We start from the raw sequence: 53148 nt of genomic DNA, 5'->3' as shown, positions 1-53148 counted from the left end.
CTCCCGGGGAGACACAAAGGAATCCGGCTGCCCGGAGCATTTCCGGGACACCGACACACACCGGCCCTTAAGCAGCGGGCATACCCAAACCCGAGGAAGAACCATAAGCGAACTGCTTACCGCCTGTCTTTTTGTGCTATAAAAATGCGCAAAAATGCAGGCTGTCTTGTTGTGGGATGCCAGCCACGGTATAATAACCTGAGAACACAACAAGGAGGAATCCGCATGATAAGGCTGGCCGTCTGTGATGAAAACAAAACCGTTCGAAAAGAAATTGCCAAAGAGGTATCCGCATCTTACAAGCAGGAAATGGAGACAGATCTTTATGAATCTTTGGACTTCCTGACCGCGGAAATCTGTGCGGGAAAAATTTACCCCGACCTGATTTTGTCCGATATCTCCAAAGATACCGGCGTTATGATAAATATAGCAAAAGAGATCCGTCAGAAATATCCCGGGATCAAATTTATCTGGGTAAGCTCCGATCCGGACATGCCGGAGGAAATATTTGATACCAACCCGATCTACTGCCTTCCCAAACCAATTCCTTCGGAGGATCTGAAAGCGGCTCTGATGAAAGCTCTTGACCGATGCAGGCAGGACGAAAAAAATACACTGATGCTAAAGGGCAGAAATGGAATACAGAAAATTCCCCTGGCAGACGTCTATTATCTGGAAAGCGATAAGCATGTGGTCTATCTTCAGAGCCAAAGCCGCCGGTGGAAATGCTATATAAAATTAGACGACATCATGGAACGTCTCCCTTCTTATTTCATAAGATGCCATCAAAGCTATGCCCTAAACTTGGCCAAGCTAAGAAAATTAACGGCCCTGTCCGCGGAATTTACCGACGGCCGCAGCGTTCCTGTCAGCCGGGCCCGTTATAAAACAGTAAAGGATTATCTGCTTCAATACTATGCATTCCGCTGACGGTTCCTGATTAAGATCCTTAAGGCAGAATCAAACCGTGAATCGGACGGATAATCCTGCAAATACTCTCGATAATACTTTAGATTCATTGAATAAAACGCCTGCAGATGCTATAATATTACACATAGGTTACAGTTGGGGTACGCCTAAAACTACATATTTCAGGAGGATGAATATAGTGATCGATTTAACCAAGAAACAAGAGGCATTGGCTAGAAATATTGAGCGGGCAAAGGAAAAGAATATCATCATTCCCACTTTCGAGCAGATGAGAAATCCGGAAAAGGTACCCGAAGCGATTAAAGAACAGTTAAAAAGTGTGGGGCTGTGGGATATCAATCCCCTGAACCTGTTTCGTATTACATGGAAAAATGAGCCGAAGGAGAGCGGAGGCCTGTTTGGAGGCCCGAATTTTATCGTGCTTCCCAAGGAGCTTACCGGTGTGGATGCGAAGATTCTGTGCATGATCGGAAAATTCTTCCCTACCGGTTGCCATAAAGTAGGAGCTTCCTTCGGATGCCTGGCGCCCAGGCTTGTGACCGGGCAGTTTGACGCCAGCCGGCAGAAAGCGGTATGGCCGTCCACCGGCAACTATTGCCGGGGCGGTGCGTTTAATTCCAAGCTTTTATCCTGCGACTCCATCGCCATACTGCCGGCGGAGATGAGCCGGGAGCGGTTTGACTGGCTGGCTACGGTGGCGACGGAGATCATTGCCACACCGGGCTGCGAGAGCAATGTAAAAGAGATCTTTGATAAAACCTGGGAGCTTCGTAACACCAGAGACGACGTCATGATCTTCAACCAGTTTGAGGAGATGGGCAATCATCTGTGGCACTATGCGGTTACCGGGAATGCGATTGAAGAGGCTTATCTTAGCATCGCCAATGAGAAAAGCCATCTGGCCGGGGCCTGCTTTACTTCCGGTTCCGCGGGCACCACGGGAACCGGCGATTATCTGAAAGAAAAGTACCCGGGACTGAAGCTGGGCGTGGGAGAGGCGCTGCAGTGCCCGACCCTTCTGAACAACGGATTCGGCGGACACCGGATCGAGGGCATCGGCGATAAGCACGTGCCGTGGATTCACAATGTCAAGAATACGGATATGGTCATTGCCATCGACGACGAGGACAGCCAGAAGCTGCTGCGCCTGTTCAACGAGCCGGAAGGCCGTGAATACCTGGTCAAAGAAGCGGGTGTTGATCCGAAGCTGGTGGATGAACTTGCTTACATGGGAATCTCAGGGATTGCCAATGTGCTGTGTGCCATCAAGATGGCCAAATATTATGAATTGACGGAAAACGATGTGGTGGCCACCGTACTGACGGACTCCGCCGCTATGTACGGCTCCAGAATCGAGGAGCTGCGGGAGGAAGACGGAGAGTACAGCACGATGAAAGCCGCAGTCGACTATCATACCCATCTGCGGTCCGTGAAGACGGATAACCTGGAAGAGCTGACCTACACAGGGCGGAAACGGATCCATAATCTGAAATATTACACCTGGGTAGAGCAGCAGGGCAGAACGGTGGAAGAACTGAACGCGCTGTGGTATGACTATGAAAATACCTGGGGCGCGGTACATAAACAGGCCGCCCAGATCGATGAGCTGATTAAGGAATTCAATGAGAGCACCGGTCTGCTCAAGAATCTGTAGAAGGGAAGGGCCGAATATTATGAAACATGTAATTTCAGCCGTCTGCGTCCGATGCGGGGCGGAGCATGAAGCCGTTCCGAACGTGACGACCTGTCCCAAATGCGGCGGCATTCTGGATATCAAATATGATTACAGCTATATCAAAAAGCAGTTGACAAAGGAGCAGCTGACGCAGCGCAAAGAGTATTCCATGTGGCGCTACCGGGAGTTTCTCCCGGTGGCGGAGGAGGGAAATTATCCAAAGCTTCGGGTTGGCTGGTCCCCTCTTTATAAAGCGGACCGCCTGGCTGAGAAGATCGGTATCAAAACCCTGTATATCAAGGACGACGGAATCAATCCCACGGCGAGCATGAAGGACCGCGCCTCCGCTATGGCCGTAGCCAAGGCATACGAAGCCGGGGCCGATACCATCGCCTGCTCCTCCACCGGAAACGCGGCCTCCTCCCTGGCCGGAAATGCGGCTGCTGCCGGCTATAAGACCTTTATCTTTGTGCCGGAGCGGGCGCCGAAGGGAAAAGTGTCCCAGCTTATGATATTCGGGGCCACGGTGATCAGTGTGCAGGGAACCTACGAGGATACGTTCCGGCTGTCGGCGGAAGCCATCGACCGCTGGGGCTGGTATAACAGAAACGCGGCGATCAACCCTTATCTGATGGAGGGGAAGAAGACGGTATCCCTGGAAATCGCGGAGCAGCTGGACTTTCAGATGCCCGACTATGTTGCGATCTCCGTAGGCGACGGCTGTTCCATCGCCGGGGTCTGGAAGGGATTAAAGGATCTGTATGAGGCCGGATTTATCGACCGTCTGCCGAAGCTGATCAGCGTACAGGCGTCGGGCTGCTATCCGATCAACCGGGCGGCCAGAACCAATACGCCGCTTGAGCCTATGGAAGAAAATACCATCGCCGACAGCATCGCAGTAGGCGTACCCCGTAATCCGGATAAGGCGATCAGCGCCATTCTGGAGTCAAACGGTGTCACCGTGGAGGTGTCGGATGAGGAGATACTGGCTGCCATGCGGCTGTTGGGACGTACCTGTGGGGTCTTTGGCGAGCCTGCCGGTGTAACCGGGACCGCCGGTGTCAAAAAAGCGGTGGAACTGGGCCTGATCCCGAAAGACTCGTCGGTGGTCAGTATCGTGACAGGGAATGGTTTAAAGGATGTAAATAACGCGATCAAAGCGGCGGGAGAACCGATTCATATACCGCCTCAGATGGATCTGCTGCTTGAGGCCTTCGCAAAAAGCGGCGGGCCGCAGTAGCAATTAGAAAAGCCGGATAACAAAAAAGAGGACGAAACCTCATATTTGCAGGAGCCGGGTCATATCCGCCAAAGGCGGTTATGACCGGAAATCCCGCGAGGTTTCGTCCTCTTCTTCGTGTAATCCGTTGGAACAATGATAATTTATTTACTGCCGGATGATAGTCCCGGTCTTACCCTCGATCCCATCCTTCGCCTTTTCCAGAAGGGTGATAAGGGCGGTGCGTCCGGGTTTGGAGGAGGCAAACTGCACGGCAGCCTGCACCTTCGGAAGCATGGAGCCGGGAGCAAAATGTCCCTCGTCCATATATTTCTTAGCCTCATCCACGGTGATTTCGGATAACCATTTCACATCCGGTTTGCCGAAATTGATGGCAACTTTTTCTACGGCGGTTAAGATAATCAGATAGTCGGCATCCAGTTCCTGGGCCATCAGGCAGCTGGCAAAGTCTTTGTCGATGACGGCGCTGGCGCCTTTTAAATGATTCCCCTGCAGGGTTACCGGTATTCCGCCGCCGCCGCCGGCGATGACGATATTACCGCTCTCCACCAAAGTACGGATCGCGTCGGATTCCACGATCTCTATGGGCCGTGGAGATGCGACTACACGGCGGTATCCGCGTCCGGCGTCTTCCTTCATGATGTATCCGTATTTTTCCGCTGAGATATCGGCCTGCTCTTTGGTCATAAAGTGCCCGATGGGCTTAGAGGGATTCTCAAAAGCCGGATCGTCGGGATTAACCCGGACCTGGGTTACCATGGTGACGACCGGAATATCATAATGCCCCCGGTTGCGAAGCTCTTCCCGCAACGCGTTCTGCAGATCATAGCCGATGTAAGCCTGGCTCATGGCTACGCAGACGGAGAGGGGAGTGTTTGGCTGATTCGGATTTTCACGGCTTAACGCGGCCATGGCATTGTTGATCATTCCGACCTGCGGCCCGTTCCCGTGGGATACAACGACCTCATGGCCTTCTTCTATAAGATCTGCGATGGCTTTGGAGGTTATTTTAACAGCGGCCATCTGTTCGGGCAGGGTATCCCCTAAGGCATTCCCGCCCAGTGCTATGACGATTCTTTTTTTATTCATATGATCCTCCAGTGCGTGCATGTGTGACCTGAGTCAGTTCTATTTAAAGACACGGGGAACATTGCGCTCTTCCAGTTTTTTCATCAGAGCGGCCGGGTCTTCGAATTTGCTGAGCAGGATCATGGCAGCGATGACATAGGGCTTGTAGCTGGCTTCCTTGTATAAAGGATTGCGGTAACGGTCGAATACGGAGGCATCCACTTCGCCGGTTTCGCAGCTTAAGCCGGAGATATCGGCGGGCAGGCAGTGCAGATAGAGGGCTTTGCCGTCTTTGGTTAAGGACATCATTTCTTCCGTACATGCCCAGTCCTTATGTTCTGCGTTCTGTGCCAGCAGTTCTTTTTCCAGTTTATTGATACCCTCGGTATCGCCCTCGCCGTACAGCTTGGTTCTTTCTTCCATAGCGGCGAACGGAGCCCAGCTCTTTGGATATACGATGTCGGCGTCTTGGAAGGCTTCTTTCATATCATTGGTTCTGCGGTAGCTTCCGCCGGATGCCGCCGCGTTTTTCTTGGCAACTTCTTCTACCTCCGGCATTACCTCGTAGCCTTCCGGATGCGCCAGCACCACTTCCATACCCATACGGGTCATCAGGCCGATAACGCCCTGAGGAACGGAGAGGGGTTTGCCGTAGGAAGGAGAGTAAGCCCAGGTCATGGCCAGCTTTTTGCCCTTTAAGTTCTCCACACCGCCGAACTCGTGGATGATGTGCAGCATATCCGCCATACACTGGGTCGGATGGTCGATATCACACTGCAGGTTTACAAGGGTGGGGCGCTGCTCCAGAATTCCGTCGATGTTGCCCTGTTTTACGGAGTCGGATACCTCGTGCATGTAGGCATTTCCTTTTCCGATGTACATGTCGTCACGGATTCCGATGACGTCCGCCATGAAGGAAATCATGTTGGCGGTTTCTCTTACGGTTTCGCCGTGGGCGATCTGAGACTTGCCCTCGTCCAGATCCTGTACTTCCAGACCCAGCAGGTTGCAGGCGGACGCGAAGGAGAAACGGGTTCTGGTGGAGTTGTCGCGGAATAAGGAAATACCAAGGCCGCTTTCAAATACTTTCGTGGAAATATTGTTTTCTCTCATGAAACGCAGCGCGTCGGCTACCGTCCATACGGCTTCCAGTTCATCATCTGTTTTTTCCCAGGTCAGGAAAAAGTCGTTATTATACATTTCTTTGAAATTTAATTTGTTGAGCTTATCGATGTAATCCTGTAATGTTTTCATTTTTTTATCTCCTTTAATGATTTATGAGTGGCTATGGCTGACTGTTGGGGGAATCAGCCATAGGAATCCATGAGTTTATTTGCAGTATAAGGTAGGAAGCGCGGCATAGACTGCGGCGCATTTCACCAGATCCGCTTTCCAGGTCTTCTCATTGGGAGCGTGCGCCTGGGCTTCTTTGCCGGGTCCGAAACCGATACAGGGGATGCCGTAGCGTCCCATGATGGAAACACCGTTGGTGGAGAAGGTCCATTTGTCAACCTTAGGTTCCCCGAACATTCCCTGATAGGATTCCACCATGGCCTGTGTCGCGGCGTGATCTTCCGGGATGACCCAGGTGGGGAAGTAGCAGTCGGTCGGGTATACCAGATCGGTGTAGCTGGGTCTTTCATATTTGTACATGCTGACAACGGCGTCATATTTTCTGACCGTGGGCAGCGCGCGGATTTCATCCAATGCCATCTCATAGGTTTCTCCGTCCGTCAGACGGCGGTCGATGGAGATCGCACAGCTGTCGGCTACCGCACAGCGGGAAGGAGAGGTGAAGAAGATCTCGGAAACGGCCAGGGTTCCTTTGCCGAGGAAAGGATCGTAGTGCAGCTTGTTGTTCAATTCGCGTACTTCCTGAAGAATGTCCGCCATCTTGTAGATCGCGTTTTCACCCCGTTCCGGAGCGGAGCCGTGGCAGGAGATACCCTTAACATCCACACGGATTTCCATACGTCCGCGCTGGCCCCGGTAGATATTGCCGTCGGTGGGCTCGGTGATTACGACGAATTCCGGTTTTACTTTGTCCTCGTTGATGATATATTGCCAGCACAGGCCGTCGCAGTCCTCTTCCTGCACGGTACCGGTTACCAGTACGGTATACTTGTCGCTTAAGAGGCCCAGTTCCTTCATGATCTTGGCGCCGTACACGCTGGAGACGATGCCGCCCAGCTGATCGGAGGTTCCGCGTCCGCCGATTTCCGTTTCGGTTTCGAAGCCCTCGTAAGGATCGAATTCCCAGTTGTTGATGTTGCCGATACCGACCGTGTCGATGTGGGCGTCGTAGCCGATCAGGGTCTCGCCGCTGCCCATATAACCCAGTACATTGCCCATCGGGTCAATTTCCACTTTATCGAATCCTACCTTGCGCATTTCTTCAGCGATGCGGTCAATGTGGCCTTTTTCACCGCAGCTTTCGCCGGGGATTTTTACTAGGTCACGTAAGAATTTGGTCATGTCCTTTTCATAACTTTGTGCCAGTTCTTTGATTTTGTTGAAATCCATTTTGCTACCTCCTATGATTTCCATTTTCCATTGATAGAGTAACGATTCTATGAGCGGGATCACATATCCCAGATGATGTCCTTAAAGCGGTTCGGATCGGTATCGCCCTCGGTGGAGAAGAGCAGTACCCTGGAATTTTCATCTAATTTTAATACGTCCCGAAGATCTCTGTAGCGTTTCATTTTCATGATGCAGGCCAGCAGCCCGAAGGGCACGGCGCCGGATTCGCCGGAGATCACCTGCGGATCTCCGCGGAAAGGCGCGGCCAGCATCTTCATTCCGCGTTCTGCCACCCAGTCGGGGCAGGAAGTAAATACTTTTACATGATTTCTCAAGATATCCCAGGAGATGGTGTTTGGCTCTCCGCAGGCCAGACCGGCCATAATGGTTTCCATGTCCCCATCTACGATATGTATGGAGCCGTCATGGGAAGCGGCGCTCCGATACAGGCAGTCGGCGGCCTGTGCCTCGACTACGATCACCATGGGAGGATTCTCGGGATAACGGTTGGCGAAATATCCCTGTACGGCGCCGGCTAAGGAGCCTACGCCAGCCTGCACGAATACGTGGGTGGGACATTCGCAGCCGTAGGCCTCCATCTGTCCGTTGGCTTCGTCGGCCATGGTCCCGTAACCCTGCATGATCCAGGAGGGGATCTCCTCATAGCCGTCCCAAGCGGTATCCTGAACGACGACACCATTTTTTGTATTTTCCGCAGCTTCGGCGGCCATCCGGACACATTCGTCGTAATTGGCGTTTTCGATGGTCACCGTCGCGTTTTCACGTTCGATATTGTCAAAGCGGGTTTTGGTCGTGCCCTTCGGCATAAATACCACTGCTTTCTGCTTCAGGATATTTGCCGACCAGGCGACGCCGCGGCCGTGATTGCCGTCTGTCGCCGTGAAGAAAGTGGCCTGACCGAATTCCTCTCTCAATGCGTCGGAGGTGAGTACCCGGTAGGGAAGTTCCGATACATCCTTGCCAATCTGTTTTGCTATGTAGCGGGCCATGGCGAAGGAACCGCCCAATACTTTGAAAGCGTTCAGGCCGAACCGGTAGGATTCGTCCTTCACATATAATTCCTTGATCCCAAGATAGGTCGCCATGCGTTCCAGCTTGGCCAGAGGGGTTCTGGTGTACTGGGGAAAACTCTCATGGAAAGCCCGGGCTTTGCGGACATTTTCCAATGCCATGATCTCCAGATTTTTGTCTTCGGTCTTCGGCATCGTGTTTTCAACCCATAAAATGTCGTTCATTTTATTAACTCCTTCCATATACAATCTGTTCGTAATATGAGGATCAGGCGCCGCCGTTTTCTTTTCCGGCGTCCAGATAGCTGTAGAGCGTGTATTTGGAAATGCCGAAGTAATTGGAGACTTTGTCGCCTGACTTTGTAATAAGGAAAGCGCCGGCCTCATTCAGAAATTGAATGGCGCGGACCTTATCTTCTTTGTTCATCATCGCTACCGGCTTCCCGACGAGGACAACGGACTGTTCGATCAGATCGTCCAACAGGTCGTTGACGTTTTGGGTGATTTTTTCAGGCTCTTTGGCCGTGGTTTCGGTGGCAGTCAGCGATTTCAGAGCATTTTCTACCGTCAGAAGGGCGGTAATATCATAATTAATGGAAAAAATATAGCGGATCTGGTCCTGGTCGTTTCTTATGTAGATCGTGCTGGATTTTAAAATCCTTCCGTCGGTGGTTCTGGTCAGATATCCCAGATGATCCTGCAGTTCATCGGCGCCTTTTCGCAAGGTTTCCAGAACCACATGAGAGGGTCCGTCACCTAAAGCGCGGTTGGAGACATGGCCATTTTCGATAAAAGCGATGGAATGCTCCAGGTCATCGGTGGTCAGATCATGGATAACGACTTCACAGTTCTGTCCGAATTGTTTGGTTATCCCGCGTGCTACCTGTTTCAGAAACTCTAGTTGAAATTTCATGTAAGAATCCTCCCTGCGCAAAGAGTGGCTGCCGAAGATTTTGGGGTGTAAAATCACAGCAGTTTTGTTTCTTATAAATCCATCATAGCATATAATTTCAGAAATTCAATAGTTTTTTACAAAAATTTTTAGGTTGCCTTAAAATTTTTTGATTTTTGTCTTGCATTATATAGTTTTCAGTAGTAAACTATGATTATAGAAATAGATTCTGTGGATTTTGCATAAATGATTTTTAGTTGGGGAAATCGGATGTTGTGCAAAAACCTTAGGAATTATCGTAGGCGAGACTTAAAAAGAGCTTTGGAAAGGAGAATAGAATTATGCTATTAATAGGGAATGGCAGGCTGATTACCAGGGATGAGAAAAATACTTTTTTTGATAACGGCGCTGTACTGATAGACGGCAAGGTAATTCAAAAAGTAGGAACGACGCAGGAGCTTAGAAAGGAGTATCCGGATGCGGAATACATAGACGCCAAAGGCGGCGTCATCATGCCGGCATTGATTAATACCCATGAGCATATTTACAGCGCCATGGCCAGAGGACTTTCCATCAACGGATATAACCCGGACGGATTCCTGGATATTTTGGACGGTATGTGGTGGACGATCGACCGGCATCTGACTTTGGAGCAGGTAAGGCAGAGCGCTATGGCTACTTATATTGATTGTATTAAAAACGGCGTCACCACCGTGTTTGACCACCATGCCAGCTATGGTTCTGTCAAAGACAGCCTGTTTACCATACAGGACGCGGCCAGGGAACTGGGAGTCCGCACCTGTCTGTGCTATGAGGTGTCCGACCGGGACGGCACACAGAAGATGCGGGAGGGCGTGCAGGAAAACGCAGCGTTTATCAAGGCGGCATTGGCGGAAGAGGACGATATGTCGGCGGGTATGATGGGACTGCATGCTTCCTTTACCCTTTCCGACGACACGCTGGAATACTGCGCGGCGAACAAGCCCTCTGAGGCAGGGTATCACATTCATGTGGCGGAAGGCATCGAAGATCTGTACGATTCCCTGAAAAAATATGGCAAGCGGATCATCGACCGGCTGATGGATCTGAACATTCTGGGGCCGAAGACCATCACCGCTCACTGTATTTATGTAAATGAACATGAGATGGATGTGTTAAAACATACCGATACCATGGTGGTACATAATCCGGAATCCAATATGGGGAACGCCTGCGGATGTCCTCCTACCATGGAGATTTTCCGGCATGGAATTCTGACAGGACTTGGCACGGACGGTTATACCCATGATATGTTAGAATCATATAAGGTAGCGAATGTTCTGCACAAGCATCATCTGTGCAACCCGAACGCGGCATGGGCGGAGGTGCCCGAGATGCTGTTTCGGAATAACGCCAGGATCGCCAACCGGTATTTTAGAAAGCCGCTGGGCGTACTGAAGGCCGGGGCTGCCGCCGATGTGATCGTGGCCGCCTATAATCCGCTGACCCCTATGAACGGTGATAACTGCAACGGGCATATCCTATTCGGAATGAGCGGGCATGATGTGACGACAACGGTGTGTAACGGCAAGGTTCTGATGAAGGACCGGGTATTGACAGTCGTGGACGAAGAAAAAGCGATGGCGGACTGCCGGGCGCAGGCAGAGAAATTATGGCATTCCATTAACGGTTAAACCATAAAATTCAGGAGGAAAAAAGAATGAGCGATCGTATGACACCTATCCCGTTTGCCGGGTTTATGAATTGGATTTTAGAAGAAAAGAAAACGAAAGGCACCGTATTCGGTATCCGGAAACCATATATAGCCGATGCCGGACAGAGCCTTGAGATCTTCGGACGGGCGCTTGAGACCCCCTTCGGGCCGGCCGCCGGTCCTCATACCCAGCTGTGCCAGAACCTGGTGGCCGCTTACTGGGCGGGCAGCCGTTTCTTCGAACTGAAAACCGTACAGATTCTGGACGGCGAAGATCTCCCGGTCTCCAAACCCTGCATCAAAGCGGATGATGAATGCTATAACGTGGAATGGTCGACGGAGCTTTATGTCCCTCAGGCTTTTGATGAATATGTAAAGGCTTGGATGGCCATAAAGGTGCTGTCGAAAGAGTTCGGCCTGGGATCCCCCGACGGCTTCCAATTCAATATGAGTGTGGGCTATGATCTGGAGGGCATCAAGTCTGAGAAGATCGACCGCTTTATCGAGGGACTGAAAGACGCTTCGGAAACGCCGGTTTTCCGGGAATGCCGGGAATGGCTTCTGGCTAATCTGGAGCGGTTCGAGCATATTACCAGAGAAGATGTGGAGGGGATCTCCCCTAATGTATGTAATTCCATCACGCTTTCCACGCTGCACGGCTGTCCTCCGGCGGAGATCGAGCGGATCGCTACCTACCTGATTACGGAGAAGAAGCTGAATACGTTTATTAAATGTAATCCGACGCTTCTGGGGTATGAATTTGCCAGAAAGACCATGGATGACATGGGATATGACTATGTGGCCTTTGGAGATTTCCATTTTAAGGATGACCTGCAGTATGAGGACGCGGTACCGATGCTGCACCGTCTGCAGGAGCTGGCGGATGCGAAGGGGCTGGCTTTCGGTGTGAAGTTAACCAATACGTTCCCGGTGGATATCAAGGCTTCGGAGCTTCCGGGAGAAGAGATGTATATGTCCGGCCGTTCTTTGTATCCGCTGTCCATCGCGTTAGCGGCCAGGTTGTCCAAAGAATTCGGCGGGAAGCTTAGGATCTCTTATTCCGGCGGTGCGGATACCTATAATATCCGTCAGATCTTCGATACGGGAATCTGGCCCATCACGGTGGCAACGACGGTGTTAAAGCCCGGCGGTTATCAGAGAATGGTGCAGATCGCCCAACTGCTGGCGCAAGGCGGGTACCGTCCGTATACCGGCGTGGATGAAAGGGAGCTTTCGGATCTGGCGGAAGCATCCAGACAGGACCGGCATCATAAGAAGGCGGTCAAACCGCTGCCTTCCCGCAAGATGAAGAAAAAGGTTCCGCTGATGGACTGTTTCGCCGCCCCCTGCAAAGAAGGATGTCCGATTCATCAGGATATTACTTCTTATATGAAGCTGACCGGGGAAGGAAAATATAAAGAGGCTATGGAAGTGATTACCGATAAGAATCCGCTTCCGTTTATCACAGGTACGATCTGCGCCCATAATTGTATGAGCAAATGTACCAGAAATTTCTATGAAGAACCGGTTCACATCCGCGACATGAAGCTAAAAGCGGCGGAAGGCGGATACGACCAGTTGATCGCAGGGCTTACGAAGCCCCGGCAGGATCAGGCGGAACCGGTTGCCGTAGTGGGCGGCGGGCCTGCCGGTATCGCGGCCGCTTATTTCCTGGCCAGAGCAGGCCGGAACGTGACGCTGTTTGAAAAGAGGGATTCCCTTGGCGGAGTGGTCCGGTATGTGATCCCGGAATTCAGAATCCCGTCCGCCTCCATCGATAAAGACGTGGCGCTGATGGAGAAAATGGGCGTCGAAGTTAAGCTGAATCAGGAGATAAAGACGATAGCATCCCTGAAAGAAATGGGATATGACAAAGTGATACTGGCGGTGGGCGCTTCCAAACCCGGGCTGTTAAACCTGGAGAAGGGAGAGGCCGTAAATGCTCTGGCTTTTCTGGAAGAATTCAAGAAAACAGACGGCCATCTGAACCTGGGAAGCGAAGTGGTGGTCATCGGCGGCGGCAATACGGCAATGGACGCGGCCAGAGCAGCCAAACGGGCGGACGCAGTGAAGAAAGTCTCTTTGGTCTACCGCAGAACCAAGCGCTATATGCCGGCGGATGCGGAAGAACTGGAACTGGCCATGGAGGACGGAGTGGAATTTGCGGAACTCTTATCCCCTGTGTCTTTGGAGGGCAATGTCCTGGTCTGCAATAAGATGAAGCTTGGCGATGCCGACGCCTCCGGCAGAAGAAGACCGGTGGAGACCGGCGAGAAGGTCCGGATAACGGCTGATACGGTCATCGCGGCAACCGGAGAACAGGTGAACGGCGCATGGTATCAGGTGAACGGGATTCTGACCGATGACAGAGGACGGGCGAAGGTCAACGCCCAGACCCTGGAAACCAGCGTGGAGGGCGTCTATGTGGCCGGCGACGGCGTGAACGGGCCGGCGACGGTGGTGGAGGCGATCCGGGATGCATCCCTGGCTGCTGCTGCGATTCTCGGTGCTTCGGTAGGTACCGACCGGGAGGAGACAGGACTGGTAGAGGCGATCGCGGATAAGAAGGGCGTGCTCAAGGAAGCCCGTGAGGCGGCAGGCGAGAATTACCGCTGTCTGGAATGCGGGGCCGTATGCGAGAACTGCGCAGACGTATGTCCCAACCGGGCCAATATCTCGGTGAAGGTGCCGGGAATGCAGATGGCACAGATTATCCATGTAGACTATATGTGCAATGAATGCGGGAACTGCGCCAGCTTCTGTCCGTATGACAGCGCGCCGTACAAAGAGAAATTTACCCTGTTCGCCGATGCGGCGGATTTTGCGGACAGTGAGAACGAAGGCTTTGTGGTGCTGGATCAGGAAGCGCAGAGGGTAAAAGTCCGCTTTACCGGTAAGGAATCCGAAGTTGATTTAAAGGAAGGAAACGGCCTGCCGGAACAGCTGGTCCGGCTCATGCGGACTGTGATCTGCGATTATGCTTATCTGTTAGGGATTGACGCGATATGAAGATCTTAATTAAGGGAGCCGGGGATTTGGCTACCGGAATTGCATGGAGGCTGAAACAATGCGGTTTTGATATCTGTATGACAGAGATCGCGGTGCCGACTACGGTGCGGCGCACCGTAGCGTTTTCCCGCGCGGTATACGAAGGCGAGGCAGAGGTTGAGGGGCTTTTGGCCGTCTTCGCGGCGGGATACGGACAGGCGGAGAAGATCGTGAAAGAGGGGAACATCGCCGTTTTGGCAGATCCGGAAGCAAAGATCATACAGATGTGGAAGCCGGATGTGGTAGTGGACGCCATACTGGCGAAAAGGAATCTGGGAACCCGGATCGGCGATGCACCGCTGGTGATCGGAGTCGGGCCGGGGTTTACGGCAGGAGAGGACTGCCATCTGGTAGTGGAGACAAAAAGGGGTCACTATCTTGGAAGGGTAATAGAACGTGGAAGTGCGATACCAAATACGGGCATTCCCGGTGATGTTGGCGGCTATACGACCCAGCGGCTGATAAGGGCAGAGGCCGGCGGTCCGTTTGAGCCTTTAGTATCGATCGGGGATACCGTAACGCAAGGGCAGGTGGTCGCCTGCAGCGGCGGCATCCCTATCCGGGCCCAGATGTCCGGTATGGTGCGGGGCATGCTGCAGACAGGCGTCCTAGTCACAGAGGGGATGAAATGCGGTGACATCGACGCCAGATGCGTAAGAGACCATTGCTTCACCATATCGGATAAGGCCAGGGCCATCGGGGGCGGTGTGCTGGAAGCCATATTGCGAAAGACAGGGCAGATTTAATGAAAGGGGCATGAAAATGTTTCGATTTATTGTAAATGGGAAGGAATGTCAAAGCGAGAAAGATATCCGCCTGATTGATTATCTGCGTGATGAGCTGCGGCTGACCTCCGTGAAGGAGGGCTGCAGCGAAGGGGCATGCGGCACCTGTACCATTATCGTGGATGGGAAAAAGGTGAAAGCCTGCGTGCAGAAGCTCTCGAAGATGGATGGGAAATGCATTACCACTGTGGAGGGCTTGAGCAGCCGGGAAAAAGAGGTCTACGCCTATTGTTTCGCGGAGGCCGGGGCGGTGCAGTGCGGTTTCTGCATACCGGGTATGGTAATATCCGCGAAGGTATTACTGGATGAGACCCTCACCCCCAGCAGGGAAGACGTTAAAAAAGCGATCCGCGGGAATATCTGCCGGTGTACCGGTTATCAGAAGATCGAGGACGCGATTTTGATGGCGGCAGAATATTTCCGGGAGAACCGCGAGATTCCGCAGAAAGAACCGGATCATCTGCTGGTCAGCGAGCGGTTTCCCCGTGTCGATGCCAGGGAAAAGGTGATGGGGACCGGGCAGTTTGTGGATGACATCGTACTGCCGGATATGATATATGCCAAAGCGTTAAGAAGCCGGTATCCGAGAGCCCGGATTAATAAAATCGATCTGTCAAAAGCTGTGATGCATCCCGATTGTGTTGCGATCTATACGGCAAAGGACGTGCCCAATAATAAGCACGGACATTTGAAAAAAGACTGGGACGTCATGATCGCGGAGGGGGATATCACCCGTTATATCGGAGACGCGCTGGCGCTGGTGGTGTCAGAACACAAGGAAACGCTGGATGAGATCCTGGATCTGATCCAGGTGGATGATACGGAACTGCCTCCGGTAACCTCTCCAAGAGATGCGCTTAAGGAGGACGCCCCGAAGATCCACGAGGGCGGGAACCTGCTGACCAAGGAGGTTCTGAAACGCGGAGACGCGGACGCTGCCATCGCCGCATCCAAATATGTCGTCTCCCATGTATATCAGGTGCCGTTTACCGATCATGCCTTCATGGAGCCGGAGTGCGCGATTGCCTTCCGGGAGGGAGAAAAGCTGCATCTGTATACGGCCTCCCAGTCCATCTATGACGAACAGCATGAGATTGCCCATATATTGAATCTGCCTGCGGACAGCGTAATCAGTGAGACTAAGCTGGTGGGCGGCGGCTTTGGCGGAAAAGAAGACATGAGCGTCCAGCACCACGCGGCGCTGGCGGCCTGGCTGACCGGACGCCCGGTAAAAGTAAAATTCAGCAGAGAAGAGAGCATCCGCTGCCATGTGAAACGCCACGCCATGGAGATGGAATTCACCACGGCCTGTGATGAAAACGGCTGCCTGACCGGAATGAAAGCCGTCATCTATTCCGACACCGGCGCGTATGCATCCTTAGGCGGCCCTGTCCTGCAGCGGGCCTGTACCCACGCGGCGGGTCCCTATAACTATCACGATGTGGACATCACAGGTTACGGCGTCTATACGAACAATATCCCGGCCGGGGCCTACCGGGGCTTCGGCGTGACTCAGAGCTGCTTTGCCACCGAATGTAACATCAACGAGCTGGCAAAGCTGGCCGGGATCACTCCCTGGGAGATCCGTTACCGGAATGCGATCCGTCCCGGCCAGGTACTGCCAAACGGCCAGATCGCAAGCCCCGACACAGCCCTTGTGGAGACGCTGGAGGCGGTAAAAGAGGTCTATGAATCCAGCCCTTACGCCGGGATCGCCAGCTGTATGAAGAACAGCGGCGTGGGCGTGGGCATTCCCGATACCGGCAGATGTAACCTGGAGATCCGGGACGGCCGTGTGCACATTCTGACCTCCGCAGCCTGTATGGGCCAGGGGATCGGAACCACAGCCACCCATATCGTCTGCCAGACCCTGGGAATCAAACCTTCGCTGACCGTATACGAGCGGGGCAATACGCAGAGAACCCCGGATTCCGGCACCAGCACCGCGTCCAGGCAGACGCTGTTCATGGGAGAGGCAGCCAGGAGAGCAGCGCTCAAACTAAAAGAAGCGCTTGAGGCAGCCGGTTCCCTGGAAGCTCTGGAAGGACAGCTCTTCACGGGAGAATACCTGGGCAAAACCGATCCCATGGGGTCGGAGAAACCCAACCCGGTCAGCCATGTGGCATACGGCTATGCCACCCAGGTGGTAATCCTGGATGAGGAAGGAAAGATGGAGAAAGTAGTAGCCGCACACGATGCGGGAACCGTGATCAATCCGCAGTCGGCAGAAGGCCAGATCGAAGGCGGGGTAGTCATGGGATTAGGCTACGGCCTGACCGAGGATTTCCCGCTGGCGGACGGATATCCCACCCTAAAATACGGCCGGCTCGGACTTCTCCGGTCCACCGACGTACCGCCGGTGGAAGTGATCTTCGTCAATTCCGGCCACCCGGCCGAAATGGCCTACGGAGCCAAGGGAATCGGGGAAATATGCAGTGTCCCCACCGCTCCGGCCTGTCAGAATGCTTACTATCGGTTAGATGGAACGTTTCGAACCAAGCTCCCCTTAGACGGCACGTTCTACCGCAAACCGAAAAAGTAGGATGGAGGGCATGTCTGTTGCAGGCATGTCCCCATAATATATTATATAAAGGTAATACCAGATAAAAGAGAGGAAGATGAAATTATGAAAAAAACAGTAATCACCGCACAGAACGCACCCGCCGCAGTAGGACCGTATTCCCATGCCGTAATGGCCGGCGATGTATTATTCACCTCCGGGCAGCTGGGCCTTGATCCCGCAACCGGAGAACTAAAAGAAGGCGTGGAGGCCCAGACCACCCAGGCTCTGGAAAACTTAAAAGCTGTATTAGAGGCCGCCGGTCTTTCCATGAAAAACGTGGTAAAAACCGTAGTATTCCTGGATAACATGGGCGACTTCGCCGCAGTCAACGCCATCTACGCGACCTATTTCGAAGGAGACACCCCCGCCCGTTCCTGCGTACAGGTAGCAGCCCTGCCCAAGGGAGGCCTGGTAGAAATCGAGGCGGTCGCCGTCAGAGAGGACTAGGTGACTGGGGGCCTACTCTGGGGCCCTTATCTGGGGCCGGGAGTCTGCCGTGCCGGAGGGCGGAGCCTGGAAAGGGCGCTCCAAAGGCAGCAGGACCCAAATCGCTTCGGACAGATCTAAGAATGGGTAACTACGAAGGAGGAAGAACCTCTTATTAGCAGAACCCGGGGGCAAACTCGCCATTCGGCTCAGACACGCCCCCGGGTTCTGCCAGGTTCTTCCTCCTTCTGCGTAACCCATTCTAAGATCTGCCCTCAAGCGATTTGGGTCCTGCTGCCTTTGGAACGCCCTTTCCAGACTCCGCCCTCCGGCACGGCAGACTCCCTACATCGGTGAGGGCCGTAGATGATTAGGATCTAAGTTTAGATTTTATATTTATTTTCATTGGCGTATAGCGGATTCCATTCATGAGTTGCTCCGTGTCCGTATTACGAAACCCCAGTTTTTTATAAATGGGTACGGCATAGGGTGATGAATTTAGTTTCCAATGAGTCGCTATCAATAATCAAAATTCTCTGCTCCGCCTTCATAGCGTATACCTTCTATCCGATTGCGGGTATTATTTATTTACTGTGTATCCGCATGATCTATACGGCCGGTAAGCACATCCTCACGTAAGATCAGCCTGGCTTTATCAGGCTCCTCAAAGAGGGGACTGTGAGCCGAATGACTAAAAGTATAAAATGCTTTTATTGGCGCTTGTATCTGGTCAAAGTATTCTTTTTGCAGAGAGTAGCTACATGTATAGTCGTATATACCTGCAAAAAAATAAATCGGTATATCTAATGCCGGCACTTCAAGAAAGGCATTGAAGCGAGCTGCATCTGCAACAGCAGGGGATGTTTTGACAAAGGCTTTTCCACGCCAAATATTGATGCGTTCAAATGGCGTATATACCCTGCAGCGCAAGCTGGGAAAAAATATACCCGTAATGACAGAGTTCATGTTGTGCATGGTTCCCACGCCAAGTTCATGCATAGAAGTATCACGTAGTGATGAATTGAAGTAGTTTGTATATGCGCTTTCGTCAGTGAAAATTGGATAGCTTTCAAACGCGCTTATCATCTTTGTATCTTTAGATAGTTGATATTGCTCCAGCATATAACTATATGCCAATTCTTCTGATTTTTCTTGATTGGTAATTTGAGACATTCCAATATAAGCCTTATAAAGTTTAGGATGTCTTGATGCGGTTAAAACGCCAATATAGGTGCCAAACGAATGACCCATCAAATAGATTTTATTTTGACCAAACCTTTCTCTTAAATAATTGGTTACTTCCACCGCATCTTGAATATATTGCTCTGTTGTAATTGTTTCTGACAATATATCAGGATGGTAAGAAAGAGAGGTTCCACGATATTCCAGATAGCAAACAACAAATTCATTTTCAAGGCCGGAGGGATATTGCGTTTCTAAAAAGTACTCTGGTATACCGGGGCCGCCACCGAGAAATAGTAATATTGGTTTGCCGGTGTCTTTTCCCATAATAAACATACCAAAAGATGTATTGTTTATGTCTACAATCAATTTTTCTGAAATACTATCCTGTAACGTGTAACCGCTCTCGTCTCGAAACGGTTTTGTGTTCCCCAAACTGGGTGGAAATATGGTGCATACAGCAACCCCTATAAATACGATCAACGCAATAATCATACTCCACATTTTCTTTTTATCCTTCTATATAGCGCACTACGCACAGTAACACCTCTTTCTATATGGTGTGGCTTTAAAAAACTGAACTTTTATTCAGATTTATTATATAGTAACCGTTGCATAGCGTCAAGATATTCTGAATTTAGGTTCACTTTTAGGGAAATTTGTGCTATCCTTATCAAATGTAATATCTAATCGAGGATAGGAGAATTTCGATGGGAGCAGAGAAAAAAATACAGCAGCGAACGATTGAAAGCCGGAAAAAACTTTTGGATGCTGCATATCACCTTTTTGTTGAAAAGGGCTACTACAACACGAACACAAAAGAAATTGCCCGTTACGCCGGATTATCAATCGGCAATTTCTATAACTACTATCAGGATAAGGGTGAAATTTATTGTGTTCTGCTAAAGAAATATGCCACCGATTCCTGCAAAGCGATGCAAGAATTATTTGATCAACTGATAGCACTTGAAGGTCCCATTGCTTATAAAGACTTTCTGTCGCTTTATCTGCGGCAGCTGCTTGAGCGGGCCGTGGACACTAAGAAGTTTTTCGAGGATTCGATTGTCATTGCTAAAGAAAACGCTCAAGTACAATTCACTCTTTCCGAGGCGGAAGAAAGCTTGATTGCTATTATAGAAACATTTTTAAGAAAACGCTACCCAGATAGACAGGATGATTATTATATTAAAGCAAGAATGATATATGTGATCACCGATCAGGTTGCTAAAGATATTCTTTGCGTTAATTCCCAACAGCAAAAGGAAAAATATATTCAACTTTTCATTGAAGAAATTCTTCACTTTTCATTTGACCAATGACTGCTGAAATTATGTAGACAAAGGAATATGCATTACCGACAAGCAATGCAGGTGTGGCCACACATGCGTTTTTCGCGCCCGCAAGGAGCTTCGAAAATGCCTGTTGGGGTTGTTTCCCAAACCCACGCACTACTGGACAAAATATCAAGTAGTGCGTGGGATAATGCCATCGACAGGACGATCCCGTCTTGCCCATATAGTGTCCGCCGCAATTTTCACATATACGCAAAAATGCCGCCCATTGTCTCTAATGGCGGCGTTTTGTTGTAGGTTCGCCCCTGTATTACTTATAAATCACGACCACCAGACCCACCAGCAAATCACAAGCATCTATAAATTTCACCAAAGTAGGAAGGCGTGCAAGGGGAGGGGGCAGCGGGGGCCGGACGGGCGGAATGCAGCGGGGCTCCAATTGCTTGAGACCAGGCCTTAGAACGGGTTACGCAGAAGATCGAAGAACCTCGCAGGGCCTGGGACACTGTTCGAGCCGTATTCTGGCGAGTTTGTCCCAGGCCCTGCTAATAAGAGGTTCTTCGATCTTCGTAGTTACCCGTTCTTAGGCCTGGCCGAAGCAATTAGAGCCCCGCTGCATTCCGCCCGTCCGGCCCCCGCTGCCCCCTCCCCTTGCACGCCTTCCGGCCCTTAAATGGAATTACTTATGATACAAATTATTAGTTTGATATTTGGGCTCAAAGGTCAGATTGACGCCTAGTTTTTTGAAGGTGTTAACGTCGACCTGAGCCAGGATGACGGAAGAATGGACCTCGCAGCCGCGCAGATTTTCCAACTGCGCCATGGCCTGCTCCGCGTGGGGATTCGTGGCGGCGCTGATGGAGAGGGCGATTAAGGTCTCGTCCGTGTGGAGCCTTGGATTCCGGTTGCCTAAGTGATCCACTTTTAAGTGCTGGATCGGCTCCAAGGTGGTGGGGGAGATCAGATGTTCATCGTGGTCGATTCCGGCCAGGGCCTTGAGGGCATTTAACAGGACCGCGGAGGAAGCTCCCAATAAAGAGGTGGTCTTTCCCGTGATGATCCGGCCGTCCGGCAGTTCCAGAGCGGCAGCAGGCATTTGATCCGTCTCCTCGGAACGGGTGAGCGCGGCGCTTACTACCCGGCGGTCATCGATGCTTGTGTTGGCCTGGTTCATCAACAGCTCGAAACGGTAGATCTGTTCCTCGTCCAGCCGTCCTTCCTGCTTCTCATAGAGGGCCGTGTAATAACGGCGGATGATCTCCTGGCGGGCGGCGTCCTGAACCGCGTCGTCGTCGAAAATGCAGTTTCCGGCCATGTTGACACCCATGTCGGTAGGAGATTTATAGGGGCTTTCCCCCAGGATTCTGGTCAGTATCGCATTTAATACGGGGAAGATCTCCACATCCCGGTTGTAATTGACTGTGGTGACCCCGTAGGCTTCCAGATGGAACGGGTCTATCATGTTTACGTCGTTTAAATCCGCAGTGGCGGCCTCGTAAGCCAGATTGACCGGATGCTTTAAGGGCAGGTTCCAGATCGGGAAGGTCTCGAACTTGGAATAACCGGCTTTGATGCCCCTTTTGTACTCATGATATAGCTGGGACAGGCAGACGGCCATCTTGCCGCTGCCGGGACCGGGAGCGGTCACTACGACCAGGGGTTTGGTGGTTTCGATATACTGGTTTTTACCGTACCCCTCATCGCTTACGATCAGTGGGATATTGGTGGGGTATCCGGGAATCGGATAGTGAAGATATACTTTGATCCCCTGGGATTCCAGCCGCTTCTGGAAGGTTTCCGCGGCGCTCTGGCCGGCGAACTGGGCGATGACGACGCTTCCCACATATAATCCGATGTTGTGGAAGGCATCGATCAGACGCAGGACGTCGGAATCGTAGGTGATTCCCAGATCCCCGCGGACTTTGTTTTTCTCGATATCGGAAGCATTGATGACGATGAGGATCTCTGCCTGATCTTTCATCTGCATCAACATCTTAATCTTACTGTCAGGTTTGAAGCCGGGCAGCACTCTCGAAGCATGAAAGTCGTCAAAAAGCTTCCCGCCGAATTCCAGGTACAGTTTATTCCCCGCAGACGAAATCCGCTCTCTGATATGCTCGGACTGTAATTTTACATACTTCTCATTGTCAAAACCTGTTCTCATCAATCTCTCTCCTCGAATGTTCATTTCTTTACTCAACATTTCCATTATATAGAATTCTTTCTGTCGATTCAACCGCTTTTATGAAAAAAGACTTGCGGACTAATAAAGAGCTGTCATATGATGTATAAAAAGGGAGGGCCGGACTTGACGGGACGGGGAAATTAATTCGGTTCCGGGGGACGTTTTTACGGAAGGTTCAAGTGTATAGACGAAGGATGGAAGAAAAGGGAGAAGGAGACTTTCTTATGGAAAAAATCAGGATAGGAATTTTAGGAGCAGGCGGTATCGCAAATACGCTGGCGGCTGTGATCGGGCGTATGGATGAGGCGCAGGTCACTGCGGTGGCGGCCAGGGATTATGACCGGGCCGGAGCGTTTGCGCAGAAGTATGGATTTGATAAGGCTTACGGCAGTTACGAAGATTTGGCGGCGGATGAAGAACTGGATCTGATCTATATTGCGACGCCTCATTCCCATCACTATGAGCACATGAAGCTGTGCCTGGCCCATGGGAAAAATATCCTGTGCGAGAAGGCGTTTACCGCCAATGCAGGTCAGGCGAAGGAAATCGTGGAACTGGCCGGGGAAAAGGGCGCGCTTTTGATGGAAGCCATATGGACCAGATATTTTCCGGAGCTTAACACGCTTCGGGATCTGTTGGAGGGCGGCGCTATCGGGCGGGTGAAGTCGGTGGAGGCTTCGCTTGGCAATAACCTGCGCGGCTGGGCCCGGTTGGATGAGCCTGAGCTGGCTGGCGGCGCGCTGCTGGACATGGGAGTATACGCTCTTACGTTTGCGTCGATGGTGCTGGGGGATCAGGTGGCAGGATTTGATGCTGTGGCTAAAATATCGGAAAAGGGAGTGGACCTGCAGGACAGCATTACCCTCCGTTATAAGGACGGGCAGACGGCGGTTCTTCATTGTTCCATGGAATCCATGCTGGAGACCAGGGGGCTGATCAGCGCAGAGCAGGGCATGATCCTCATCGATGAATTCAACCACTGGAAAAAGATGACGGTTTATAATAAACAGAAAGAAATAACAGCCGTCTACGAAAAAGAGGCCGGAATCCGCGGATATGAATATGAGATCCGGGAGGCCTGCCGCTGCCTGCGGGAAGGGCTTACGGAATCCCCTCTCATGCCGCTTCAGGAAACCTTACGGATCATGGAGCTGATGGATGCGATCCGGGAAAGGCTGGGGATAAAATATCCGTTTGAATAGAAGAGACATCTGCATAGAGTTTCCTTACGGTAATTCTATGAGGAAGGGCATAAGAAGGAAGAGGGGCTTTATCCAATGAAAGAGAAATACAAGGTATTAATCGCGGACGATGAAAAACGGGTAGTGAAACTTATTAAAAACCTTGTGGATTGGGAAAAACTGGGACTGGAATACGCAGGAGAAGCCTATGACGGACAGGAAGCGCTGAAAAAGGTCAAAGAGCTGCATCCGGATATCCTGATTACGGATATCAAGATGCCCGGTGTGGACGGCCTGGTTCTCGCCAGGAAGGTGCAGGAGATACAGGAGAAAATATCCGTCATTATTATTAGCGGGTACAAGGTATTTGACTACGCCTATGACGCGTTGAAAAGCGGCGTGATCGATTTTCTGATCAAGCCGATCAACGCCTCGGATCTGAACAACAGTCTGGCGAGGCTTTTGAAAATCAAAGAGTCTCAGCGGATCGAGCGAAGCGATATCGGCAAAAAGCAGCAGAAACTGGAGGAAGAGTTTACCAAACTGGCCAGGAACCAGTTTTTGTTTAACTGCCTGCATCAGATTGGGGACTGTGAGAGGGATCTGGAACAGTTTAACCGGCAAAATGGTTTCCGGTTCCGGGAAGGACTGTATGGAGCGTTTCTTATCCGGATATTCTGTCCGGACCATGCGGGCCGGAGGTTACTGGAAGCGCAGGAGAGCCCGTCCGTCTCTTATAAAGTATACAATATAGCCGAGCGGCTGCTCTCTGATCTGTGTTATGACTGGGCCATGATCGAAGAAAAAAATGTCATCGAATGCATCTATAATATTCCTGCCGGCAAAAAAGAGGACATGAAGAAAGCGTTTTTAAAGCTGCATTCGGACTGGGCGTCCGCCCTGTTGGTCTATCCGGAAATGGAATCCATACTCGGGGTGGGCAGATTCTATGAAAGCCATATGGGGATCGGTGAAAGTGTCCGGGATGCGTTTGCATGCACCAGGATGAAGCCGGTGTTCGGAACTTCCAAACCGGTTTCGGCTGAGCGGATTCAACTAAAAGAAGCGGCTCCCATGCTGACGAAACTGTGGATTCATAATTTTGACGTTATGATCCACGACTATCAGATCGGACCGATGGAAGAATTTCTGGATCAGAGCTTTACCGAGTGGGCGCCGCAGTTGTACCAGTGCCCGTGGCAGTTGGAAATTCTGCTGACGGAGCTTCTGAATCAGTTTCGGGAAGAGGTTAAGAAAGACGGAATTAAAATCCTGCCGGAGGAAATAACGGCGCAGAAGGAATATTTCCTCGCCCTAAACAGCCTGGATAAGCTTAAGCAGGCGGTCCGTGAATATATTATTCAGATCATGAGCGGCTATATTGAGAACATGAACAGCAGGCACAAGCAGCCGATCACCATAGCTATCGAGTATATCGAAAAACATTATGCAGAGCCCGTGTCCCTGGAAGATATCTGTGCGCAGGTGGATCTGAGCTACCATTATTTCAGCGGGTTATTTAAGCAGGAGACAGGGGGCAATATCACGGACTACCTGATTCAGGTACGGATCGACCATGCGAAACGGCTGCTGAAAGACACGACAAAAAATATTTCGGAGATTGCTGAGCTATGCGGCTATTCCGACGCACGGCATTTCAGCCGGCTGTTTGCCAAACGGGTGGGAATCAAACCCCAGGAATACCGCCGGATGAATGCGTAGGAGGGACAAGATGAACTTAAAAAACAGGAATGGTTCCTTTCTGGTCTGGCTATCAGGCACCGGGATACTTTTGTTCTTGAACCTTCTGACCGGCCTGGGACTGCTTTCCTCTGTAGCAAGCGTAGACGGCGGCGGTGTGACGGCCGGCCTTTTCGTCATGCTATTTCTGGACGTTGCCGGATTAGCCGGAATCCTTTATAAACTGGCGGTAAGCCGGAAACGGATTCGGAGAACCCAGGACCGGCTGCATCAGATTTTCGGTGCGCAGGAGTTGGAGAAGGAACCGTTAACCCATGATATTTTCCTGTTCCCGGAACTGCTTGAGACCGCTTGCCGGGAAAAGGAGCTGGCAAAACGGGATTATGAAAACAAGCTGCTAAAGAAGGAAGCGGAACTGAATATACTGCAAAGTCAGATTAACCCCCATTTTCTTTATAACGCGCTGGATGCCATCCGGGGCGATATTGTGGAGGAGGGGCTTGGCGACACCGCCGATATGGTGGAAGCGCTGGCCAAATTTTTCCGGTACAGCATTAATATGAAAAATAATATCATCACCTTAGAGGAAGAGCTGGATAATCTGGACAACTATTTCAAAATTATCCAATACCGGTTTGAAAACCGGTTCTATCTGATCAATGACTGCGATTACGGCAATGCGGCGCTGATGGAATACAAGATTCCAAAGCTGATTATCCAGCCCATCGTCGAAAATTCCATCAACCACGGTTTGGAGCCGAAGACCGGCATGGGGATTATCCACATTCGGTCTACCTTCACCAACCGCTACCTGGAAATCCTGATTCAGGATAATGGAATAGGGATGAAACAGGCGGAGCTGGAACAGCTTCTTGATAAGTTCAATGATCCGGCGGCGTCCGCAACCGGGGAAAAGCCCAAGAAGGGCGGTATTGCGCTGATCAATGTAAACAAGCGGATCAAACTGTATTACGGGGAGGAATACGGGCTGGAAATCAACAGTCTGGAGCAGCTGGGTACGGAGGTAAAAATATTGCTTCCGCCGATCGAAGAAAAAGGGGAACAGGTATCATGAAAGCGGAATTATGCCGTTTCCGGGATGTGGGAAAGACCTTCTCGGCCGGCCGGGTGGTGCGGCATATCAATTGTGTGATCTGTGAAGGCGATCAGGTTGGGATCCTCAGCGCCAGCGCAAAAGCCAGAAGAAGGCTGATGGAGCTGTTGTTATTGCAGACGGCTCCCGATGAGGGGACGATCGAGATGAACGACAGCTTGGGAGAAGCTGTCCGTACCAGAGGAAAAGATCCATACACTTTTCTGGTGGATGGAAATAGCTGTATCCGGAATATGAGCGTGATGGACAACCTGCTTTTTTTGAGGCATAAGACCGGCAGGCAGCTGATTTTATCCAATGCCGGATGCAGGAAGGAAGCGGAAGAAATTCTGAAAAGATACCATCTGGACGTCTCTTTGGACCTTCCGGCCGGTAAATTGACAAAATATGAGCGCTATCTGCTGGAACTGGCCAAAGCGATCGAAATATACCATGTGAAATTCCTTGCGATCGATCATATCCATGAGATTACGGATGAAAAGAAACAAAAGGAGCTTGTGGCGTGTACGGATTCCTACCGCCGGCAGGGCGGCGCGGTGATCTATTTCTCCAGCGTGCATACGCCTGTATTTGACCAGACGGATCTGAATTACTATATGCACGAAAACAGCATGGTCAGAACATTTTACAAGGACGACGGCCCGTACAAAGTTCACAACGAGGCGATGCTTTGGCAGTATCGGCAGAATATATACAAACATCTGGTTCCTCCGCAGAAGAAAACTACCCTGCAGACAGGTCACATCAATATAACGGTGCCCGGAATCGGGGCTTTCGGAGCGGATACGATCCAACTGGGAAAGGGAGAAATCCTCGGGGTGGTTGCCGGTGAAAAGGTAAGCGACGGTATCATCGACGGCATATTTATGAAGAAAAAATTGGGAAGACTGGAAATTGACGGGCGGCTTCTGACGACCGGAAGCCTGGAAAGCTTAATCCGCCAAGGGGTTGGGCTGTTTTACGATACGGTGGAGCGGACCGCGTTTCAGGATCTATCCGCCAGGGATAACGTGGAGATGCTGGCCTTCGATAAGCTATGCCGGATTCCGGGGGTTCTCAATAACTCGCTGGAAAAGTATTTCGTCGGGAAGTTTCTGGACGGCGGAATCAAAGAGGCCGGCAAAAAGCCCCTGAAACAGATGCACCGTTCGGAGATATTGGAATTGATGATCAAACGATATGCCCAGTATAGGTGGGAGCTGCTGGTGATGCAGCTGTCTAACCTGACCGACGAGCTGACCCAGAGCCATCCGCTGCTTCATTATATCTACACGCTCCAGAAGCAGGGGAAAAGCGTGATGATCCTTTCCACCAATGCCGTGGAAATGGAAAAGATCTGTACCAGAATGATTTATTATCATGATATGATTTAATAAGATGTGATTGAAGGACATGAAAAATACCCGGCGCAGGAGGAATGGGATCGTGGAGAAAGAATTTCTGACAGTGGGAGAACTGGCCAGTTTAATGGGGACTACGGTCCGTACGCTGCAGTATTATGATCAGGAAGGGCTGCTGAAGCCCACGGCAAAAAGTGAGGGCGGGCGCAGATTATACTCTTCGAAGGATGTGGTAAAGCTCCATCAGATCTTATCGTTTAAGTATCTGGGGTTTTCATTGGAGGAAATCAGAAACCGGCTGTTTACGTTGGATACCCCTCAGGAAGTGGCTGCGGCTTTAGAACAGCAGAAAAGGGCGATCCAGGAGGAAATCGCGAATTTGCAGGAGGCTTTGCAGGCGGTTCATAAACTGCAGGCGGAGGTGCTGGCCGGCCAGGAGGTGAATTTTACCAGTTACGCGGAGATTATTGAATTCCTGAAGACAGGGAATCAGGGCTACTGGGTCTGGACCCACATGAAGGAACCGCTGAGGGAACATATACGGGAACGGTTTGGAAATGATGCTGAGGCGGGATTGAAAATATATGAGGCTTATCAGGAAATGCTGGAGGAGGCGGTTATACTAAAACGGAGCGGGGAGACGGCGGACAGCTTAAAAAGCCAGGAACTGGCCGGGCGGTGGTGGAATATGATCCTTGAATTTACCGGCGGGGATCTGAACTTACTGCCGCAGATGGCAGACTTCAATAAAGCCAAAGAAAATTGGAATAATGAGATGGCCGAAAAGCAAAAGGAGGTTGATGAGTTTATGAACGCTGCCTTGAGCTGTTATTTGGAAGGCGCATTCGGGGAGGATCTGGAGAAGCATATGAACAGAACGGACGAAGCGTAATCATTATATTTGATATTTTCACATCTTTCTTCGGAAATGGATGCAGGGGCTGTGAAAAAATAGTTTAAATACGAAGAGGACATACCGTCTCAGCAACGCGGAGACCGGTGAGGAAAGTCCTTTTTGTGTTTAGAATATTTTTTTCAGCTCTTTTTCTATGGAAAATTTTATCAATACAACAGATCCGGGATCTGTTATATCATGATTTCGATACATAAATGCCTTAGGAAGATTTAAATGTGTGCCATATTAACAAAAAAATAAAATCACACACGTAATCATAAAATCACCCAATTGAGGCTGCCGGGACAGAAATGATAAACTGTATCTATCGAAAGGAACACAAAACAAAGACTAAGGGGGTGTCAGAATGGGTGAAATCATACTGGAAATGAAAAATATCTGCAAAGAATTTCCGGGAGTGAAAGCCTTAAGCGATGTGGATTTTACCGTGAGGCGCGGAGAGGTTCATGCCCTGATCGGTGAGAACGGCGCCGGAAAGTCCACGCTTATGAAGGTGCTGACCGGTATCTATAGAGCCGAAAGCGGTACGATACGGTTCAAAGGGAAGGATTTCCTGGCCAGGAATCCAAGAGACGCGCAGGAACAGGGAATCAGTATCATCCATCAGGAACTGAATCTGCTGCCGGATTTGAATGTGGCGGAGAACATATTCATCACCCGGGAACCGACAAAAGCAGCGGGCTGTATCGTGGACGACAAAAAGATGCATCAGAGGGCCGGTGAACTGATGAATCGGCTTTCGATCAACATAAAGACTACGGAGACCGTCGAAAACTTAAGCGTGGCCCAAAAGCAGATGGTTGAGATCGCCAAAGCTCTGGCGGTGGATTCCGATATCCTGGTTCTGGATGAGCCGACCTCTGCGCTGGCGGAAAACGAAGTGAACACACTGTTCGAGATTATCCGGACGCTGAGAAACGAGGGAAAAGGAATTGTCTACATATCCCACCGGCTGGAGGAGTTCGAGCGGATCGTGGACCGGGTTACGGTGCTTCGTGACGGGACCTATGTGGATTCCATGCTCTGGAAAGATACGGACATCGACGGGGTGGTCACGCTGATGGTGGGACGCAGCATCACGGAGCAGTATCCGAAGAGAGAGGCAAAGCCGGGAGAGGTAGTATTTGAGGCCAGACATGTGAGCCGCGGTAAAGTATTAAAGGACGCGGGGATCTGCGTGCGAAGAGGTGAAGTGGTAGGATTGGCGGGGCTTATGGGAGCAGGCAGAACGGAGCTTGCCAGAGCTATCTTTGGAGCCGATCCGGTGGAAGCCGGGGAATTTTATCTAAACGGAGAACAGCTGCACATAAAAAGGCCCTATGATGCGATTAAAAGAGGAATGCTTTATCTGACGGAGGACCGGAAAAAGGACGGCATTTTCCTGGACATGGAAGTGAGTATGAATATTACCATCGGGAGTCTTCCCTACTATGCCAGCCATAATGTGATACATGAAAAGAAAGCCAGAAAGGTGGTGGCGGATCAGATCCGGGAACTTCGGATCAAAACTCCGTCCGAACGTCAGATCGCCAAATTCCTGTCCGGGGGGAATCAGCAGAAGGTGCTGATCGCCAGATGGCTGTGCAGGAAAGCGGATCTGATCATATTTGATGAACCGACCCGGGGCATCGATGTGGGGGCCAGGTATGAGATCTATTCGCTGATCAATAAGATCGCGGAAAGCGGAGTAGGAGTCATCATGATTTCCTCGGACATGCCTGAGATCCTGGGTATGAGCGACCGGATCGTCGTCATGTGTGAAGGCAGGATCACCGGGGAAGTGACAAGAGAGGAAGCCGATCAGGAGACCATCCTGCACATGGCATCCAATACGCATACACGTAAAAGGGAGGTAGTGTGATGACAACCATAAAAGAAAAATTCCGCTCGCTGGACAATGAACAGCTGCAGCGGCTGACCGTACTGCTGGCATTGATTTTACTCTGTATCTTTTTTGCCTTTAAAAGTCCTTATTTTCTATCGGCCGATAACTTTCTGCTGATTATCACCCAGACCGCGGTAACAGGTATCACTGCTTACGGAATGGTATTCGTCATCATATCCCAGGCGGTGGATCTTTCGATCGGCTCTACCATCGCCGTGGCCGGTGTCGCCTGCGCCATGATGATCTCGGCCGGCATCCCGCTGCCGCTTGCGATTCTGTTCTGTATCCTTCTGGGAGCGGTGATCGGGGTCATCAATGGATTCTGCGTATCCAAAATGGGACTTCCGCCATTTGTAGCCACGTTAGGCATGCAGATGGTACTAAGAGGATTGGCGCTTGTTGTTACCGACGCATCCCCGGTCTATGTTACCAATTCGGATTTCTTTAAAAAGATCGCGCAGGGTAAATTGTTTGGTGTGATCCAGTTCCCAGCTATTTACCTGGTAGTGCTTGGAATCATATCCGCTTTTATCCTGAAAAAAACGGTAATTGGACGCCACATCTACGCCGTGGGCAGCAACGAAGACGCAGCCAAGCTTTCGGGTATCAATACGGCTAAGATCCGGATGTTTGCCTATTCCTACAGCGGAATCATGGCAGCGATCGCGGGAATCGTGCTGGCGGCCCGGGTGAATTCGGGACAGCCTACCATTGCGACCGGTTATGAATGTAACGCCATCGCAGCGTCGGTAATCGGAGGAGCCTCCATGACCGGTGGTCATGGAACAGTCAGCGGGACAATCCTGGGAGCGCTGGTTATGGGAATCCTGCTAAACGGATTAAACCTGATGTCCGTATCACAGAACTGGCAGACAGTAATTACCGGCCTGGTTGTAATCGGCGCGGTTTACATGGATAAATTAAGAAACGCGAAAAGCGGATCGTAAAAAACAAGGAGGCATTTCAAAATGGGAAAAAAATTAATGAGTTGGGTATTGGGCGCAATGTTGACGGTAAGTTTACTGGCTGGGTGCGGAACAAAAGAAGAGACACCGGCCGCGGGCCAGCCGGTTCAGACAGACGGACAGCAGGAATCAGCAAAACCGGCCGGTGACGCGGGTACGGATCAGGATGCCCAGGCGTCCGAAGAAAACAATGGCGATTACTATGTGTCGGTGATTATGAAGAGTTTCACCGGGGATTTCTGGAAAACGGTCCAGCTTGGCGCGGAGCAGGCCGGGAAAGATCTGGGAGTCAAAGTGGTGGTGGAAGGCTGTGACACCGAGACCGAATATGAGCAGCAGATACAGCTGGTGGAAAGCGCGATCATGAAGGGGGCCGATGCCATCGCCCTGTCAACCCTGGATTCCGAAGCGCTGGTTCCGATCTGCGAGGAAGCAAACAGCAAGGGAATCAAGATTATCACCTTCAATTCCACGATCAACAGCGATGTGCCGATCTGCCATGTGGCGACCGATAACTATGCGGCCGGAGAGCTGGCGGGCAAGACTCTGGGCGAGACCCTGGGCGGGACCGGAAAGTACGCAGTGCTTGGAAGCGCCGAAGGAGTAAAGAATAACAGGGACAGAAGCGACGGCGCGGTAGCGTATATTGAGAAAAACTATCCCGATATGGAGCTGATCCAGACCCAGTATATGGATAATGACATGAACAAAGCGATCTCCATTATCAATGACTGGATTACGTCCAACCCGGATATCAAGGGAATCTATACCAACAACGAGACCGGAACCATTGCGGCGGCCACGGTTCTTTCCGAGAGAGGAAAGGTCGGAGAGATCTTACATATCGGTTTCGACGCCACGGAGCAGACCTGCGCCCAGATCAAGGATGGCATCACATCCAGTATCGTTACACAGATCCCCTTCAAGATGGGCTACGACGCAGTCGCAAAGGCAGTGGATGCGCTGAACGGAAAAGAAGTGGAAACGTTGATTGACACCGGCGTCGCTCTGGTGACGAAAGACAACCTGGATTCTGAGGAAATCCAGAAGATTATCAATCCATTGAATTAACGGTGATTTGACAGCCGTCAAGTATTTCTATATATGCCGGTAAACGCTGCGGCAGAATGGAGTTTAGAATGAGAAAACCAAATGTGATCTATATTTTAGCCGATGATATGGGATACGGGGATTTCGGAGCGTTTAACCCGGACGTGCACACGCCCGCCCTGGACCGCCTGGTGGAAGAAGGCTGCACACTGGAGGAATGCTACAGCGCCTCCCCGGTGTGCGCCCCGGCCCGGGCCGGCATCATGACCGGCCGGTATCCCCACCGGACCGGCGTGGTGGACACGCTGGAAGCCAGAGGGCTGGACCGGCTGAATCCGGATGAGACCACCATGGCCGATGTGTTCCGGGCCAACGGCTATGACACCGGGCTGGTCGGTAAATGGCATCTGGGGGCCATCGATCCGGCCTACCATCCGAACAACCGGGGATTCGACTATTTCTTCGGATTCCGGGGAGGATGGAGCGACTATTATCAGTACCACATCGAATGCAACCGGCAGCCCGTAGCCTGTGAAGGGCAGTATCTGACGGATGTGTTCAGTGAACAGGCGGTGCATTACATCAGAGAGCACAGAGAACGGCCGTTTTTCCTGCACCTGGCCTACAACTGTCCCCACTATCCGTTGATGGCGCCGGAAGCTTATGTGGACAAATACCGTTCCACCGGAAAGTTTACAAAAGAAGTGGCCGCGATCTACGGGATGATCGAATGCATGGACGCGGGCATCCAAAAGGTGCTCAATGCTTTGGAGGAAGAGGGGCTGTATCAGGACACGATTCTTATTTTTACCAGTGACAATGGCCCGGATCTGGGGGCTGAGTCGGGAAATTCCGCGCTGATGCGCTACAACTGCGGGCTTCGGGGGAGCAAAATGCGGGTGTACGAAGGCGGTATCAAGGTGCCCGCCGTGGTGGTTTATAAAGGACGGATAGCGGAAAAAAGCAGCACGGCGGAAGTGATCCATGGGATTGACTGGCTGCCCACCCTGATGCACATGTGCGGTCTGAGTTACCCGAAGGATCTGAAACTGGACGGAATCAACGTCGACGGCGCTTTCTATGGGGAGCCCCTGCCGAAGCGGTCTGTCTACTGGCAGTGGAGCCGCTACCGCCCGGAAAAATACTGCAACAGCGCAGTCCGCAGGGGGGATCTGAAGTTTGTCCATCCGCCGGTTGCGTCATTTCTGGAATTGCCCCAGTGGGAATATGACATCGACGAGGATATCAAGTACCATCCGGAGAAATATCAGGACATCATCGACCGGCCGGTACCGGAACGGATTCTGCCGGAAGCCATACAGGAAGAACTCTATGACTTGGCAGGGGACCGGGAAGAAACGAACAATCTGGTATTACAATGTCCGCAGCAGACAGAAGAGCTGAGACATTCCCTGTACGCCTGGTTTGAAGACGTGGACGGGGATGGCCGTGCGCGGACAAAAATAAAAGAATAGGTGAATGATGGAACTCATATATCTTTTCGTCAGTTTTATCGCGTCGGTCGCTGGTTCCATCTGTGGAATCGGCGGAGGGATAGTCATAAAACCGGTTCTGGATGCCTTTGGGACCTTGGAGGTCTCTGCGATCAGTTTCCTGTCCGGCTGTACGGTTTTGACCATGTCCGCCTACTCTGTTGTGAAAGCCAGGATCTCAAAGGATACAGCGATCGATTTTTCGGTCAGTTCCTATCTTGGAATCGGCGCTGTTGCGGGCGGCATCGCGGGAAAAGGCTTGTTTCAGTATCTGCGGTCAGTGGTGAGTCCGGCAGGACTTCTGAGCGCAGGACAGTCTGTAATTTTGTTTTTCATCACTTTGGCGGCTCTTGTATATACACTCAGACAGGAAAAAATCCGGACGCTGCGGGTAAAGAACCGTATATGCTGTATGCTGATTGGACTGGGTTTGGGATTTCTCTCCTCCTTTCTGGGAATCGGCGGCGGGCCGGTGAACTTGGTCATTCTATACTATTTTTTCTCCATGGGCCCCAAGACGGCTGCGCAGAATTCAATCTATATCATCTGCCTGTCCCAGATCTCCAGCCTGCTTCTGAACCTGAGCACAGGAACGATACCGCCGGTTCCGGTGTTCCTGCTGGCGGGAATGGGGATCTGCGGCATACTGGGAGCCGCCCTTGGGAGAAGGATAAACCGGCGTCTGAAAGACCGGCATGTAAGCCGGCTGTTCCTTTGCCTGATGGTGGTGATATTGGGGATCTGCCTGTATAATATTGCCGGGAGCCAAACCGGATTATACTGAGAGTATGGAAGGATATACATACATCAAAGAGAAAGGATGTAAGTCAGAAATGACCTGCATCCTTTTTTGATTGAATTCCATTTACCCTTCCCTGGGAAGAGGAGTGTAAAAACCCGGAAATATTAAGAAATATTAAGATTACCCAATAACCTATAAGATACCGGCGAAATTTGCTATAATATGTGATGGTCTTACAAGTTAGGAGCTGCATTATGAAGAGAAAAACAAAGGGGTATGCCAAACAGCCGGTACCGACATACGCGATTGTACCCCTGATCAGTTGTGTCATAGTAAATTGTCTGGTTTATTTTGGATTGGCGAAATTCGCTTCCGGCTGGAAGCATTATGATTTTACAACACCGCTTGACCGGATGGTTCCGGTCGTACCATGGTTTGTAAGTATATATTTTGGCTGTTATCTGTTTTGGATTGTGAATTACATAATGATTGCGAGAATCAGCAAAGAGCACTGTATGCGGTTTGTGACGGCAGATATGATATCCCGGCTGGTCTGTGGCGTTTTTTACCTTCTGATACCCACAACGAATGTAAGACCTGTGTTGGAAGGAAGCGGTATCTGGACGGAACTGCTTCGCACGCTCTATAGTATGGACAGTGCTACCAATCTTTTTCCGTCGATTCACTGTCTGGTCAGCTGGTTTTGTTTTATCGGCATCCGTGGGCAGAAATCCATTCCCCGGGCATACCGGATATTCTCCTGTGTGTTCGCCGTACTGGTCTTTGTCTCCACCCAGGTGACGAAGCAGCATTATATCATTGACGTAATAGGCGGAATAGCGGTAGCGGAAGCGGCTTATTATCTGACGCACCACACGCAGTTTTACCGGTCCGTGGAAAAATGTATGGACCGGATTACCGGACTGTTGTTTGGCAGACGGGCTACGGACAGCGGGAAAGAGAGTTAGCGGTGAATGGAAAAAAGAAAAATATACTGAATCTGCTGTTTTTGGCGGCGGTATTCGGGCTTACCATATACGGAGTGTTTAAGGGAGAAGACCTGCACGCGATTCTGCAGGCATTGAAAAAGGTAAAGCTTTGGTATCTGCTGTTCGGGATGATATTTGTGATTTTCTTTATCTGGGGAGAATCAATCATCATCCATTACATGTTGGGGACGCTTTCCATACGAACGAGGAAGAGGACCTGTTTTCTGTATTCCTGCGTGGGGTTTTTCTTCAGCTGCATCACGCCGTCGGCCAGCGGCGGTCAGCCGGCCCAGATCTATTATATGAAAAAGAATGAGATTCCGATATCCGTATCCACACTGGTTCTGATGGTGGTAACCATCACCTACAAATCGATCCTTGTTTTTATCGGGCTTTTTCTGGTGATATTCCAGCGTGGCTTCGTGAACCGGTATCTGACCGGCATTCTTCCGGTATTTTATCTGGGGGTTGTCCTGAACGTGTTCTGCTGCGCGATCATGCTGGTGCTGGTGTTCCATCCGGTGCTGGCGAAGAATATCATGCAGGCCGGCCTGAAGCTGCTGGTGAGGCTGCACATTCTGAAGAACAAACCGGAGCGGGCCGAAAGGCTTACGAATTCCATGGATCAGTATACGGCCACGGCAGCCTATTTTAAGAAAAACAAGAAAGTGATAGTCAATGTCACGCTGATTACGTTTATACAGCGGTTCGCACTGTTTTTCGTCACTTATCTGGTCTATCGGGCTTTCGGTCTCAGCGGAACCAGTGTCTATGATGTGATGATGCTGCAGGCGGTTATCTCCGTAGCGGTGGATATGCTCCCTCTGCCGGGCGGGATGGGGATCAGCGAAAAGCTGTTTCTGATGATCTTCCCACCGGTGTTTGGCACGGCATTGCTGCTGCCGGGCATGATCCTGAGCAGAGGCCTGGCGTATTACAGCCAGCTGCTGTTCAGCGCCGCAATGACGGTGGTGGCACATTTTGTAATCGGCAAACCAAAACCCGAACGGGTACTGTTTGAACAACAAAGTAAAGGAAAAAGCATATGATAGGATTTTATAATCACTCCGTTATATTAACGTATATCAGTCTGGCGTCTTCCGTATTTGGAATGACCCAGGCAATCCATGGAAGGTTTAAGACCGCCATTTTCTGCCTCGCCCTGTCGGGGTTCTGCGATATGTTCGACGGGAAGATCGCCAGAGCTATGAAAAACCGGTCGGAGGATGCGAAAGCGTTTGGAATCCAGATCGATTCCCTGTGTGACATGGTCTGTTTCGGCGCCTTTCCGGCGTTGATCTGTTATCTGCTGGGTGTGCAGGGAATATTGGGTATAGCGGTAATCGTCCTGTACTGTACGGCGTCTGTCATCCGGCTGGGCTATTTTAACGTGATGGAATCCAAAAACGCGCTGGTTTCGGAGGACGGAGAAAAGTTCTACAGGGGCCTTCCGATCACTTCCATGGCCGTGGCCTTGCCACTGGTATTCATGGTCCAGTTTTTTGTACCCAATTTTGTGTTCCGGATTCTGCTATATGTAATCCTGCTTTTAGTTGGTATCCTGTTTATTGTGGATTTTAAAGTGAAAAAGCCAAAAAATTCGACTCTTGTGGTATTGGTGCTGGTGGTTGCCGCAGCGCTGCTGATCATGCTGATATTTACCAGATATCCGATCCGGTTCCGGGGCGGGCTGCTGAATGAAGCCATACTTAAAGGAGGCGTCCATTGAAATATTATGACAGAGAGGGCCGCCTGACAGAAAAGTCTTCCGTCCAGGACCGTTTATTAAAAGCGCTCTACACCCACGCAGCGGGCCGGCTGCTGTTAAAGCCTTTGATCTGTCCTACGGTATCCAAAGCGGGCGGCTGTATTTTGAATTCCCGTGTGTCCGCGCTGCTGGTAAAGCCCTTCGTCCGGTTGAACCGGATGGATCTGAGCCAATGTGAAAAGAAAAAATTCCATTCTTTTAATGATTTTTTTACCAGAAGATTACAGAGAACCGCCAGACCTGTGGCTTCGGGAGAACAGGTTTTAATAAGCCCCTGCGACGGGAAACTCAGCGTGTGGCCTATCGGGGACGACCGGCGTTTTCAGATCAAGGATACCTGGTATACGCTTACCGAACTGCTCCGGTCAGAAACGCTGGCCAATCGGTTTGAAGGCGGGTTCGCCTGCGTGTTCCGTCTGACTGTGGATGATTACCACAGGTACTGTTATATGGCGGATGGATTAAAATCAGCAAACCGGAAAATACCGGGGAAGCTTCACACAGTAAATCCCATCGCCAATGACTGTTATCCCATTTATAAGGAAAATACCAGAGAGTATTGCCTGTTAAAGACGAAGCGTTTCGGCAATTTATTAATCATGGAAGTCGGCGCGTTGATGGTCGGCCGGATTACGAATTATCAGTCCCGGAAAACTTTTGTAAGTAAGGGAGAGGAGAAAGGCCGGTTTGAGTTCGGCGGTTCCACGATCGTGGTTCTTATGCCCAAGGGCCGGGTCCGGCTGGATGAGGACCTGATCGAACATACCCGCATGGGCGGGGAGACAATTGTGAAGATGGGCGAGCGCATCGGTGTATCCGCCGGTTCATAAAAAAGGCAGGTGATCAGACTTTGGTCTTATCATCCTGCCTTTTCTTAAATTCTATGGTTTAATAAGGAAGCCTATTCCGCAAAACGGCTGTTTACCACATCCCAGTTAATCAGGCCGAACCAGGCGTCCACATAGTCAGCCCGAAGGTTCTGGTATTTCAGATAATAAGCGTGTTCCCAGACATCTACCAGGAGAAGCGGACAGTAACCGTAGGTGAGCGGACTGTCCTGATTCGGAAGGTTGATGACCTTCAAATGCTGGTTCTCATCTTTTACAAGCCATGCGTAGCCGGAACCGAACTGTCCGAGCGCAGCGGTTTTCATTTCGCTTTTCCAGTGGTCGACAGAGCCGTACTGGGATTCGATTGCAAAACGGACGGCTCCTGACGGCTCATTTTTCCCGGGTCTCATCGAATCAAAATACATCGCGTGGTTAAGGACGCCTCCGCCGTTATTCCGAACAGGCTTTTGCAGGTCTTCCGGGAGTTCATCCAGACGGGACAGCAGCATGGGAAGCGTCCAGTCGTGATATTCCGGATGGTTTTCCAGCGCCTTGTTTAAGTTATCCACGTAAGTTTTAAAATGCTTGTCATGATGAAAATGCAGCGTCTCCATATCGATAGCCGGTTCCAAGGCGTCGTAAGTATACGGAAGCGGCGGCAGAGTGAAAGGATAATGTTGTTGGTTCATAGGGCCCTCCTTTTATGGCGTTTCTTTGAATTTACGCAGTTATTATATGCGGTAATTGGAAAATTCATACAATCAAATCTGTTTTCCGCTGATACCTTTTCCCATAAAGCGGTTGCCCCAGCCATTTATATATGTTAAAATATACCTATAATATGGATAAGTCGGATGATGGATATGGGAGAGACTGTGTAAGCGGCGCCGAAGGGGAATTGCAAAAACTCTCAGGCAAAAGGACCGTACCCGGACGAGACTCTGGAAAAGCAAGATCACCGAAGAGGCATGCTCCGTTATGGAGTAATCTTTCAGGTAAACAGACAGAGGCATACGAAAGCTTTTTTCGTATGTCTTTTTTTATGCCATAGGAAAGTGCTCCTGCGGAATAAAAAAAGTTCGCATCCGCTTAGCCATAATAAGGTATTTCAATCTATCAGGAGGGAGTGAGTACATGGAAAAAAAGACACCATTGTACGACAAGCACGTGGAAAATCACGGGAAAATAGTACCGTTTGCAGGTTACCTGCTTCCGGTGCAATACGAGCAGGGGGTGATCGCGGAGCATATGGCAGTGCGTAAGGCGTGCGGCCTGTTTGACGTATCCCATATGGGCGAGGTGCTCTTAACGGGGCGGGATGCGCTGGCGAATTTGAACATGCTGCTGACCAATGACTTTACGAATATGTATGACGGCCAGGCGAGATACAGTCCGATGTGCAATGAAAGCGGAGGGGTGATTGACGATCTGATTGTCTATAAGATCAGGGAAAACCATTATTTTATCGTGGTAAATGCCTCCAACCGGGAGAAAGATTTCGCCTGGATGAAAGAGCACCAGTTTGCGGACGCATACTTTGAGGATCTGTCCGATCAGGTGGCTCAGATCGCTCTGCAGGGCCCGAAAGCCCATGAAATCCTGGCGAAGCTTGTGCCGGAAGAGGAACTTCCGAAGAAATATTACAGCGCGGTCATGGAAGGTAAAGTGAAGGACATATCCTATATTATATCGAAAACCGGTTACACCGGCGAGGATGGTTATGAACTGTATATGGGCACCGGGGATGCCGGACGGATGTGGGATCTTCTGCTTGAGGCCGGGCGGGAAGACGGACTTATTCCATGCGGACTGGGAGCCAGGGATACGCTTCGCCTGGAAGCCGCGATGCCGCTGTACGGACATGAGATGAACGATGAGATTACACCGTTGGAGACCGGGCTTGGATTTGCGGTGAAGATGAATAAGGAAGACTTTATCGGGAAAAAAGCGCTGGTGGACAGGGGAGAACCGTCGAGAAGGCGGGTTGGCCTGAAAGTAACCGGCAGAGGGATCATAAGAGAGCAGGAAAAAGTGTTTGCGGATGGAAAAGAGATTGGTATTACCACTTCCGGAACACACTGCCCGTATCTGGGTTATCCGGCGGCCATGGCGCTGCTGCTGGTGGAATACGCAGGCGTCGGCACAAAGGTGGAAGTGGAAGTCAGGAACCGGATGATCGGGGCGGAAGTAATCCCTATCCCGTTTTATAAAAGGGAAAAGAAATAGCAGAAGAATCATAAAATGATAAATAATAGGAGGATACAAACATGAATATTCCAAAGGAGTTAAAGTATGCAAAATCCCATGAGTGGCTGTTTTTTGAGGATGAGACCACCGCAAGGATCGGACTTACGGACTATGCGCAGAAGGAATTAGGAGATCTGGTCTTTGTAAACCTGCCGGAAGAAGGGGATGAAGTAACCGCCGGGGAAAGCTTTGCCGATGTGGAGTCTGTCAAGGCGGTTTCCGACGTATACTCACCAGTCAGCGGAACCGTGGCTGCCATTCATGAAGAACTGCTGGACAGCCCGGAATCCATTAATGAGCAGCCCTATGACGCCTGGCTGGTCAGGGTGGAAAATATCACCGATCAGGAGGACCTGATGGACGCGGCCGAATATGAGGCCTATCTGGAGGAACTGTAGGCGCGCGGCGGATGGCGGAACCTATTATAATGAAGGAGGAGCGTTCATGGGGCGTTATGTAACGAATACAAGAGAAGAACAGCAGGAAATGCTGCGCGCGATCGGATACGAGAGCTTCGATGACCTGTACCGGGACGTACCCGAGCAGATGCAGATCCACGGGGAGCTGAAGATCCCCTGTGGGGTGTCGGAGCTTGAAGTCCAACGCAGGATGGAAGCGATGGCCGCGAAAAATAAAGTATTTCCCCACATATTCCGTGGGGCGGGAGCTTATCACCATTATATACCTGCGATCGTGGACAGTGTCACGGGCAAGGAGGATTTTGTCACGGCTTATACGCCCTATCAGGCGGAGATCAGCCAGGGAAATTTGCAGTCCATCTTCGAGTACCAGACGATGATCTGTGAGCTGACCGGTATGGATGCCTCCAATGCCTCCGTCTATGACGGAGCTACCGCGGCGGCAGAAGGGGTTTTGATGTGCCTGGACCGGAAACGGACCGGAATCTTGGTGTCCGCAGCCGTAAACCCGCAGGTGCTTAAGACGATACGCACATACTGCTACGGAAGAAATGTGGCGGTTCAGGTGATACCGGAAAAAGAGGGGGCGACCGATACCCAGGCGTTAAGAGAAATGCTGGATGAGCAGACAGCCTGCGTCTATATACAGCAGCCCAACTATTACGGCATCCTGGAGGATGTGGAAGAAATCGGCAGGCTGGCGCACGAGCGTAAGGCCAAATATGTAGTCGGCTGCAACCCGATCTCCCTGGCTGTTTTAAAAACACCGAGGGAATACCAGGCGGATGTGGCGGTAGGCGAGGGGCAGCCCCTTGGAATGCCGATGGGATTTGGCGGCCCGTACCTGGGATTTATGGCGGCCAAACAGGATATGCTTCGAAGACTTCCCGGCCGGATCGTGGGCCAGACTGTGGATTCCCAGGGAAAAAGAGGATTCGTGCTGACTCTTCAGGCAAGGGAACAGCATATCCGCCGGGAGAAGGCCGGCAGCAATATTTGTTCCAACGAAGCCCTGTGCGCGATGAAAGCTTCCGTATATATGGCGGCCATGGGGCCAGAAGGAATGAGGCGGGCAGCTATAAACAGCGCGTCTATGGCTCATTATCTGGCGGAAAAACTACAGGAAGCTGGATGCGTGGTCAAGTACAGCCGTCCGTTCTTTCATGAATTTGTAACCGAATGTCCGGTGGATACCGGGATGCTTCTGACGCGGTTAGAGGAGGAAGGGATTCTGGGAGGCCTGCCCTTAAGCGGCAGGGAACTTCTGTGGTGCGCTACGGAATTGAATACCAAAGAAGAGATCGACCACCTGGCAGGTATCGTAAAGGAGGTGTGCGGCAGATGAAACTGATCTTTGAACGCAGTGTAAAAGGCAGAGGCTGCTCGGTGCTTCCGGAATGCGAAGTGCCGGTCTGGGACTTCGGGGAATATGGAAGAAAAAAGGAGCTGCGGCTTCCCGAGGTTTCCGAAAATGACATCAGCCGGCATTATACCGAGCTGGCTAAGCGGACGCATGGAGTCAATGACGGCTTTTATCCTCTGGGCTCCTGCACGATGAAATATAACCCGAAAATCAATGAGAGGACGGCAGCTAACGACGGATTCACCGGAGTCCATCCGCTTCAGCCGGAGCATACCGTCCAGGGTTGCCTGGAGGTGTTAAAGACTGCGGAACAGGTGTTCTGCGAGATCACGGGCATGGACCGGATGACGTTTCAGCCGGCGGCGGGCGCCCACGGGGAATTCACCGGTCTGCTGCTGATTAAGGCTTACCATGACAGCAGGAACGATGGGAAGCGGACGAAGATCATTGTTCCCGATTCGGCTCACGGGACGAATCCGGCAAGCGCCGTGATGGCCGGTTATACCGTGGTCAATATCCCCTCCGATCCCGATGGCTGTGTGGATCTGCAAAAGCTTCGGGAGGCGGTGGGAGAGGATACCGCGGGCCTGATGCTGACGAACCCCAATACGGTGGGACTGTTTGATAAAAATATTCTGGAAATCACCCGGATCGTCCACGATGCGGGCGGACTGGTCTACTATGACGGGGCCAACCTAAACGCCATCATGGGCGTGACGCGCCCGGGAGACATGGGCTTTGACGTGATCCACCTGAATCTGCATAAGACGTTCTCGACTCCGCACGGTGGGGGAGGCCCGGGCAGCGGGCCGGTGGGCTGTAAGGATTTCCTGGCCCGGTTTTTGCCGTCGGTGCAGGTGGAGGGAGACGGCCCCTATACCTTCGTTAGACAGCCGGATTCCATCGGCATGGTAAAGGCCTTCTATGGGAATTTCCTGGTAGTCGTGAAGGCTTTGACCTACGCGCTGATGCTTGGGAAAGATGGACTGTGGGAAGCCAGCCGGAATGCGGTTCTGAACGCCAACTATCTGATGGAGAAACTGGCGGACAAATATAAGATGCCCTATCGCCGGACCTGCATGCATGAGTTTGTCATGAGCCTGGAACAGGAGCATGAGCAGATCGATGTGTCGGCTATGGACATAGCGAAAGCATTGCTGGACTATGGAATCCATCCGCCGACCATGTACTTTCCGCTGATCGTTGCGGAAGCTCTGATGGTGGAACCTACGGAGACTGAATCAAAGGAGAATCTGGATGAGATCATCCGGGCGTTCGAAGAGATATATGAGCAGGCCAGAACGAATCCGGAAGCGGTAAAAACGGCGCCTCATGTGACGCCTGTGGGCCGGCTGGACGAAGTGCAGGCAGCCAGAAAACCTCATCTGAAATACAGCTATGATGAATAAACGGACCATACTGGTACATAGCGGGACAAATCCTTACCGGAATCTGGCGCTTGAAAATTATCTGATGGATGTGGTGGAGGAACACGAGTGTATCCTGTATCTCTGGCAGAACCGGAGGACTGTAGTCATCGGAAGAAACCAGAACGCATGGAAAGAGTGCCGTACCAAGAGCCTATCCGGGGACGGCGGATTTTTGGCCAGACGCTTATCCGGCGGCGGCGCGGTTTTTCATGATCTGGGAAACCTGAACTTTACCTTTATAGCCAGGCGGCCGTATTATGAGGTGGACCGGGAGCTGGCTGTGATCCTGGAAGCCGTGCGCATGTGCGGTATCCGGGCGGAAAAGTCCGGCAGAAACGATCTGGAAGCGGAGGGCAGAAAATTTTCCGGCAATGCTTTTTATCAGACGGCCGACGTGGGTTGCCATCACGGCACGCTGCTGATCCGGGTGGATCAGCAGCTGCTGTCCAGATATCTGAATGTATCGCCGCAGAAGCTGAAGGCGAAAAGCGTGGATTCCGTACGCTCGAGAGTGGTGAATCTGACCGATCTGAACCCTCAGATTACGGTGGCGGGAATGAAAGAAAAATTGGAACTGGCTTTCGCTAAAGTGTATGAAGGGCCCGTCCGGCCCATGAATCCTTCCCGTATCCGCATGGAAAAACTGGAAGCGCTGGAGAAAAAATTCGCATCCTGGGAATGGAATTATGGGCAAAGACTTCCTTTCCAGCACGAGGCGGCCAAGCGCTTCTCCTGGGGAGAGGTACAGCTGCATCTGCACATAAACGAAGGGAGAGTGTGTCACGCCCGGATATATTCGGATGCCCTGGATACGGAGTATATACCGAAGCTGGCCGAAGGGTTGGAGGGGGCGTTATATGAACTGGAGTCCCTGAAGTCTGCGGCACAAAAGGTTCCCGCTATGGATTCCGTACAGGAGACGATGAGACATGATATAACCGGGATGCTGCCGGAGCTGTTTGCATAACGGCGGAAAGTCGGTGGAATAACGGCGGAAAAAACAGTGGTATAACAGCGGAAAATTGGTGGCATAGCAGGGATTGAAAATACTGGTAAATGAATGGCTAAGTCCCGTAATAGCTGTTAGAATATGACTGAAAAGATGGATGCGCGGATAATTAGGCAGGGAGGAAAAAATGGCTGAACAATATGATTTAATCGTGATTGGCGCTGGCCCGGCGGGCTATCCCGCGGCGCTTAAAGCTGCCGGTATGGGAAAAAAGGTCGCGGTGGTGGATTCCGGCAATGTGGGAGGTACCTGTCTGAACCGGGGGTGCATACCGACTAAGACGATACTGCATACGGCGTTACTCTATCAGGAGCTCAAACAGGGAGAGCGGATCGGGTTTGCAGGCGCCGGTCCGGCGATCCACTATGGGAAATTAAGGGAGCGGAAAGAAGAGGTCGTCCGGACTTTGCAGGATGGGATACTGAAATTATTTCAAAAGAATAAGATCACCCTCTATCAGGGAAGCGCATCGGTCACGCCGCAGAAAACGGTAAAAATCACAGGCATGGGAGAAACGGACCGGGAGCTGGCCGGAGGCAATATTTTAATCGCCACAGGTTCCCGTCCGGCCAGCCCGCCCATTCCCGGGGCTGATCTGGAGGGAGTCCTGAACAGCGATGAGCTTCTGGAATTAAAAGGAGAGCTCTTTGCGAGTCTTGTGATTATCGGCGGAGGCGTGATCGGTATGGAATTTGCCACCGCATATCAGGCAATGGGATGTCAGGTGACGGTACTGGAGAGCATGGAGAGAATCCTTCCGGGAATGGACCGGGAAATTTCCCAAAACCTGAAGATGATTATGAAAAAGCGGGGCGCGGAAATTCATACGGGCGCTATGGTAAAAGAAATCGTGAAAACGCCGGAGGGTCTTACGTGTACCTACGTGGAAAAGGGAAATGAGGAGGAGGCGCGCGCGGACGCCGTACTCATCGCTACGGGACGCCGGGCGAATACGGAAGGGCTGTTTACGGATGAAATGACGCCGGAGATGGACCGGGGCTGTATCCTGGTGAACCGGCATTTTGAAACCAGCATACCGGGGATCTATGCGGCCGGTGACGTAGTGGGAGGTGTACAGCTGGCTCATGCGGCTACGGCCGAGGCGTTGAGCGCGGTGGCGGCCATGTTTGGCGAACCGGAAACCATATGCCTTGGAACAGTGCCGGGGTGCGTATATACAGATCCGGAGATCGCCTGCGCCGGGCTGACCGCAGATGAAGCCAAGGAGCGGGGAATCCAGGTGAAGGTCTGCAAGTATCCCATGTCCGCAAACGGAAAATCCGTGCTTTCGCTGCAGGAGCGCGGGTTTGTGAAAGTGCTGGCGGATCCGGCCAGCGGAAGGATAATGGGGGCGCAGATGATGTGCGCGCGGGCTACAGATATGATCAGCCAGTTTGTGCAGGCGATTGAGCTGGGGCTGACCCTTGAGAATCTGGGAAATTTGATCTATCCGCATCCGACCTTTTCCGAAGCCATCGGGGAGGCGGTGCGGGAATAGAGTGTGCGGTTGTGCTGTAGGGGGGCCGGGAGGAGAGGGAAGGTACGCGGCCACCCAAAGCCGGATGTCCAATCTCCCGGGACCGAATCGCTTCGGCCGGACCTAAGAACAGGTAACTCCGATATCGGGAGAACCTCTTATTGGCAGGGTCTGGAACAAACTCGCAAAAGCGGCTCGGACAGTGTTCCAGGCCCAGCGAGGTTCTCCCGGTATCTGCGTAACCTGTTCTAAGGCCCGGTCTCAAGCGATTCGGTCCTGGGAGATTGGACGTCCGGCTTTGGGTGGCCGCGTACCTTCCCTCTCCTCCCTGGTTTATAGCAGGCCGGGTTGCGGGTGCTGTTTATCCTAACCTTCTATTTATTTTGTTTCATTTTGTCAATGGATACCTATGATATGTTGTGGTAATATCTATAGGTTTGTGGTATCATCAAAGCAATTTTAAATTGTGCCTGTGAGTAAAGAAGGGCAGGAAATTTATTTTTTGCGATAGAGAGCGACAAATCGTAATTTGCGGAGGTATTTTATGTTTAATGAAATATGCATATATGAGGCGAAATTAACTAAGTTAGATGAAATTGAAGAATTGATGAAAGAAGTCGCTGAATTTTATCTAAAGCAAGATGGTGTTATTGATGTACACTATATTAAACGAACTCATAGACAAAAAGATTTTAACGCAGTCAAAGAAGGGGAACTGCCTATTCGTCTTACAAGAAATGTAGGTAAAGTAACTTATGTCTTATATTGGGTATTGGAAAATGAAGAAGCCCATGCGAGAGTATCTAAACTTGGGGTAGAGAAATTCTACAAACGTTGGAATAGATGTTTAACGACAATGCCTAAAATAATCTTAGGGGAGAATATCGTCTAAATTACAAATTTCCGTTTGCAAAGGTGTTGAATTGAAAGTGATAAATTTTCCGTGATTATAGGAAAAGCAAGTGCTTTATATGAGCGTATAGCCCTACGAGAATAGCAGAGACAGCCGTCTATGCCAGCGGCTATAAAATCAATAAAAAAGAGGTATTGTAACTGCCTGCTGTTTTTTTGCCAGGGCAGTTTTTTATTTAATTTTTTAGTATATTTTAATGTTTCTTTCATGTTTTTGTTATATGGTATAATGAAAGAAACATGTAGCGTCTCTGGGATTCCTGGGGACAGATGGATACGATATGAAGGATATATACGGAGTGGAAGTGGAGGAGAGCGGCTTTATGCGTTTGCTGGTGGCGGAGGATGAAAGACATCTGAATGACGTGATTACAAAGATTCTGATTAAAAACCATTATACGGTGGATTCCTGTTGTGACGGGGAGGAAGCTCTGGATTGTCTGCGGGGGGCGGAATATGACGCCTGTATTCTGGATATTATGATGCCGAAGGTCAGCGGGCTGGAGGTTTTGAAAAAGCTGCGGGCTTCCGGCAGCAGGATTCCGGTTCTTATGCTGACCGCGCTGGACAGCGTGGAGGATCGGGTGAACGGGCTGGATGCGGGGGCGGATGATTATCTGGTGAAACCCTTTGCGTTTGACGAGCTGCTGGCCAGGATCAGGGTTATGCTGCGAAGGGAAGGGGGACGTACGGATCACTGTTACCGGGTGGCGAATCTTACGGTGGATTGTGACGCCCGCACGGTATTTCGGGATCAGCAGGAGATTCCTTTGTCCTCCAAGGAATTTTCTATTCTGGAGTATCTGGTTCATAATCAGGGTATCGTTTTGAGCAGGGACAGAATCGAACAGCATATCTGGAATTATGATTATGATGGGGGCTCCAATGTGGTGGATGTCTATATCCGGTATCTGCGGAAAAAAATCGACGATGACTTTGAGCCAAAGCTGATTCATACGGTGCGCGGAGCAGGGTATGTGCTGAAAGTGTGATGCGGAGTAACGGCGCGGATGCGGGGGCTTGCGCCGGGGAAGAAGATAGGCTATGAAAAAGATATCGATAAAGTTTAAAATAACGATCTGGTATACGATCTTTATGACGCTTCTGGTGATCCTGGTGCTGTGGTTTTTGTTTTTGATCAGCGGCAACAGGGTTCTTTCCGATGCAAAACAGCGCTTGAAGGACGCTGTCACAGAGAGCTTCCGGGAGATCGATTATGAGGAGGGCAGGTTGGAGTTCGATCATGATCTGCTGGATTATCTGGGACAGGGGATCTATCTTTCCGTCTATGATTCTGAAGGAAGATTCCTGTATGGGCGGACTCCGTCCCAGTTCCAGGGGGATTCTGTGCTGGTTATGGATGAACTCAGGCAGGCGGATTCCAGCCAGGCTCACTGGTATTATTATGATTACTGTAATCAGATAGAAGGATATGGCAATGTGTGGATTCGCGGGATTACCTCTCAGGAACAGACGGACAGCGCTTTGAGCACGGTGGTCCGGCTGGCGCTGGTACTGCTTCCGTTCTTGGTGCTGTGTATCGCGGCGGGAGGGTATCTGATTATCCGGCGGGCCCTGGCGCCGCTGTCCGATATCACCGGTACGGCGCAGCAGATCAGCAGCGGCAAGGATCTGTCACAGAGGATCTGTCTGGGGGATGGCGGCGATGAGGTCCATCGGCTGGCGCATACGTTTGACCGTATGATGGACCGGCTGCAGGAATCATTTGAAAATGAGAAACAGTTTACCTCGGATGTATCCCATGAACTGCGCACTCCGGTTTCTGTCATACTTACGCAGAGCGAATACGCCCTTGGCGAGCAGGAGGAACCGGAGGAGATGCGGGAGAGTCTGCAGATCATACGTAATCAGGCAAAGAAAATGTCCGCGCTGATTTCGCAGCTTTTGACTCTGGCAAGGGCGGACAGCGGAAGGCAGAAGGTGCATAAGGAGGTTTTGAATCTCAGCGAGCTGGCGCAGCTGACGGCGGAAGAGCTGAGCGCTTCGGCGGCAGCCAGGAATATCACAGTCAGGACCCGGATTCAGCCCGGAATTAAGATGGCGGCCGACCAGACGATGATGATGCGCCTGTGGATGAATCTGATCTCTAACAGTATCACATACGGGAAAGATCACGGTCAGATTCTGGTCACCTTGTCGGAAAAAGATGGACAGATCCGGGGATCTGTCGAAGATGACGGGATCGGGATTCCGCAGGATCAGCTGGATAAGATTTGGAACCGGTTCTACCAGGTCGATACCTCCCGAAGCGCCGAAGAGGGGAAGGGGGCCGGGCTGGGGCTGCCCATGGTAAAATGGATCGTCCGCTCCCACGGCGGTGAAATCTCGGTGAAAAGTGTATTGCATGAGGGAAGTTCCTTTACCTTCGTTTTTCCGGTGGATACGGAAACAGATAATTCTATTTCTTAGCAGGCATAGAAGAAAAATAAGGAGCGTTGCAACATGAATGAATATTATGTCAAAAAAGCAGAAGCGTATATGAGATATGAGGATTTTCCCGGTGAAAAAACGCCCATCCTTTTTATACATGGATTAGGGTGTGCAGGATCTTTTGATTATCCCCAAGTTGCTGTACAAAAGGAATTGAGCGGACACCGGATCATTCTTGTTGATTTGCTAGGCGCGGGATATAGTGATAAACCAACGCTTTTCAATTACAGTGTGACTGCACATGCGGAATATCTGAGAGATTTTATTGATGACTTAGGGTTAACAGCCCTTATTCTTTTTGGTCACAGTCTGGGCGGCCCGGTAGCGATAGAACTGGCCGGCATGTGTGGTAATAAGGTAAAGCATCTGGTTTTGAGCGAAGCAAATTTGGACCCCAGTGAGGAAGGGGCAGTCAGCTATAGGATAGCTCAGTTTTCCGAAACGTATTTTATAGAAAAAGGATTTCAAGAACTGATTCATGAGTACAGAGAAGGTGGGAATAGGATGTGGGCTGCTGTTCTGTCAAATTGGTTACCGGCTGCGGCTTACGGCCTTTCAAAAAGCGGAGCCCGGGGAGGAAAGAATTCATGGAGAACGATGTTATATGAGCTGCCGATGAAAAAAGGTTTTATTTTCGGGGAATGGTCTCTGCCCGATAAGGATCATGAGATACTAAACAAACAGGGAATTCATATCGAAACCGTAATAAACGCGGGCCATTCGATGGCATGGGAGAATCCGACCGGATTAGCCGCAGCAATTATGCGGTGTCTGGAATTCTGTTAGTTTTTTAATGTTCTTTTAATATAGGATACTTATACTTATATCAATAAGAAAGATACTAGTACATGTAAGGAAAGGAGCAAATGAAATATGAAAAAGAGAGCAGTTTATACATGGTTTCCGATACTCGGTTTATCTGCGCTCCTGCTGGCCGGTTGCGGTTCCAGGGAGGAGGTTCCGCCCATTACCCAGCAGATCGCCGCATCCGAAGAAACGGCACAGCCGGAGAAAAGGGCTGCGTCTGTGGATGTTGCCCAGAATGAAATGGACAATAGCGCTCAGCCGGCCAAAGGAGAAGGCGTGGCGATCCAGTCACAGGAGGGACAGTCCCCGGACGGTGTGCTAAGCTCAGGATTTATTGGAGAGGAAAAGGCAAAGCAGATAGCCCTTGCCAACGCAGGAGTAAGCGATGCGGATGTCTCCTATATGAAGGTTAAACTGGACACCGATGACGGAAAGACCGAATATGAGGTCGAGTTCTATTCCGGGAATAAAGAATATGATTATGATATTGATGCCGTATCAGGGACTATTCTAAGTATCGACTATGATATTGAAAACAAGGATTTCGCCGGAGCCGATATGCCGGACGGTTTGATCAGCGAAGAGGAGGCCGCGAAGATTGCACTTAGTGACGCGGGTATGAAGGAAAGCGGGCTTTCCTATCTGAAAACCGAACTGGATGCAGAGGATGGGGGATACCGCTATGAGGTGGAATTCTATGTGGAAAACCAAAAGTATGAATATGATATCGATGCCGCCGATGGGAAAATCATAAGTAAAAATCCGAATTGAAAAATAAGAAGGCCGGCGCCGGGGCCTCCGCTTCGCAGATCAGCGAAAGTGAAGCAAGGCAGATCGCGCTTCAGAAAGTACCGGGGGCATCCGATTCGGATGTACGGATGAAACTGGATGAGGAAGACGGCAGGCCCGTCTATGAAGGTAAAATTATATATAAGGACATGGAATATGAATTTGAAATCGATACTACAGACGGAACGGTGCTGAAATGGAAGGAAGAATCTGTATTTGACTGATCCGGTAAGCTGTTCCCGGCCATATAAAACGCGGTTCAATCCAGATTTGGTTTCATCCAAATCTGGGGAAGAGGCGTGTGATATATGGCCGGGATCTTTTATTCCATAGGAAAGTGCGCCTATGGAATTTTGAATTATTCATAGAGCGAATAATGTCCAAACTTATCCATATAATAATTCCTGTAGATAGTAGGGATTCATTAAATAAAGGCAATTTAGAGAGAGCAGAGGATAATCATATGAGCGGAATTCATATTTTTGAAGGGTATTTGGAGAAGATAGAGGATTTAACGCAGCAGGCAAGAGTAGCGGAGGTTTTAAAATGGGTGATGGATAAATTTCCGGAATTGAAGCCGAAAGTTGCCTGGAACCAGCCTATGTTTACCGAGCACGGAACCTTTATTATCGGTTTTAGCGCGTCGAAACAGCATATGGCAGTCTCGCCGGAAAGGGCCGGGATTGAACATTTTTCGGAGGAGATATTAAAAGCAGGATATGAGCACAGCCAGCAGCTGATGCGTATTCCATGGAACAAGCCGGTGGATTTTTCTTTGTTGAAAAGAATGATAGTTTATAATAGGCTGGACAAAGCGGAATGTTCCACATTTTGGCGTAAGTAGAAATGCGCTTATTTTTTACGGAATGATACAGAACCTTTTTCTATATCGGTATGTGCTGCACAATAAGATTACCCGGGTAAATTATGATGCAGAAATATATTGACAAATTATACTATAAATGCTAAGATTGAACATATAAAAAAGACTAAATAAACAAAAGAAAGTAAAATTTTTTTTGATATAAAATTTACCCGGGTAAAAAGGAGATGAAGGGATGAAAGCGACCAGATCGGATGTGGCTAAGCTGGCGGGCGTATCGACCGCGACCGTATCAAACGTACTGAATCAGTCAGGTAAAGTGAAAGAAGAAACGGTACATAGAGTGATGGAAGCTGTGAAGGCGCTGGATTACCGGCCCGATATGATAGCCAGAAGCATGTCAACCAACCGTACCATGCAGGTGGGAATCGTACTGGAGGACATTTCAAATCCTTTTTTCGGAGAGATCGCCAGAGGGTTCGAAAGCGCGGCCAATGAAAAAAATTATTTTGTAAATATCTGTACCGGTTTCAATAAACTGGATGACTATTTCGATAATTTTATTACGCGAAGGCTGGACGGTGTTTTTGTTACGGCGCTTCCCTATAAATTCAAAGTAAATAAGCTGTATGATCTGGTTGACCGTGGGATTAAGATCGTGACCAGCGGCAATGTGGAAGTGGATTACCGCAGAATCGCTTCGATTGAAAACGATTATATCGCCGCTATGAAGGAGGCGATGGAATACCTGTATGGAATGGGACATCGGGATATTGCTTATCTGAGCGGTCTGGGTAGGAATCTGCCTTACGATCTTAGATGTATTAGTTATAAGAATATGGTAAATAAGCTGGAGCTGCCGTGTCGGGATTCCCTGCTGGTCGATGGGAAATATCCCTACGCCACCAGCATGA

46 protein-coding genes and 1 riboswitch (1 of these 47 cut by a window edge) are annotated in these 53148 nt (G+C 50.7%); of the genes, 37 read left to right on the top strand and 9 right to left on the bottom strand.

Features of this window, described 5'->3' with window-relative positions:
• The first annotated feature begins 225 nt into the window (after positions 1-225).
• The 3 genes from KTH89_RS10755 to KTH89_RS10745 all read left to right on the top strand — a co-directional run bounded on the left by KTH89_RS10755 (position 226) and on the right by KTH89_RS10745 (position 3845).
• The gene (locus KTH89_RS10755) at positions 226-930 is read left to right on the top strand and encodes a LytR/AlgR family response regulator transcription factor (RefSeq protein WP_238721662.1); all 705 of its coding nucleotides are present in this window, start codon (positions 226-228) and stop codon (positions 928-930) included.
• Between the two features lie 178 nt (positions 931-1108).
• The gene (locus tag KTH89_RS10750; RefSeq protein ID WP_238721660.1) at positions 1109-2584 is read left to right on the top strand and encodes a pyridoxal-5-phosphate-dependent protein subunit beta; all 1476 of its coding nucleotides are present in this window, start codon (positions 1109-1111) and stop codon (positions 2582-2584) included.
• A gap of 19 nt (positions 2585-2603) precedes the next feature.
• Entirely contained in the window at positions 2604-3845 is a 1242-nt protein-coding gene (locus tag KTH89_RS10745) for a threonine synthase (protein WP_238721658.1), read from the top strand.
• A 147-nt stretch (positions 3846-3992) separates the two neighbouring features.
• Here the strand turns inward: KTH89_RS10745 and arcC are convergent, their stop codons facing one another.
• The 5 genes from arcC to KTH89_RS10720 form a co-directional block, all read right to left on the bottom strand.
• Complete coding sequence (arcC, locus tag KTH89_RS10740; protein WP_330656674.1) at positions 3993-4934, bottom strand: carbamate kinase; 942 nt, start codon at positions 4932-4934, stop codon at positions 3993-3995.
• A gap of 39 nt (positions 4935-4973) precedes the next feature.
• Positions 4974-6167, bottom strand: a complete 1194-nt coding sequence (ygeW, locus tag KTH89_RS10735; RefSeq protein ID WP_158342702.1) for a knotted carbamoyltransferase YgeW — start codon at positions 6165-6167, stop codon at positions 4974-4976.
• A 75-nt stretch (positions 6168-6242) separates the two neighbouring features.
• Complete coding sequence (locus tag KTH89_RS10730; protein WP_158342701.1) at positions 6243-7436, bottom strand: YgeY family selenium metabolism-linked hydrolase; 1194 nt, start codon at positions 7434-7436, stop codon at positions 6243-6245.
• 59 nt (positions 7437-7495) lie between these two features.
• Entirely contained in the window at positions 7496-8692 is a 1197-nt protein-coding gene (gene dpaL, locus KTH89_RS10725) for a diaminopropionate ammonia-lyase (RefSeq protein ID WP_158342700.1), read from the bottom strand.
• A gap of 43 nt (positions 8693-8735) precedes the next feature.
• The gene (locus tag KTH89_RS10720; RefSeq protein WP_238721656.1) at positions 8736-9380 is read right to left on the bottom strand and encodes a helix-turn-helix transcriptional regulator; all 645 of its coding nucleotides are present in this window, start codon (positions 9378-9380) and stop codon (positions 8736-8738) included.
• 320 nt (positions 9381-9700) lie between these two features.
• Between KTH89_RS10720 and ssnA the strand changes: the two genes are divergently transcribed.
• The 5 genes from ssnA (at position 9701) to KTH89_RS10695 (ending at position 17895) form a co-directional block, all read left to right on the top strand.
• Entirely contained in the window at positions 9701-11032 is a 1332-nt protein-coding gene (gene ssnA, locus KTH89_RS10715; RefSeq protein ID WP_158342698.1) for a putative aminohydrolase SsnA, read from the top strand.
• Positions 11033-11058: 26 nt separating this feature from the next.
• Positions 11059-14061, top strand: a complete 3003-nt coding sequence (gene ygfK, locus KTH89_RS10710) for a putative selenate reductase subunit YgfK (RefSeq protein WP_238721654.1) — start codon at positions 11059-11061, stop codon at positions 14059-14061.
• The gene (gene yqeB / locus KTH89_RS10705; RefSeq protein WP_238721652.1) at positions 14058-14846 is read left to right on the top strand and encodes a selenium-dependent molybdenum cofactor biosynthesis protein YqeB; all 789 of its coding nucleotides are present in this window, start codon (positions 14058-14060) and stop codon (positions 14844-14846) included. Before ygfK ends, yqeB begins: the two co-directional genes overlap by 4 nt.
• A 16-nt stretch (positions 14847-14862) precedes the next feature.
• The gene (gene xdh, locus KTH89_RS10700) at positions 14863-17427 is read left to right on the top strand and encodes a selenium-dependent xanthine dehydrogenase (protein WP_238721650.1); all 2565 of its coding nucleotides are present in this window, start codon (positions 14863-14865) and stop codon (positions 17425-17427) included.
• An 84-nt stretch (positions 17428-17511) separates the two neighbouring features.
• Complete coding sequence (locus KTH89_RS10695) at positions 17512-17895, top strand: RidA family protein (protein ID WP_158342694.1); 384 nt, start codon at positions 17512-17514, stop codon at positions 17893-17895.
• Positions 17896-18244: 349 nt separating this feature from the next.
• Here the strand turns inward: KTH89_RS10695 and KTH89_RS25110 are convergent, their stop codons facing one another.
• Both KTH89_RS25110 and KTH89_RS10685 read right to left on the bottom strand, forming a co-directional pair.
• Positions 18245-18397 carry a GNAT family N-acetyltransferase gene (locus KTH89_RS25110; protein ID WP_158342693.1) on the bottom strand — a complete coding sequence of 51 codons (153 nt, stop codon included), beginning with the start codon at positions 18395-18397 and terminating at the stop codon, positions 18245-18247.
• Between the two features lie 65 nt (positions 18398-18462).
• A complete protein-coding gene (locus tag KTH89_RS10685; RefSeq protein WP_238721648.1) occupies positions 18463-19560 on the bottom strand; it encodes an alpha/beta hydrolase in 1098 nt (365 codons plus the stop codon).
• 206 nt (positions 19561-19766) lie between these two features.
• On the opposite strand from KTH89_RS10685, the gene KTH89_RS10680 reads away from it, so the two are divergent.
• The gene (locus KTH89_RS10680) at positions 19767-20375 is read left to right on the top strand and encodes a TetR/AcrR family transcriptional regulator (RefSeq protein WP_238721647.1); all 609 of its coding nucleotides are present in this window, start codon (positions 19767-19769) and stop codon (positions 20373-20375) included.
• 652 nt (positions 20376-21027) lie between these two features.
• On the opposite strand, the gene KTH89_RS10675 is transcribed toward KTH89_RS10680, so the two are convergent.
• Positions 21028-22512 carry a DUF1846 domain-containing protein gene (locus KTH89_RS10675; protein WP_238721645.1) on the bottom strand — a complete coding sequence of 495 codons (1485 nt, stop codon included), beginning with the start codon at positions 22510-22512 and terminating at the stop codon, positions 21028-21030.
• Positions 22513-22757: 245 nt separating this feature from the next.
• Here KTH89_RS10675 and KTH89_RS10670 point away from each other — a divergent pair, with 245 nt between their 5' ends.
• The 14 genes from KTH89_RS10670 to KTH89_RS10605 all read left to right on the top strand — a co-directional run bounded on the left by KTH89_RS10670 (position 22758) and on the right by KTH89_RS10605 (position 38507).
• Positions 22758-23735 carry a Gfo/Idh/MocA family protein gene (locus tag KTH89_RS10670; protein WP_238721643.1) on the top strand — a complete coding sequence of 326 codons (978 nt, stop codon included), beginning with the start codon at positions 22758-22760 and terminating at the stop codon, positions 23733-23735.
• A gap of 75 nt (positions 23736-23810) precedes the next feature.
• Positions 23811-25436 carry a response regulator gene (locus tag KTH89_RS10665; RefSeq protein WP_238721641.1) on the top strand — a complete coding sequence of 542 codons (1626 nt, stop codon included), beginning with the start codon at positions 23811-23813 and terminating at the stop codon, positions 25434-25436.
• Between the two features lie 10 nt (positions 25437-25446).
• On the top strand, positions 25447-26490 hold the full coding sequence (locus KTH89_RS10660; protein ID WP_238721640.1) for a sensor histidine kinase: 1044 nt from the start codon (positions 25447-25449) through the stop codon (positions 26488-26490).
• Positions 26487-27902, top strand: a complete 1416-nt coding sequence (locus KTH89_RS10655) for a sugar ABC transporter ATP-binding protein (protein WP_238721638.1) — start codon at positions 26487-26489, stop codon at positions 27900-27902. Before KTH89_RS10660 ends, KTH89_RS10655 begins: the two co-directional genes overlap by 4 nt.
• A gap of 52 nt (positions 27903-27954) precedes the next feature.
• Entirely contained in the window at positions 27955-28761 is an 807-nt protein-coding gene (locus tag KTH89_RS10650; protein WP_158342687.1) for a MerR family transcriptional regulator, read from the top strand.
• Between the two features lie 370 nt (positions 28762-29131).
• Positions 29132-30646: a sugar ABC transporter ATP-binding protein gene (locus tag KTH89_RS10645; RefSeq protein WP_238721637.1), complete on the top strand. Its 1515-nt coding sequence runs from the start codon at positions 29132-29134 to the stop codon at positions 30644-30646.
• Positions 30646-31617: an ABC transporter permease gene (locus KTH89_RS10640; RefSeq protein ID WP_158342685.1), complete on the top strand. Its 972-nt coding sequence runs from the start codon at positions 30646-30648 to the stop codon at positions 31615-31617. The genes KTH89_RS10645 and KTH89_RS10640 overlap by 1 nt, the downstream gene beginning before the upstream one ends.
• Positions 31618-31638: 21 nt before the next feature.
• The gene (locus KTH89_RS10635; protein ID WP_238721635.1) at positions 31639-32706 is read left to right on the top strand and encodes an ABC transporter substrate-binding protein; all 1068 of its coding nucleotides are present in this window, start codon (positions 31639-31641) and stop codon (positions 32704-32706) included.
• A gap of 68 nt (positions 32707-32774) precedes the next feature.
• Positions 32775-34160: a sulfatase-like hydrolase/transferase gene (locus KTH89_RS10630; protein WP_238721634.1), complete on the top strand. Its 1386-nt coding sequence runs from the start codon at positions 32775-32777 to the stop codon at positions 34158-34160.
• Positions 34161-34164: 4 nt separating this feature from the next.
• Positions 34165-34962 (top strand): sulfite exporter TauE/SafE family protein, encoded by a 798-nt coding sequence (locus KTH89_RS10625; RefSeq protein ID WP_238721632.1) that lies wholly within the window; start codon positions 34165-34167, stop codon positions 34960-34962.
• 212 nt (positions 34963-35174) lie between these two features.
• The gene (locus tag KTH89_RS10620; RefSeq protein ID WP_238721630.1) at positions 35175-35888 is read left to right on the top strand and encodes a phosphatase PAP2 family protein; all 714 of its coding nucleotides are present in this window, start codon (positions 35175-35177) and stop codon (positions 35886-35888) included.
• Between the two features lie 2 nt (positions 35889-35890).
• Positions 35891-36958 carry a lysylphosphatidylglycerol synthase transmembrane domain-containing protein gene (locus KTH89_RS10615; protein WP_238721629.1) on the top strand — a complete coding sequence of 356 codons (1068 nt, stop codon included), beginning with the start codon at positions 35891-35893 and terminating at the stop codon, positions 36956-36958.
• Positions 36955-37638 (top strand): CDP-alcohol phosphatidyltransferase family protein, encoded by a 684-nt coding sequence (locus tag KTH89_RS10610; RefSeq protein WP_238721627.1) that lies wholly within the window; start codon positions 36955-36957, stop codon positions 37636-37638. The genes KTH89_RS10615 and KTH89_RS10610 overlap by 4 nt, the downstream gene beginning before the upstream one ends.
• Positions 37635-38507: a phosphatidylserine decarboxylase gene (locus tag KTH89_RS10605; RefSeq protein ID WP_238721626.1), complete on the top strand. Its 873-nt coding sequence runs from the start codon at positions 37635-37637 to the stop codon at positions 38505-38507. The genes KTH89_RS10610 and KTH89_RS10605 overlap by 4 nt, the downstream gene beginning before the upstream one ends.
• A 71-nt stretch (positions 38508-38578) precedes the next feature.
• Here KTH89_RS10605 and KTH89_RS10600 read toward each other — a convergent pair whose 3' ends face one another.
• Complete coding sequence (locus KTH89_RS10600; protein ID WP_238721624.1) at positions 38579-39196, bottom strand: superoxide dismutase; 618 nt, start codon at positions 39194-39196, stop codon at positions 38579-38581.
• A 165-nt stretch (positions 39197-39361) separates the two neighbouring features.
• Positions 39362-39443: riboswitch (glycine riboswitch) on the top strand.
• A 198-nt stretch (positions 39444-39641) separates the two neighbouring features.
• On the opposite strand from KTH89_RS10600, the gene gcvT reads away from it, so the two are divergent.
• From gcvT to KTH89_RS10530, 14 genes are all read left to right on the top strand, one after another.
• The gene (gene gcvT, locus KTH89_RS10595) at positions 39642-40733 is read left to right on the top strand and encodes a glycine cleavage system aminomethyltransferase GcvT (RefSeq protein ID WP_238721622.1); all 1092 of its coding nucleotides are present in this window, start codon (positions 39642-39644) and stop codon (positions 40731-40733) included.
• Positions 40734-40774: 41 nt separating this feature from the next.
• The gene (gcvH, locus tag KTH89_RS10590; protein WP_238721620.1) at positions 40775-41152 is read left to right on the top strand and encodes a glycine cleavage system protein GcvH; all 378 of its coding nucleotides are present in this window, start codon (positions 40775-40777) and stop codon (positions 41150-41152) included.
• A 46-nt stretch (positions 41153-41198) separates the two neighbouring features.
• Positions 41199-42518, top strand: a complete 1320-nt coding sequence (gene gcvPA / locus KTH89_RS10585) for an aminomethyl-transferring glycine dehydrogenase subunit GcvPA (RefSeq protein ID WP_238721619.1) — start codon at positions 41199-41201, stop codon at positions 42516-42518.
• The gene (gcvPB, locus tag KTH89_RS10580) at positions 42515-43945 is read left to right on the top strand and encodes an aminomethyl-transferring glycine dehydrogenase subunit GcvPB (protein WP_238721618.1); all 1431 of its coding nucleotides are present in this window, start codon (positions 42515-42517) and stop codon (positions 43943-43945) included. The genes gcvPA and gcvPB overlap by 4 nt, the downstream gene beginning before the upstream one ends.
• Positions 43935-44933, top strand: a complete 999-nt coding sequence (locus KTH89_RS10575; RefSeq protein ID WP_238721616.1) for a lipoate--protein ligase — start codon at positions 43935-43937, stop codon at positions 44931-44933. The genes gcvPB and KTH89_RS10575 overlap by 11 nt, the downstream gene beginning before the upstream one ends.
• Before the next feature lie 169 nt (positions 44934-45102).
• Positions 45103-46473, top strand: a complete 1371-nt coding sequence (lpdA, locus tag KTH89_RS10570) for a dihydrolipoyl dehydrogenase (RefSeq protein ID WP_238721615.1) — start codon at positions 45103-45105, stop codon at positions 46471-46473.
• Between the two features lie 523 nt (positions 46474-46996).
• Positions 46997-47344 (top strand): hypothetical protein, encoded by a 348-nt coding sequence (locus tag KTH89_RS10565; RefSeq protein ID WP_158342671.1) that lies wholly within the window; start codon positions 46997-46999, stop codon positions 47342-47344.
• Between the two features lie 343 nt (positions 47345-47687).
• Positions 47688-48356 (top strand): response regulator transcription factor, encoded by a 669-nt coding sequence (locus KTH89_RS10560; RefSeq protein WP_158342829.1) that lies wholly within the window; start codon positions 47688-47690, stop codon positions 48354-48356.
• Between the two features lie 52 nt (positions 48357-48408).
• Positions 48409-49794 carry a HAMP domain-containing sensor histidine kinase gene (locus KTH89_RS10555; RefSeq protein WP_238721613.1) on the top strand — a complete coding sequence of 462 codons (1386 nt, stop codon included), beginning with the start codon at positions 48409-48411 and terminating at the stop codon, positions 49792-49794.
• 33 nt (positions 49795-49827) lie between these two features.
• Positions 49828-50601, top strand: a complete 774-nt coding sequence (locus KTH89_RS10550) for an alpha/beta fold hydrolase (protein ID WP_238721611.1) — start codon at positions 49828-49830, stop codon at positions 50599-50601.
• A gap of 87 nt (positions 50602-50688) precedes the next feature.
• Positions 50689-51393: a PepSY domain-containing protein gene (locus KTH89_RS10545; RefSeq protein ID WP_238721610.1), complete on the top strand. Its 705-nt coding sequence runs from the start codon at positions 50689-50691 to the stop codon at positions 51391-51393.
• Positions 51390-51635: a PepSY domain-containing protein gene (locus tag KTH89_RS10540; protein ID WP_238721608.1), complete on the top strand. Its 246-nt coding sequence runs from the start codon at positions 51390-51392 to the stop codon at positions 51633-51635. Before KTH89_RS10545 ends, KTH89_RS10540 begins: the two co-directional genes overlap by 4 nt.
• A gap of 77 nt (positions 51636-51712) precedes the next feature.
• Positions 51713-52255, top strand: coding sequence for an iron chaperone (locus tag KTH89_RS10535; RefSeq protein WP_330656672.1), 543 nt, complete (start codon positions 51713-51715; stop codon positions 52253-52255).
• Positions 52256-52469: 214 nt separating this feature from the next.
• Positions 52470-53148, top strand: the 5' portion of a protein-coding gene (locus KTH89_RS10530; protein ID WP_238721607.1) for a LacI family DNA-binding transcriptional regulator. Its footprint extends 335 nt past the window's final position; only the first 679 of its 1014 coding nucleotides appear in the window; the start codon lies at positions 52470-52472; the stop codon falls past the right edge of the window.

Origin of the sequence: Diplocloster agilis (assembly GCF_019042275.1) — a bacterium.
Classification (GTDB): Bacteria; Bacillota; Clostridia; order Lachnospirales; family Lachnospiraceae; genus Diplocloster; species Diplocloster agilis.
This window is presented reverse-complemented; position numbering and strand designations above follow the sequence as displayed.

What these genes read in the sequence shown, in the direction of transcription:
- KTH89_RS10560 (WP_158342829.1), top strand. Translation starts at nt 47,688, where the DNA reads ATGCGTTTGCTGGTGGCGGAGGATGAAAGACATCTGAATGACGTGATT.
- lpdA (WP_238721615.1), top strand. Translation starts at nt 45,103, where the DNA reads ATGGCTGAACAATATGATTTAATCGTGATTGGCGCTGGCCCGGCGGGC.
- KTH89_RS10730 (WP_158342701.1), bottom strand. Translation starts at nt 7,436, where the DNA reads ATGGATTTCAACAAAATCAAAGAACTGGCACAAAGTTATGAAAAGGAC.
- xdh (WP_238721650.1), top strand. Translation starts at nt 14,863, where the DNA reads ATGTTTCGATTTATTGTAAATGGGAAGGAATGTCAAAGCGAGAAAGAT.
- KTH89_RS10685 (WP_238721648.1), bottom strand. Translation starts at nt 19,560, where the DNA reads ATGTGGAGTATGATTATTGCGTTGATCGTATTTATAGGGGTTGCTGTA.
- yqeB (WP_238721652.1), top strand. Translation starts at nt 14,058, where the DNA reads ATGAAGATCTTAATTAAGGGAGCCGGGGATTTGGCTACCGGAATTGCA.
- KTH89_RS10755 (WP_238721662.1), top strand. Translation starts at nt 226, where the DNA reads ATGATAAGGCTGGCCGTCTGTGATGAAAACAAAACCGTTCGAAAAGAA.
- KTH89_RS10610 (WP_238721627.1), top strand. Translation starts at nt 36,955, where the DNA reads ATGATAGGATTTTATAATCACTCCGTTATATTAACGTATATCAGTCTG.
- KTH89_RS10630 (WP_238721634.1), top strand. Translation starts at nt 32,775, where the DNA reads ATGAGAAAACCAAATGTGATCTATATTTTAGCCGATGATATGGGATAC.
- gcvPB (WP_238721618.1), top strand. Translation starts at nt 42,515, where the DNA reads ATGAAACTGATCTTTGAACGCAGTGTAAAAGGCAGAGGCTGCTCGGTG.
- dpaL (WP_158342700.1), bottom strand. Translation starts at nt 8,692, where the DNA reads ATGAACGACATTTTATGGGTTGAAAACACGATGCCGAAGACCGAAGAC.
- KTH89_RS10575 (WP_238721616.1), top strand. Translation starts at nt 43,935, where the DNA reads ATGATGAATAAACGGACCATACTGGTACATAGCGGGACAAATCCTTAC.
- KTH89_RS10555 (WP_238721613.1), top strand. Translation starts at nt 48,409, where the DNA reads ATGAAAAAGATATCGATAAAGTTTAAAATAACGATCTGGTATACGATC.
- KTH89_RS10635 (WP_238721635.1), top strand. Translation starts at nt 31,639, where the DNA reads ATGGGAAAAAAATTAATGAGTTGGGTATTGGGCGCAATGTTGACGGTA.
- KTH89_RS10745 (WP_238721658.1), top strand. Translation starts at nt 2,604, where the DNA reads ATGAAACATGTAATTTCAGCCGTCTGCGTCCGATGCGGGGCGGAGCAT.
- gcvH (WP_238721620.1), top strand. Translation starts at nt 40,775, where the DNA reads ATGAATATTCCAAAGGAGTTAAAGTATGCAAAATCCCATGAGTGGCTG.
- ygeW (WP_158342702.1), bottom strand. Translation starts at nt 6,167, where the DNA reads ATGAAAACATTACAGGATTACATCGATAAGCTCAACAAATTAAATTTC.
- KTH89_RS10655 (WP_238721638.1), top strand. Translation starts at nt 26,487, where the DNA reads ATGAAAGCGGAATTATGCCGTTTCCGGGATGTGGGAAAGACCTTCTCG.
- KTH89_RS10625 (WP_238721632.1), top strand. Translation starts at nt 34,165, where the DNA reads ATGATGGAACTCATATATCTTTTCGTCAGTTTTATCGCGTCGGTCGCT.
- gcvT (WP_238721622.1), top strand. Translation starts at nt 39,642, where the DNA reads ATGGAAAAAAAGACACCATTGTACGACAAGCACGTGGAAAATCACGGG.
- KTH89_RS10680 (WP_238721647.1), top strand. Translation starts at nt 19,767, where the DNA reads ATGGGAGCAGAGAAAAAAATACAGCAGCGAACGATTGAAAGCCGGAAA.
- KTH89_RS10620 (WP_238721630.1), top strand. Translation starts at nt 35,175, where the DNA reads ATGAAGAGAAAAACAAAGGGGTATGCCAAACAGCCGGTACCGACATAC.
- arcC (WP_330656674.1), bottom strand. Translation starts at nt 4,934, where the DNA reads ATGAATAAAAAAAGAATCGTCATAGCACTGGGCGGGAATGCCTTAGGG.
- KTH89_RS10670 (WP_238721643.1), top strand. Translation starts at nt 22,758, where the DNA reads ATGGAAAAAATCAGGATAGGAATTTTAGGAGCAGGCGGTATCGCAAAT.
- KTH89_RS10720 (WP_238721656.1), bottom strand. Translation starts at nt 9,380, where the DNA reads ATGAAATTTCAACTAGAGTTTCTGAAACAGGTAGCACGCGGGATAACC.
- KTH89_RS10565 (WP_158342671.1), top strand. Translation starts at nt 46,997, where the DNA reads ATGTTTAATGAAATATGCATATATGAGGCGAAATTAACTAAGTTAGAT.
- ygfK (WP_238721654.1), top strand. Translation starts at nt 11,059, where the DNA reads ATGAGCGATCGTATGACACCTATCCCGTTTGCCGGGTTTATGAATTGG.
- KTH89_RS10640 (WP_158342685.1), top strand. Translation starts at nt 30,646, where the DNA reads ATGACAACCATAAAAGAAAAATTCCGCTCGCTGGACAATGAACAGCTG.
- KTH89_RS10550 (WP_238721611.1), top strand. Translation starts at nt 49,828, where the DNA reads ATGAATGAATATTATGTCAAAAAAGCAGAAGCGTATATGAGATATGAG.
- KTH89_RS10665 (WP_238721641.1), top strand. Translation starts at nt 23,811, where the DNA reads ATGAAAGAGAAATACAAGGTATTAATCGCGGACGATGAAAAACGGGTA.
- gcvPA (WP_238721619.1), top strand. Translation starts at nt 41,199, where the DNA reads ATGGGGCGTTATGTAACGAATACAAGAGAAGAACAGCAGGAAATGCTG.
- KTH89_RS10545 (WP_238721610.1), top strand. Translation starts at nt 50,689, where the DNA reads ATGAAAAAGAGAGCAGTTTATACATGGTTTCCGATACTCGGTTTATCT.
- KTH89_RS10660 (WP_238721640.1), top strand. Translation starts at nt 25,447, where the DNA reads ATGAACTTAAAAAACAGGAATGGTTCCTTTCTGGTCTGGCTATCAGGC.
- KTH89_RS10695 (WP_158342694.1), top strand. Translation starts at nt 17,512, where the DNA reads ATGAAAAAAACAGTAATCACCGCACAGAACGCACCCGCCGCAGTAGGA.
- KTH89_RS10600 (WP_238721624.1), bottom strand. Translation starts at nt 39,196, where the DNA reads ATGAACCAACAACATTATCCTTTCACTCTGCCGCCGCTTCCGTATACT.
- KTH89_RS10645 (WP_238721637.1), top strand. Translation starts at nt 29,132, where the DNA reads ATGGGTGAAATCATACTGGAAATGAAAAATATCTGCAAAGAATTTCCG.
- KTH89_RS10675 (WP_238721645.1), bottom strand. Translation starts at nt 22,512, where the DNA reads ATGAGAACAGGTTTTGACAATGAGAAGTATGTAAAATTACAGTCCGAG.
- ssnA (WP_158342698.1), top strand. Translation starts at nt 9,701, where the DNA reads ATGCTATTAATAGGGAATGGCAGGCTGATTACCAGGGATGAGAAAAAT.